General features: G+C 72.1%; 33 protein-coding genes (1 of these 33 cut by a window edge). 5 read left to right on the top strand and 28 right to left on the bottom strand.

Annotated elements, in window-relative coordinates:
• Positions 1-315 precede the first annotated feature (315 nt).
• Complete coding sequence (locus tag ORI94_RS18185; protein ID WP_266076697.1) at positions 316-1,476, top strand: M48 family metallopeptidase; 1,161 nt, start codon at positions 316-318, stop codon at positions 1,474-1,476.
• A gap of 33 nt (positions 1,477-1,509) precedes the next feature.
• Here ORI94_RS18185 and ORI94_RS18180 read toward each other — a convergent pair whose 3' ends face one another.
• From ORI94_RS18180 to proB, 5 genes are all read right to left on the bottom strand, one after another.
• Positions 1,510-2,580, bottom strand: a complete 1,071-nt coding sequence (locus ORI94_RS18180) for a hypothetical protein (RefSeq protein WP_266076695.1) — start codon at positions 2,578-2,580, stop codon at positions 1,510-1,512.
• Between the two features lie 132 nt (positions 2,581-2,712).
• On the bottom strand, positions 2,713-3,321 hold the full coding sequence (locus ORI94_RS18175) for a hypothetical protein (RefSeq protein ID WP_266076693.1): 609 nt from the start codon (positions 3,319-3,321) through the stop codon (positions 2,713-2,715).
• Between the two features lie 64 nt (positions 3,322-3,385).
• A complete protein-coding gene (locus ORI94_RS18170; protein WP_266076690.1) occupies positions 3,386-4,672 on the bottom strand; it encodes a glutamate-5-semialdehyde dehydrogenase in 1,287 nt (428 codons plus the stop codon).
• A 121-nt stretch (positions 4,673-4,793) separates the two neighbouring features.
• Positions 4,794-5,261, bottom strand: coding sequence for a hypothetical protein (locus ORI94_RS18165; RefSeq protein ID WP_266076688.1), 468 nt, complete (start codon positions 5,259-5,261; stop codon positions 4,794-4,796).
• A gap of 136 nt (positions 5,262-5,397) precedes the next feature.
• Positions 5,398-6,525, bottom strand: a complete 1,128-nt coding sequence (gene proB, locus ORI94_RS18160) for a glutamate 5-kinase (protein WP_266076685.1) — start codon at positions 6,523-6,525, stop codon at positions 5,398-5,400.
• Positions 6,526-6,715: 190 nt separating this feature from the next.
• On the opposite strand from proB, the gene ORI94_RS18155 reads away from it, so the two are divergent.
• A complete protein-coding gene (locus ORI94_RS18155) occupies positions 6,716-8,170 on the top strand; it encodes a polysaccharide pyruvyl transferase family protein (protein WP_266076682.1) in 1,455 nt (484 codons plus the stop codon).
• A gap of 285 nt (positions 8,171-8,455) precedes the next feature.
• Positions 8,456-10,570, top strand: a complete 2,115-nt coding sequence (locus ORI94_RS18150) for a hypothetical protein (protein WP_266076979.1) — start codon at positions 8,456-8,458, stop codon at positions 10,568-10,570.
• Here ORI94_RS18150 and ORI94_RS18145 read toward each other — a convergent pair.
• From ORI94_RS18145 to ORI94_RS18105, 9 genes are all read right to left on the bottom strand, one after another.
• Complete coding sequence (locus ORI94_RS18145; RefSeq protein WP_266076680.1) at positions 10,536-11,765, bottom strand: glycosyltransferase family 2 protein; 1,230 nt, start codon at positions 11,763-11,765, stop codon at positions 10,536-10,538. The genes ORI94_RS18150 and ORI94_RS18145 overlap by 35 nt on opposite strands.
• A 235-nt stretch (positions 11,766-12,000) precedes the next feature.
• Complete coding sequence (locus ORI94_RS18140) at positions 12,001-14,112, bottom strand: hypothetical protein (protein WP_266076677.1); 2,112 nt, start codon at positions 14,110-14,112, stop codon at positions 12,001-12,003.
• A 153-nt stretch (positions 14,113-14,265) separates the two neighbouring features.
• Entirely contained in the window at positions 14,266-15,762 is a 1,497-nt protein-coding gene (locus tag ORI94_RS18135) for a bifunctional cytidylyltransferase/SDR family oxidoreductase (protein ID WP_266076676.1), read from the bottom strand.
• A 299-nt stretch (positions 15,763-16,061) separates the two neighbouring features.
• On the bottom strand, positions 16,062-17,078 hold the full coding sequence (locus ORI94_RS18130; RefSeq protein ID WP_266076673.1) for a hypothetical protein: 1,017 nt from the start codon (positions 17,076-17,078) through the stop codon (positions 16,062-16,064).
• Between the two features lie 448 nt (positions 17,079-17,526).
• Entirely contained in the window at positions 17,527-18,975 is a 1,449-nt protein-coding gene (gene obgE, locus ORI94_RS18125; protein ID WP_266076671.1) for a GTPase ObgE, read from the bottom strand.
• Between the two features lie 117 nt (positions 18,976-19,092).
• Positions 19,093-19,347: a 50S ribosomal protein L27 gene (gene rpmA, locus ORI94_RS18120; protein ID WP_042172004.1), complete on the bottom strand. Its 255-nt coding sequence runs from the start codon at positions 19,345-19,347 to the stop codon at positions 19,093-19,095.
• Positions 19,348-19,361: 14 nt separating this feature from the next.
• Positions 19,362-19,682, bottom strand: a complete 321-nt coding sequence (rplU, locus tag ORI94_RS18115) for a 50S ribosomal protein L21 (protein WP_042172001.1) — start codon at positions 19,680-19,682, stop codon at positions 19,362-19,364.
• A 246-nt stretch (positions 19,683-19,928) separates the two neighbouring features.
• Entirely contained in the window at positions 19,929-20,315 is a 387-nt protein-coding gene (locus tag ORI94_RS18110) for an ankyrin repeat domain-containing protein (protein ID WP_266076666.1), read from the bottom strand.
• A 148-nt stretch (positions 20,316-20,463) separates the two neighbouring features.
• Positions 20,464-21,927, bottom strand: coding sequence for a catalase (locus ORI94_RS18105; RefSeq protein ID WP_266076664.1), 1,464 nt, complete (start codon positions 21,925-21,927; stop codon positions 20,464-20,466).
• 191 nt (positions 21,928-22,118) lie between these two features.
• Between ORI94_RS18105 and ORI94_RS18100 the strand changes: the two genes are divergently transcribed.
• On the top strand, positions 22,119-22,532 hold the full coding sequence (locus ORI94_RS18100) for a Fur family transcriptional regulator (RefSeq protein WP_266076662.1): 414 nt from the start codon (positions 22,119-22,121) through the stop codon (positions 22,530-22,532).
• A gap of 207 nt (positions 22,533-22,739) precedes the next feature.
• Here ORI94_RS18100 and ORI94_RS18095 read toward each other — a convergent pair whose 3' ends face one another.
• The 3 genes from ORI94_RS18095 to ORI94_RS18085 form a co-directional block, all read right to left on the bottom strand.
• Positions 22,740-27,158, bottom strand: coding sequence for an Rne/Rng family ribonuclease (locus ORI94_RS18095; protein WP_266076660.1), 4,419 nt, complete (start codon positions 27,156-27,158; stop codon positions 22,740-22,742).
• A 261-nt stretch (positions 27,159-27,419) separates the two neighbouring features.
• Positions 27,420-28,196, bottom strand: coding sequence for a TIGR03936 family radical SAM-associated protein (locus ORI94_RS18090; protein WP_266076658.1), 777 nt, complete (start codon positions 28,194-28,196; stop codon positions 27,420-27,422).
• Between the two features lie 48 nt (positions 28,197-28,244).
• Positions 28,245-29,366: a hypothetical protein gene (locus ORI94_RS18085; RefSeq protein WP_266076656.1), complete on the bottom strand. Its 1,122-nt coding sequence runs from the start codon at positions 29,364-29,366 to the stop codon at positions 28,245-28,247.
• A gap of 191 nt (positions 29,367-29,557) precedes the next feature.
• Between ORI94_RS18085 and ORI94_RS18080 the strand changes: the two genes are divergently transcribed.
• On the top strand, positions 29,558-30,553 hold the full coding sequence (locus ORI94_RS18080) for an ion transporter (protein WP_266076652.1): 996 nt from the start codon (positions 29,558-29,560) through the stop codon (positions 30,551-30,553).
• A gap of 88 nt (positions 30,554-30,641) precedes the next feature.
• On the opposite strand, the gene ORI94_RS18075 is transcribed toward ORI94_RS18080, so the two are convergent.
• The 11 genes from ORI94_RS18075 to ORI94_RS18025 all read right to left on the bottom strand — a co-directional run.
• The gene (locus tag ORI94_RS18075; protein ID WP_266076650.1) at positions 30,642-32,606 is read right to left on the bottom strand and encodes a TIGR03960 family B12-binding radical SAM protein; all 1,965 of its coding nucleotides are present in this window, start codon (positions 32,604-32,606) and stop codon (positions 30,642-30,644) included.
• Between the two features lie 87 nt (positions 32,607-32,693).
• Entirely contained in the window at positions 32,694-34,256 is a 1,563-nt protein-coding gene (locus tag ORI94_RS18070; protein WP_266076647.1) for a CYTH and CHAD domain-containing protein, read from the bottom strand.
• Positions 34,257-34,382: 126 nt separating this feature from the next.
• Positions 34,383-35,585, bottom strand: a complete 1,203-nt coding sequence (rodA, locus tag ORI94_RS18065; RefSeq protein ID WP_266076645.1) for a rod shape-determining protein RodA — start codon at positions 35,583-35,585, stop codon at positions 34,383-34,385.
• Positions 35,582-37,885, bottom strand: a complete 2,304-nt coding sequence (gene mrdA, locus ORI94_RS18060) for a penicillin-binding protein 2 (RefSeq protein WP_266076642.1) — start codon at positions 37,883-37,885, stop codon at positions 35,582-35,584. Before mrdA ends, rodA begins: the two co-directional genes overlap by 4 nt.
• Positions 37,886-37,974: 89 nt before the next feature.
• Positions 37,975-38,640 (bottom strand): rod shape-determining protein MreD, encoded by a 666-nt coding sequence (mreD, locus tag ORI94_RS18055; protein ID WP_266076639.1) that lies wholly within the window; start codon positions 38,638-38,640, stop codon positions 37,975-37,977.
• 12 nt (positions 38,641-38,652) lie between these two features.
• Positions 38,653-39,594: a rod shape-determining protein MreC gene (gene mreC, locus ORI94_RS18050; RefSeq protein ID WP_266076636.1), complete on the bottom strand. Its 942-nt coding sequence runs from the start codon at positions 39,592-39,594 to the stop codon at positions 38,653-38,655.
• A 181-nt stretch (positions 39,595-39,775) separates the two neighbouring features.
• Positions 39,776-40,795 carry a rod shape-determining protein gene (locus tag ORI94_RS18045; RefSeq protein ID WP_042171968.1) on the bottom strand — a complete coding sequence of 340 codons (1,020 nt, stop codon included), beginning with the start codon at positions 40,793-40,795 and terminating at the stop codon, positions 39,776-39,778.
• Positions 40,796-41,305: 510 nt separating this feature from the next.
• A complete protein-coding gene (gene ndk / locus ORI94_RS18040) occupies positions 41,306-41,719 on the bottom strand; it encodes a nucleoside-diphosphate kinase (protein ID WP_266076632.1) in 414 nt (137 codons plus the stop codon).
• A 70-nt stretch (positions 41,720-41,789) separates the two neighbouring features.
• Entirely contained in the window at positions 41,790-42,140 is a 351-nt protein-coding gene (locus ORI94_RS18035; protein ID WP_266076630.1) for a DUF4233 domain-containing protein, read from the bottom strand.
• A gap of 6 nt (positions 42,141-42,146) precedes the next feature.
• Positions 42,147-43,706, bottom strand: a complete 1,560-nt coding sequence (gene folC / locus ORI94_RS18030) for a bifunctional tetrahydrofolate synthase/dihydrofolate synthase (RefSeq protein WP_266076628.1) — start codon at positions 43,704-43,706, stop codon at positions 42,147-42,149.
• A 102-nt stretch (positions 43,707-43,808) separates the two neighbouring features.
• Positions 43,809-44,244 carry the 3' end of a valine--tRNA ligase gene (locus tag ORI94_RS18025; protein ID WP_266076626.1) on the bottom strand. It continues 2,213 nt past the right edge of the window, so 436 of the gene's 2,649 nt are visible here — the last part of the coding sequence; its start codon lies beyond the right edge, outside the window — the gene reads right to left on this strand; it ends in the stop codon at positions 43,809-43,811.

Here is a 44,244-nt window from a genome sequence, read left to right as displayed (position 1 = left end):
CCCGCGGCGGGGGCCCCCGCCCCGCCCCCCCGGGCCCGCGGGGGCCCCGGGGCCCGGCCGGCTCAGGCAACCATCCGGCGGTCCTGGTCGTCCTTCCCGGGGAGCCGGGCGGCTCGGTGACCGTGCTCCACGCGCGGCCTCCCGGCCGTGCCGCTCTTGCGCTCCACCGGTCTGCCGGTCCACGCCTTCTCCGCCTAGGCTGGGCTTCGCCCGGGGCGGGTGAAGGAACGAACAGAGGACCGCCGAGGGACCGTACTGGCAACCGCGCAGGTCGCAAGGGACCGCGAAGGTCACACAGACGCACATGGGGGACACATGTCCGACGGCCATCAGCACAACGGGCACGAGAAGGTGCCGAGCAGGCAGCGCAGGCGCTTCCCCGGAATCTCCTCGCGTGCGTACGAACACCCCGCCGACCGCTCCGCCCTGGTGGCGCTGCGCAAGCTGACCGGTTTCGACACGGTCTTCAAGGCCCTGAGCGGTCTGCTGCCCGAGCGCAGCCTGCGGCTGCTCTTCCTGTCCGACTCGGTGCGCGTCTCGGAACGCCAGTTCGCGCACCTCAACGTCATGCTGCGGGACGCCTGCTACATCCTGGACCTGGAGAAGGTCCCGCCGATGTACGTGAACCAGGACCCGACGCCGAACGCGATGTGCATCGGCCTGGACGAGCCGATCATCGTGGTCACCACGGGTCTGGTCGAGCTGCTCGACGAGGAGGAGATGCGGGCCGTCGTCGGGCACGAGGTCGGGCACGCGCTGTCCGGGCACTCGGTGTACCGGACCATCCTGCTGTTCCTGACGTCCCTCGCGGTGCGGGTGGCGTGGATCCCGCTGGGCAGCGTCGCGGTCATGGCGATCGTGACGGCGCTGCGCGAGTGGTTCCGCAAGTCGGAGCTGTCCGCGGACCGGGCGGGGCTGCTGGTCGGTCAGGACCTCCAGGCCTCGATGCGCGGTCTGATGAAGATCGCCGGTGGCAACCACCTGCACGAGATGAACGTCGACGCGTTCCTGGAGCAGGCCGAGGAGTACGACGCCGGGGGCGACCTGCGCGACTCCGTGCTGAAGATCCTCAACGTGCTGCCCCGCTCCCACCCGTTCACCACCGTGCGGGCCGCAGAGCTGAAGAAGTGGGCGGAGAGCCGCGACCACCAGCGGGTCATGGACGGCCACTACCCGCGCCGCGACGAGGACAAGGACACCTCGGTACGGGACTCCTGGCGCGACTCCGCGACCAGTTATGCCGGTGACGTGAAGAACTCCAGGGACCCGCTGATGAAGCTGGTCAGCGACATCGCGGGCGGCGCCGGGGACCTGGGCGGCCGGGTCCGTCGCGGCTTCGGCGGCTTCACGTCCCCGGGCCCGAAGCCCGCGCAGGGCCCGGACGGGTCCCGGGGAACCGAGGGCGGCCCGCAGGAGCCGGGTACCTCGTCGGGCCCGGACACCGGGGACGACCGGCCGCCGCGCGACGGTTCCTGAGGCACGGGCACCACGGACCTCCGCGTCCGGACGTCACACCGTGGGCCGGGCCCCCGACGCCAGCGAGCCGCACAGGGCCCGGGGGCCGCCCGTGGCGTACGGGTCGGTGCCGGCGGGGCCGCCCTCCTTGGCCGTGCCGCCCGCCAGCAGGGGGCGCAGATGGCCCGCGGAGTCCTCGGCGCAGGACAGCGGGCCGGCCTGGACGTGGGAGGCGACGAGCTGTGCCTGGTGCAGGCGCAGGTCCTCGCGGTCGAAGCGGAAGTGCAGCTCGCGCCGGACGGTGAAGAGCGACACCCGGGCCCCCGGGTCCGCGCCGGCCGGCCGCAGCGCGTACACCGAGGTGTGGTCCGCGGTGACCTCGAGGATGCCGGAGTCGGCCTCGGACGCCCGCAGGGTGCCCTGGACCCGGATCCTGCGGTCGGCCAGCTCCGCGCGGGAGGGGTCGAAGCGGACGAGCCATCCGGTGGGCGAGTGCCGTCCGTCGGGGGCCGGCCGCCTGAAGCTCCGGTCGAACTGGTCCTGCTGGTCGGCGTCGAGCAGGACGCGTACGGCGCGGGTCTCCCCTCCGGTCAGCACCTCGGGGTCGAGCGCGGACCGGACGATGTAGTCCTTCGCGGTGAGCAGCGCCGTCACGACCTGTCCGTCCGAGAAGTGCGCGGTGTTCCGGGACGCCGGGAGCGTCACTCCCTCGGCGCCGATGCGGAACTGCGCCGCCGGACTACTGTCGTACAGACGTTCGGGATCGGTGGTGCCGGGCACCTTGCCCTCGGGAGCGAGCGGGATCACGGTCATGCGCAGCGGCTCGGCGGCCGCCCAGACCGCGGGCGTCCGGTAGGGATGCCGTACGCCCATGTAGACGGCGGTGCCGAAGGCCACGGCGATCAGCACCACGAGGACCAGCACCTGCCGGGACAGGCCCCGGCGCCGGGGCGGCCGGCGGCGTACGGCGGGGGTGTGGTCGGTGATGCGCTCCTGGGCGGAGAACTCCTGGAGGCGGGCAGCACGGACGAAGGTCTCGTCGAAGACGACGGACCGGTACTCGTCCTCGCCGCCTCCGGGGGTCCCCTCGGGTGGCCCTCCGGGCGGGTCCGCAGGCCCTGTCATATCTTCAGAGTAGGTCGCGGTGGGCTCGCGCAAACGCCCTGGCGTGCGTCAGGTCGTGACGGGGTCCCGCCCCGGCCGGTGCCCTGGGCGGGACCTGCCGTCGGGCCTGCCGTCACACCTGCCGGTGACCGGTCAGGGGGTGCTCGGGATCACCGGGACGTCCGGCTGGGAGTAGTCGGCGGAGGCGGACGGAGCCGCGCCCCCGCCGCCCTGTTCCAGGCCGGTCGAGGCGGGCGGTGACACCGGGTCCCGCCGGTTGTCGGCGGAGGACCCCCGGTAGACGGCCGAGAAGGCGAGCGCGACCGTGCCGATGCCCATGACGAGGGCGAGCACCCAGGCGACCGGGCGGTGCCAGCGGACCGGTCTGCCGTAGGGCCGCCCGGTGAAGCCGCGGCCCTCCCCGGGGGTGCCGGTCCCGTCGTCCGGGTCGCCGGAGTCGTCGCTCCGGCGGCGGTCGTACCGCCCCCGGCCCCCGTCGTCGTACCGCTCGGTCTTCGGGCGGGCACGGTGGGCCTCGGCCTCCGAGGCCTCTGCTCTGGCCCGGGCGGCGGCAAGGAGGCGTTCGACGGCGGTCGGCTCGTGGACCACGGCCGCGCCGATGAAGGCCTCGTCGAACACCACGGAGTCGAACTCTTCGTCCGACACTCCGCGGTCGTGGTCGTCGTCGGGCTCCCCGCCGTCAGGGAACGGCGTGCCCCCCACGTCCTCCGGCACCTCTCCAGAGTAGACCCGGGGGGTCAATTTGGTCAGACGGTACGGATATTCGTCCCGCTGCCCCGGAGCCCGGGGCGGCGGGCCGACGGGGTCAGCGGCGGACGTGTCCGTCGCCGGTGACGATGTACTTGGTGCTGGTCAGCTCCGGCAGCCCCATCGGCCCCCGGGCGTGCAGCTTCTGGGTGGAGATGCCGATCTCCGCGCCGAAGCCGAACTGGCCGCCGTCGGTGAACCGGGTCGAGGCGTTGACGGCGACGGTGGTGGAGTCCACCAGCTGGGTGAACCGGCGGGCCGCCGGCTGCGAGGTGGTGACGATGGCCTCGGTGTGGCCGGAGCTCCACAGCCGGATGTGCTCCACGGCCCGGTCGAGCGAGTCGACGACGGCCGCGGCGATGTCGAGGGAGAGGTACTCGGTCTCCCAGTCCTCCGTGGTGGCCTCCACGACCGTCGCCGCGGAGTCCTTGGCGTACGCCATCACCCGTTCGTCGGCGTGCACGGTGACCCCGGCCCCGGCCAGGGCGTCCAGGGCGCGCGGCAGGAACGCGGGAGCGATGTCCTGGTGGACCAGGAGGGTCTCGGCGGCGTTGCAGACGCCGACCCGCTGGGCCTTGGAGTTGATCAGGATCTCCACGGCGGTGTCGAGGTCGGCGTGGGCGTCGACGTAGACGTGGCAGTTGCCGGTGCCGGTCTCGATGACCGGGACGACCGACTCCTGGACGACCGTGTTGATCAGGGAGGCGCCACCGCGCGGGATGAGGACGTCGACCAGGCCGCGGGCGCGCATCAGGTCGCGCACGCTGTCCCTGCCCTCGCCGGGCACCATCTGCACGGCGTCGGCGGGCAGCCCGGCGCCGCCCACGGCGTCGCGCACCACCCTGACCAGCGCGGTGTTCGACCGGTACGCGGAGGACGAGCCGCGCAGCAGGACCGCGTTGCCGGACTTCAGGCACAGGGCGGCGGCGTCGACCGTGACGTTGGGGCGGCCCTCGTAGATGATCCCGACGACGCCGAGCGGCACCCGGACCTGCCGGAGGTCGATGCCGTTGGGCAGGGTGGAGCCGCGGACGACCTCGCCGACCGGGTCGGGCAGCGCGGCCACGTCCCGCACGTCGGAGGCGATCGCGCGCACCCGCTCCGGGGTGAGGGTGAGCCGGTCGATCATGCCCTCGCCGATGCCGGCCTCGCGCGCCTTGGCGACGTCCTGGGCGTTGGCCTCGACGATCTCGCCCGCCCGGACCTCCAGCGCGTCCGCGACGGCGAGCAGCGCGTCGTCCTTCGCCGCGCGCGGCAGCGGCGCGAGGGTGGCGGCGGCCCCCCTGGCCCGGTAGGCGGCCTGGTCGACCGGGGACATCGAGTCGTACGGCGAAAGCGTGGTCATGAGGGAAGGGTAGTGCGGCCGGGGGGCCGGACCACCGTCGTCCCGAACCCCGAGACACGGGGCCCGTCGCCGCCGGCGCAGGGGCCCGTCGCCTCGCGGAGGGCCGGACCGGCCCCTCGTGTCAGAACGGGTGCACCCCCACCGGCGTCGCCGGCGCCGGTCCGTAGCCCGCGGCGATGCGCTGGTGGTAGGTGGCCCGGTCGATGACCTCCAGGCCGACGATCTCCCAGGGCGGCAGTCCCGCGGTCTGCCGGTGCTCGCCCCACAGCCGCAGCGCCACGGCGGCGGCGTCGTGCAGGTCGCGGGCCTCCTCCCAGTAGCGGATCTCCGCGTGGTCCTCGGCATAGCGGCTGGTCAGCAGGAAGGGGTGGTCGTGGGCGAGCTGTTCCAGGGCGCGGCGGACCTCGGCGATCGGGGCCCGGCCGCCGGAGACGCTGAGGGTGACGTGCCACAGGCGCGGGAGGTCGTGGGGCTCGCCGACCAGGCACCGGTCGCCCGCCGCGACGCTGGTCAGGGCGCGTTCCTCACCGGCCGCGCGGGAGCCGACACCACCGCGGGACGTCGTCGTCCCAGGGCGCACTCGTCTCACGACGGCCTCCTTCACGCACAGGCCGGCCCCGGTGGCCGGGCGGATGTGTCCCTGGGACAAAGTTGAGCAGGCCGCCGGGCGTCGTGGGGCGGTTTCACGGAACGTCCACCACGGGGAGACGGATGATCCGGCACGTTTACGGGTGCAGGACCACCAGATCGTCCCTGTGTACGACCTCGCGTTCGTACGCGGGACCGAGATCGCGGGCGAGGTCGCGGGTGGAGCGGCCGATCAGCCGGGGGATCTCCTTGGCGTCGAAGTTGACCAGGCCGCGGGCCACCGGCCGCCCCGCGCGGTCCCGCAGCTCGACCGGGTCGCCCGCGCCGAAATCGCCCTCGACACCCGCGATCCCGGCCGGCAGCAGCGACTTGCGGTGCTCCACGACCGCGCGCACCGCGCCGTCGTCGAGGGTGAGCGAGCCCTGCGGGGTGGACGCGTGCTGGAGCCAGAGCAGCCGGCCGGCGGAGCGCCGGCCGGTGGGGTGGAAGTAGGTACCGGTGTCCGCACCGGCGAGGGCGTCACCCGCGTGGACGGTGCTGGTCAGCACGACCGGGACGCCCGCGGCGGCGGCGATCCGGGCGGCCTCGACCTTGGTGGCCATGCCGCCGGTGCCGACGCCCGCCTTCCCGGCGCTGCCGATCTCGACGTGGGCGAGGTCCTCGGGGCCCCGCACCTGCGCGATCCGCACGGTGCCGGGCCGGGCGGGGTCGCCGTCGTACACGCCGTCCACGTCGGACAGCAGGACCAGCAGGTCGGCCTGGACCAGGTGGGCGACGAGGGCGGCGAGGCGGTCGTTGTCGCCGAAGCGGATCTCGTCGGTGGCGACGGTGTCGTTCTCGTTGACGACCGGGAAGGCGCCCATCGCGAGCAGCTTGTCGAGGGTGCGGGAGGCGTTGCGGTGGTGGGCGCGGCGGCTCATGTCGTCGGAGGTGAGCAGCACCTGGCCGGCGCGGACGCCGTAGCGGGCGAAGGAGGCGGTGTAGCGGGCCATCAGCAGGCCCTGGCCGACGCTGGCGGCGGCCTGCTGGCGGGCGAGGTCGCGCGGCCTCCGGGTGAGACCCAGCGGGGCGAGCCCGGCGGCGATGGCGCCGGAGGAGACGAGGACGAGTTCGCGCTCTCCCCCACTGCGGACTTTCGCGAGGACGTCGACGAGCGCGTCGACCCGGTCGGCGTCCAGTCCGCCCGCCGCGGTCGTCAGCGACGAGGACCCGACCTTGACGACGATCCTGCGGGCCTCGCCCACGGCCTGCCTTGCCCCTGCCACTGTGCCGCCCGTCCCCTCACGCCGTTCGGTCGCCTCGCCCGGCAATCTACGCGAAGCGGGGCGGGGCACGCCCGGCGGTCCAGCCTCCGGACACCCCGTCGTGACCGCTCCCTCACGGACCGCGCATGTGAAAAAGATTGCATTGGTTGCCTATAGAAATAAAAGCTTCCGGAAACATATTGTGAACTCCGTGTCACCCAACGCTTCTCGCATACAGCGCATCCTCCTCAGGTCGGGGAAGAGCCCCTACGACGTCTTCTCGGTCGAGGAAGCCCTCCACCGCGACGTCATCGCCAGCAACGCGGGCAACCTGATCTTCAGCGACGCCACGCACAAGATCCTCGAGACACCGCACACCACGGTGGTCTCCAACGGCATCCGGGCCGACGGGACTCCCGCGGGACGCATCAACGAGGAGTACGACGCCTTCGTCGTACCGCTCGCCAATGCCTTCCGGCCGTCCTTCGAACCGAGTCTGCGGCGGCTGACGCGGCTGATCAGCCAGTTGAAGATCCCGGTGGTCGTCGTCGGCATCGGCGCGCAGGCGGGTCTCGACTACGACCCGGCGCGGCTGAAGCCGATGGAGCCGTCGGTGCGCGAGTTCGTCTCCGCCGTGCTGGACCGCAGCGCCTCGATCGGTGTGCGCGGCGAGTTCACCGAGAAGTACCTGAACGACCTGGGCTTCAAGGACGTCGAGGTCATCGGCTGTCCCTCGCTGTTCATGTACGGCAAGGAACTCGGCGTACGGAAGCGTGCGCAGGAGCTGACCGCGGACTCCCGCATAGCGGTCAACGGTTCGCACAACGCGGTCCGCAACCAGGGCCTGGACCGGGTCATCACCCGCACCCACGCCCGCTACCCGAACCTGCGGTTCATAGGCCAGAACCTCAGCGACGCGATGCAGCTGCACTGGCGGGACCTGTCCGACCCGAACGGGAAGGTCACCGGGATGCCGACGCACCCCGAGCACCCGATGTACCGGGAGGGCAAGGCCCGCGTCTACATCGACCCGGTGACCTGGATCGACGACCTGCGGGACTTCGACTTCTCCTTCGGTTCCCGCATCCACGGCAACATCGCGGCGCTGCTGGCCGGTACGCCCGCCAACGTGCTGTGCTCGGACTCGCGCACGCTGGAGCTGTGCCGCTACTTCGAGATCCCGCACCACACCCTCGACAAGCTGCCCGAGGACATCGATCCGGCGCGGCTGTACGAGGAGACCGACCTCGGCGCGCTCACCGGCAACCACCAGGAGCGGTTCGAGCGGTTCACGTCGTTCCTCGACCGCAACGGGCTGGACAACACGTTCACGCACGGCGACGGTGGCGCGGCCCACGAGAAGAAGCTGCGCTCGCTGGACTTCCCCGACGGTGTCCGCCCGTGGACCGAGACCGACCCGGCCTCGCTCGTCGCGCGCTTCGGCTGGCTGCACACCCGGGTCAGTGAACTGGGCGCGGACAACGCCAGGCTGAAGAAGGAACTGGCCGCCGTCAAGGCGAAGAGCAAGTCCGCGGCCAAGACGGGGACCAAGACCGGCGCCGCGAAGACCACCGTGGTCGCCCCCGCCTCCGGCTCGGTGTACCGCAGGGCCCGCCGGGTCGTGGGCCGCCCGCTGCGACGCGCCCTCCAGGGCGGGCGCAGGTAGGGCCGGCCCTTCGGGGACCCCGGGTCCTCCCGGGGCCCCACAGCAGGCGGTCACTCCACACGTTGCGGACACGCGCGTGTCGTCCGGACGTCGGTACGCGTTAACCCGGACGTCCGTGTCTGCGACGTCCCCTGGAGTGACCGCGTGCCCCTGCCCCTGTGCCGATCCGGCCGGCCGTCCCGGTCCGGCCGGCTGTCCCGGTCCCGCCGCCGGCTCACGGCGGGCGTCCGCCGGCGCCGTGCCTCCTCCCGCCCGTCCGGCCGTCCGCTCGTCGCCAAGGTCCTGATGGCGGCCGTCCTGGCCGGTGCCTTCGCGGCGCAGGCGGCCGGGGCCCTGCTCCCCGACGTCCCGCTGCTGCTCGCCGCGACCGCCGTGTCCCTGGCGGTCGAGGGCGTGCTGTACCGGTGGCAGCCCGGCATGCTGTCGCTGCTGGCCAAGTCGCACGCGGACGTCACCGTCCGTCATGTACTGCGTGATCTGCTCCTGGTGGTGGGTCTGCTGCGGCTCGGGGAACACGGCCGGGAGCAGCAGTTCGCGTGGCCGGTCGCCGGTCTGCTCGCCTGCTACGCGCTGCACTGCGCGATCCAGGCGGTGTCCGTACTGGTCCGCCGCACCCGCACGCTGCCGGTGCTGACCCGGAACATCGACGCCTCGGCGCTGCGCCTGTCCCCCGCCCCGGCCGCACCGCTGCGCCGTCCCGGCCACCGGCTGCTGCTCCTCGGCCTGCCCACGACCGCCGGCCTGGCCACGGCGGCGGTGACCGGGGAGCCCCTGCCCGCGGCGGCCGGGACCGCGGTGTCGGTGGTACTCGCGGCGGCGGGGCTGGGCGTGCTGCTGGTGCGGTTGCTGCCCTCCCGGCGTCCGGCGGGCGAGCAGGAGGTGCTCGACTGGTTCGACGCCTGGCTGGCCGACTACCGGCCCACGGTGGGCCTGTACTTCTCCGGCGGGGCGTCCTCCGCCTATCAGGCCAACATGTGGCTGGAGACGATGAGCAGGCTCGAGGGGCGGCCTGTCGTCATCCTGCGCGAGCGGTTCATGGTGGCGCGGATCGCGGCGACCGACCTCCCCGTCGTGTGCCTGCCGAAGGTGTCCACCCTCATGCGGCTCGAGCACTCCACGCTGCGGGTCCTCATCCATCCGTCGAACTCCGGCAAGACCTCGCAGGTGCTGCGCATCCCCACGATCAAACACGCCTTCGTCAACCACGGCGAGAGCGACAAGCTGTCCTCCTGCAACCCGTACGCGAAGGCGTACGACGAGGTGTGGGTGGCCGGTCCGCAGGCGCGTGAGCGGTACGCGCGGGCGGCGGTGGGGGTGGAGGACAAGGACGTGGTGGAGATCGGCCGTCCCCAGCTGGACGCCGTACGCCCCCGGTCGGGCCCGCCGGCCGCCGATGCCCGCACCACTGTGCTGTACGCGCCGACCTGGGAGGGCTGGGACGGCCATCCGGGCAACACCTCGGTGGTCACGGCCGGGGAGAACCTGGTACGGGCGCTGCTCGCGGATCCGGCCGTGCGGCTGCTGTACAAGCCGCACCCGCTGACCGGCTCGGTGCAGCCGGCGGCGGGTGCCGCGGACCGGCGCATCCGGGAGCTGGTCCGGGCGGCGAACCGGGAACGGCCCTCGGCGTCCGCGCAACCCGCGCGGTCCGCCCCGGAGCTGGAGCGGCTCACGGCGGAGCTGGACCGGCTCACGGCGGCCGGGGTCCGGGAGGGAGCCGACCAGGTGGAGAGGATGCTGGCCCAGTCCGCTCCGCCGCCCGGACGGGCCGAGGCGGTGGCGAGGGCCACGGCGGCCTGGGAGGAGGCGTACTGGGCGTCGCTGCCGGTGGACGAGCACCAGATCGTCACGGGCGTGCGTCCCGCCCTGTACTCCTGCTTCAACGCCGCGGACCTGCTGATCAGCGATGTGTCCAGCGTCATCGGCGACTTCCTCGCCAGTGGCAAGCCGTACGCGGTGGCGAACACCAGCGGGCTGTCCGAGGAGGCCTTCCGCGCCGAGTTCCCGACGGTGGCGGCGGCGACCGTGCTGTCCCCCGACGCGAGCGGGGTGCCGGCGCTGCTGGAGACGGTCCGGCACCCGGAGAAGGACGGACTGGCGGACGCCCGAGCGGAGTTGAAACTGCGGTTGATGGGCCCCGACGAACCGGCGTCCCAGGAGCGCTGCAACGCGGCCCTGCGCGGCCTGTACGCGGCGGCCCTGCACCACGGGGCGCGCGGGGAACAGGCCGGGGCGCAGCGGCATCCGCGCCCCCGGCGGCTCACGGAGGACCTGCTGCCCGGTGTGCCGGGTCAGCCCGGTCTGCCGGGCCAGCGCCGGGATTCCGGTGCCGGCGCGGGCGCCGACGCCGAGGCGGCGGGACCCGTCACGCCGCCGTCGCGGTCGGGGCCTCCGGTGTGACCTTCTCCCCGGAGGCCAGCAGGCGGCGGGCCCGGCGGGCGGCGCGGCGCAGGACGGTGTTCGTGCCGCCCTCGCGGTAACCGGGGAAGGCGCGGGCCTCGCGGGGCGCGGCGAGGTAGACGGAGTCGGGGATGCCTGCCGCCCGGTCGCGGAAGTGCGGGTAGGCGAGGTAGACGCGTCGGCCCCGCCGCTCCAGCAGGGCCGGCGCCTGCTTCTTCGACGCCGTGAACTTCACCGCGTCGGTGAGGAGTCCGAGGTGCTGCTGAGCCACCAGGTGCATCCGCAGCCGTTCCTCGACCTTCAGGTGCCGGGCGACGCCCTCGGTCCAGTGGGCGTCCGTCAGCGGCTTCGCCAGCTCCAGTTTGTGCCGCCGCACCTGTGCGCTGTCCTTGAGGAACCGGGGGCCGAACTGCGGGAGCAGGGTGACGGTGAAGGGCCGCACCATCAGCCGGTCACGCTGCGGGCCCTCGGGGACGAGGTCGGCGATCAGGTGTGTCAGGAGGCGGGCGGAGTCGAACCGCAGGGTGTAACTCCCGCTCTTGGTCACGTGCTTGCCGTCGTCGCGGCCCACCAGGTAGTAGCAGGTGTGGTCGGCGACCACGGAGACGCCGTCCGCCCTGAGGTAGGCCTCCATGGTGAACAGCGCGTCCTCGCCGGTGCGGAGCGACTCGTCGAACCGTAAGCCGTGCCGGTCCAGCAGGGCGCGGCGGAACAGCTTCTGCGCGCTGAGGGTGAACATGATGTTGGAGGAGTGCACGTCGGTGCGCTCCACCGTGCGGCCCCACATCGACTTCGGGGCGCCGCGGTTGACGCCCTCGATCCGCCCCAGGACGACATCGGTGCCGGCCCGGTCCGCCATGGCGACCATCCGCTCGAGGGCCTCGGGGCCCAGCCGGTCGTCGGCGTCCAGGAAGAACACGTAGCGTCCGGCCGCCTTGTCCAGACCGACGTTGCGCGGGCCGCTGGGGCCGCCCGAGTTCGCCTGCCGGATCACCGTGACCCGCATGGGCGCACGGTCCGCGAACTCCTCCAGGTACTCCCCCGTGCCGTCCGTCGAGCCGTCGTCGACGGCGACGACCTCGACGCGCTCCGGGTCGACGGTCTGCGCCTCCACCGAGGCGAGGCACTCGACCAGGTACGGCATCGCCTCGTACGCCCCGATGACCACGGTGACATCAGGCTGCGCCACGGTCACGTTTCCTCCTCGTTACGGGATATTTCCCTTTGTATCGCCTCATTCTCTGCCTGTTAGATGTGTGTTCGAGGTAGAGGGTTGCCTCGCCCCACCCCACAAGTGGCCCACGCCACAACGGTGTTGAGAGAAACCGTCGGCGGGCGCGGACACGAAAGGGCTCGGCCCCCGAGGAGTTGGTCCTCGGGGGCCGAGCCCTGTCAGGTGTCCAGAGAGGGTTCCGGGTGTCCGGATCCGGTCAGTTCGCCCCGGCGCCGTCCGGCTCGCCGGTGACGGACGCCGGCTGTGCGGGCAGCGCGTCCGCCGGCTCCACGTCCGGGCCGCCGACCGTGACACGGGACTCCTGGCCGAGGTTGCGCGTCTCGGCCTTCCGGGCGAGCTGTGCGACCGCCGCGTTGAACTGGTCGATGGACGTCGGCTCGTCCGGTCCCAGCAGGTAGCGCTTGAGTTCGCCCCGCTCCCCGGCCAGGGGGTCGGCCTCCGGGCTGCGGACCGCCTCGAGCAGCTCGGCCAGCCCGGCCGCGTCGTTGGAGAGGATCACCGCGGCGCGCACCGCCGTGTTCTGCCGCTTGAACTCCTCCGCGCCCAGCCCGGCCGAGTCGGTGACCGCGTACGGCTTGCCGCTGGCGATGAAGTCGGAGACGACGCTGGAGATGTCGGAGACCATCGCGTCGGACACGTTGAAGCAGTCGTACAGGCGCGGCTCGGCGCCCGTGATGACGCGGTGCTCCCAGTCGGGGAAGGAGTTCCAGTAGGCGGTGTTCCACTCGGCGCGCAGCCGGGCGGTCTCCTCGTGCAGGGCCACGTCGATGACGCCGTCGCGGCTGACCTCGGCCTCGTCGCCCTTGTGGGCGGAGCCGGTCAGTTCGGCCAGCCGGGCCTCGACACGGGCCAGTTCGCCCCGCGCCCGGTCCTGTGCCGCCGTGTCGACGGTGAAACGGGGGTCGGCGGCGCGCTCGGCGGCGGCCCCCTCGATCAGCGCGGTGATCCGCTCGTGGGCGGCCTTGGCCTGCGCGCTGCGGGTGCCGGTGAAGGGGTGCGGCTTGTAGAGCACACGGACCGCGGGGTCGGCCGTGATCAGCCGCTTCACGATGTTCTCACCGGCCAGCAGCAGCGAGGTGTTGCCCGGGTTGTCGTCCCAGCCCTCCCAGGTGGGGGCGTACAGAACCGTCGGGCGGTGCCCCTTCGCGGAGCCCGTGGCCTGCCGGGTCTCGATGGGGGCCAGCTGCGGGCGGCCGACCTCGACGATGTCGTCGTCACGGACACCGACGTCGGCGATGGCGTAGCGGTCGCGGCCCGCGCGGCCGGCCGTCCACACCTCGTCGTAGACCTTGCTGAACGGGTTGACACTGGCGAGCTTGTCGCTGTCCCCGTGGCCGATGAAGACGTGCTTCATGGTGGGTACGCGCAGCAGGTGGATGTTCTTGCCGACGTTCGCCGCGTACAGCGCGACCCGCACCGTGGACAGGTCCAGGTTCATCAGGTGCACCCCTCCGGGCACGCAGACGACCGGGACCGTGGTGGGTGCCAGGTTGTTCAGTATGACCCGCTCGCGCAGGACGACCAGCGGCCGCGTGTCCAGCTGCTCCATGGTCTCCAGCCACATGTTGACCTGGTACGTGGAGTCCTTGGAGCCGGAGAAGTACAGCACGGTCTGCGGCCGGTACTCACGCAGCCAGTCGTCGACCGCCGCCAGGACCTGGTCGGCCTTCGGCGGTACCCGCCGGCCGCGTACGTAGGGCACCAGGACCAGCACGTACCCGAGGCCCAGGGCGACCGTGACGCCGATGCCGGCGAACCCGACGGCGGCCGTGTCGAGGGCCGCGGCGAGCAGAATGCCGCCGACCGCCGCCAGGTCGAGGTGGAGCATCTTCTCGGCGGCGCGGTTCATCAGCACGCGCGGCGGCGCGTCCGGGATCCGGACGCGGGACGCCAGGTCCACGTTGCGGGTGGCCACCGGCATGCGCCGGCGGTTGCGGATCAGCGTGGTCAGCGCGCCGTGCGGGGCCTGGAGGCCGTAGAACGCGATGAAGCAGGCGATCGCCCCGTAGTAGATCAGGTCGTCCGCGAGGGACAACCGGGCCAGCAGCAGGACCAGCAGCAGCTGCCGGATCAGGAAGCGGATCGACAGGCCCGCCCGCACCTTGCTGAGGCGGTTGACCAGGTAGCTGCCCCTGCGGTGCAGATAGTGGTCCGCCAGGTACGTCACGGCGGCCGCTGCCGCGAAGGCGGGGACGCTCGGGACGAGCGCGGCCAGCATGAGGCAGGGGAAGCCCAGCATCATGAGGGCCGCCGCGGCCAGCTCGGCCGCGCTGCCCACCCGGGCGACGCGAATAGCGGTGGATATCAACGGAGAAACCTGCTCTTGGAGGGTGAGTGCCGGTTTGTGCCTGGGGGTAATTCGTGAGCGACGGATTCAGGCCCCCGCGAGCACCCGCGCAGGAGCTGCGTGAACGGGAGGCCGCAGAGGCCTGAATTACCGGAGTCTATTTGCCGTCGATTATTACACGCCGTCCTGACGGTCCAGCACCGACGCCAGCGCCTGCTCGAAACCGCTGGCACGGGCGGCACCCGCCGTCGGGTCCTGCTGGCGCACGTCGATGACATGGCCGGTGAGCTCGGAGAGCAGCACGTCCAGGGAGGTGCGGGCCACCGCCTCGGAGGACAGCAGGCTGCCCGCAGGCTCCTGACCGAAAGCCTTGGTCCGCATCGGCGTGGCGGTGCGCTCCGGGTTGACGCAGTTGACGCGGACGCCCTCGCCGGCCCACTCGTCGGCCAGGGCCTGGGTGAGGTTGACCATCGCGGCCTTGGTCGAGGAGTAGAGGCTGTACTCGGCGCGCCCCCGGGTGTAGCTGCTGGAGGTGTAGAGCAGCAGCTGGCCCCTGCTCTCGGCGAGGTACTTGTACGCCGACCGTGCGATCTGCACGGGTGCCAGGTAGTTGACCTTCAGCGCCTCCTCGATGGTGGCGTTGTCGGTCTCGGCCAGCTTCCCGATGCGCAGCACACCGGCCGTGTTGACGACGTAGTCGATGCGGCCGGTCTCGGCGTACGCCTTGGACAGCGCGTCGTCGACCTCCTCCGGGTTCTCCACGTGGGTGCCGGTGGTGGAGCGGCCGAGCGCGTACACGGTGGCGCCGTAGGACTCGGCGAGCCCGCAGATGTCCTTGCCGATGCCGTACGAACCGCCGAAGACGACGACCGTCTTGCCGGTGAGCAGCTCGCGGTAGGCGTCCTCCCCCATCTGCTCGGGGGTGGCGGTGGAGGCGAGCTGGAACAGCTTGTCGGCGATGAAGACGTCGACCGGCTGGGTGACCTTCATGTTGTACTCGTCGCCCGCCACGACGTGGATCGGCACGTCGGGCAGGTACTTGAGCACGACCGAGCAGTCGTCCGTGGCCTGGAAGTTGGGGTCGTCGGCGGCGACCTCGTAGGCACGGCGGATCGTGGACAGCTTGAACGCCTGCGGGGTCTGCCCGCGGCGCAGCCGGGAGCGGTCGGGGATTTCGGTGATGAACTCGCCATCCTCGCCGTGCGTCCGCGTGACGATGATGGTGTCGGCGGACGGGATGGCCACGTCGACGGCCTGGTAGCGCTCCAGGGCGCTCACGCAGTCGTCGATGACGCGCTGCGACAGCAGGGGGCGGACGGCGTCGTGGAAGAGGACGTTGCGGTCCTCGCCCTCGGCCAGGCCCTCGCCGAGGGCCGAGATGGCCCGCTCGGTGGTCTCGTTCCGCGTCGAGCCGCCCTCGATGACGCGGGTGACCTTCCCGAAGCCGGCCCTGGCGACGATCTTCTCGACGTCGGGCACATAACCCGGCGCCATCAGCACGATGATGTCGTCGATCGAGTCGGTGTTCTCGAAGGTGGTCAGGGTGTGCTCGATGACTGCCTTGCCGGCGATCTTCAGCAGCTGCTTGGGGATCGAAAGACCCACCCGCTGGCCGGTGCCACCGGCCAGGATCACTGCGGTGGTACGGGGCTTGGCTACGTGCTGGGACACAAGTGACCTACCTTGGGGCGACAGGGAACTTCGAAATGGTCCCACTTGTGGTTACCGCAGTGCAAGGTGAGCGACCTCTGCCGCATATGTGCGCGCAACCTGTCATTCACCCGGGGCCCCTGGTGCCGGTGGCGGTTTCCGGAACACCCCGTGAGTTGTTGTGAGTAACTCCACAGGAGTCGTCCGCTCACCGGGCGTGGCGGACGGGGCGCCTCCGGCGCGTTCCGCGCAGACGCAGTCGTTCGAGGCAGCGGTGACCGAGGACCTTCACGAGTTCCTTCGACGATGTCCGGTGGACGCTACGCCCCTTGTCGGCGCCGTTCGCCGCGGTGACCGCGGCGAGCGATCCGGACAGGGTCCGCGCGACCGCTTCGGGAGCGAGCCGCGGCTCGCCCGCCGGCCCCGCGGACTTCCGGTACGCGGGACAGCGTTTCCAGGTCGCCGAGGACCCGTACGCCCATGCCGCCGATCCGCGCGGCCGCCCCGGCGCCGCTCCCGGCCGCGGCCTCCAGGGCCCATTGCGGGGTGCGGATCTTCACGTCCTGCGGGGTGGGGCTGCACGCGTTCTTCATACGTGCGACGGCACCGTGCCGCACAAGCCTCGAATACAGCTCTTCCGGAAGGTCATTACCGCGGAATTCCTTGTCAAGATTCCGCAGCATTTCGGTCTCGGCAAGGGTCGGGGAACGGTTCGCGGTCTCCGGAACCGGCCGCAGCACTCCCGCGGGGAGTCCGAGCAGCGCCTCGAAGGCGCGCACCAGCGCGTCCCGGTCGCGGTCGTCGACCACCACGACGGTCACCCGGTCCGGCCCGGTCGCCCCGGCCCACCGCTCGACCAGCCGGTCCTGCCGGTGCCGGCGCCAGGAGCTGGGGCTGCCGTACGGGGGCCGGCGGAACACGTGCTCCAGCCACTGCTCGTACTCCGTGCGCAGCCCGTTCCGCACGCACTGCTGCCGCTGCGGGGGCACGACCCGCGTCAGGGACCGCAGGGTGACCAGGACGTGCAGCCGGTCTCCGCCGGGCCGCTCGACGATCCGGGCCGGGGCCGTCCCGCCCTCGGCGTCCGCGAGGAACTCGCTGCTGATCACGGAGGTGCGCTCCCCGGTGGCCCGCACCCGGTCCAGCAGCCGCTGCCAGTGACGCCCAGTAGGGGCGGTGTCCCCCGTCGTCGCGGGCCGGGCGCAGGCGGCGAGGACAGCCTCGGCCGGGTGCCGGCTGTGCGCCGGGAAGTCGGCGCCGTGCCGCGCCCTCCCCTCCTTCGCGGCGAACAGCGCGCCCCGGACGGCGGTGGTGGTGCCGGTCGTGTGCGGGCCCATGTGCAGCAGGCGGGTGCCGGCGGGCAGCGGGGGACGGCGGTGCCGGTGGCCGGGGGTTCTTCTCGCATACGTTCCGTGTCCATGCCGAGGGACGGCAGGGCGGTTCGCCGAGGATGCCGTGAGAGGAGCCCGGGCCCCGCGTGAGTGCCGGGCTCCTCCCGTCGGGCCGCGGTGCCGGACGGGGTGCACGCCGGGCCGGGACGGCACCGACCCGCGGCCCGGCCGGGGTCCTCGGCGTGGCCTGCGGCTCCGCCACGGTGTCCACCACCCGCACCCGCGCGTCGATGCCGTCCCGGCGGATGCCGGACAGGTGGTGGCCGCGGAGGAGACCCGCCCCGGCACGGGAACGTCCCGTGGCCCGGGCGGGTCCTCGCGGTGAGCGGCGGGCGGCGGTCAGGAATCCCGCCGCCGGAGCGGCCCCTCGCCGCCCCCACCGGCCCCGCGGGCGCTACGACTTGTCGCGGAACGGGTCGAAGTCGTCGTACGCCTGCTCGGCCTCGTCCCGTTCGGCCTGCCGGTCGCGGCGGCGCTGGGCGGCCGGGCGGGGCTCCTCGAAACGGTGGTCCTCGCCGCGCCGGCCGAGCATCTCCGCACCGGCGGTCACCGTCGGCTCCCAGTCGAAGACGACCGCGTTGTCCTCGGGGCCGATGGCGACACCGTCGCCGGACCGGGCGCCGGCCTTCATCAGCGCCGCCTCCACACCGACCCGGTTGAGCCGGTCGGCGAGGTAGCCGACGGCCTCGTCGTTGTTGAAGTCGGTCTGGCGGACCCAGCGTTCGGGCTTCTCGCCGCGCACCCGGAACAGGCCCTCGTCCTCGCGGGTGACGGTGAACCCGGCGTCGTCCACGGCCTTCGGCCGGATGACGATGCGTGTGGACTCCTCCTTCGGGCGGGCGGCCCGCGACTCGGCCACCAGCTGGGCCAGCGCGAACGACAGCTCCCGCAGCCCGAGGTGGGCGACGGCGGACACCGCGAAGACGCGGTAGCCGCGTGCCTCCAGATCGGGGCGCACCATCTCGGCGAGGTCCCTGCCGTCCGGCACGTCGGTCTTGTTGAGGACGACGACCCGGGGACGGTTGTCGAGACCGCCGTACTGCCGCAGTTCCTCCTCGATGATGTCGAGGTCGGAGACGGGGTCGCGGTCGGACTCCAGCGTCGCCGTGTCCAGCACGTGCACGAGCACGCTGCACCGCTCCACGTGCCGCAGGAACTCGAGCCCGAGGCCCTTGCCCTGACTGGCGCCCGGGATGAGCCCCGGCACGTCGGCGATGGTGTAGACGGTCGAACCGGCCGTGACGACACCCAGGTTGGGCACGAGGGTGGTGAACGGATAGTCGGCGATCTTGGGCTTGGCGGCGGAGAGCACGGAGATCAGCGAGGACTTGCCCGCGCTCGGATAACCGACCAGCGCCACGTCGGCGACGGTCTTCAGCTCCAGGCCGATGTCCCGCAGGTCCCCCGGCTCACCGAGGAGCGCGAACCCGGGCGCCTTGCGCCGCGCGGAGGCGAGGGCGGCGTTCCCGAGCCCGCCCCGGCCGCCCTGGGCGGCGATGTAGGAGGTCCCGTGCCCCACCAGGTCGGCGAGCACGTTGCCCGCCTTGTCCAGGACGACGGTCCCGTCCGGCACCGGCAGGACCAGGTCCTGGCCGTCCTTGCCGCTGCGGTTGCCGCCCTCGCCGGGCTTGCCGTTGGTGGCCTTGCGGTGCGGGGAGTGGTGGTAGTCGAGCAGCGTGGTCACGGACTGGTCGACGGTGAGGATCACGTCGCCGCCCCGTCCGCCGTTCCCGCCGTCGGGTCCGCCCAGCGGCTTGAACTTCTCACGGTGGACGGAGGCACAGCCGTGACCTCCGCTACCCGCGGCGACATGCAGCTCGACGCGGTCCACGAAGGTGGTCATGTGGGGTGCCTCCAGAGACAGTGCGGTGTACGTACGTACGTGTTTCCTGGTTAACACGCGAAAGGCGGACCCGCCTTCCCGCCAGGGAAGTGAGGTCCGCCTCGCGAAAGCTTCCGGTCAGGCGACCGGAACGATGTTCACGACCTTGCGGCCACGGTGGGTGCCGAACTGCACCGAACCGGCAGCCAGCGCGAACAGCGTGTCGTCGCCACCACGGCCGACGCCGGCGCCCGGGTGGAAGTGGGTGCCACGCTGGCGGACGAGGATCTCACCCGCGTTGACGACCTGACCGCCGAAGCGCTTCACGCCGAGCCGCTGGGCATTGGAGTCGCGACCGTTCCGGGTGGACGATGCGCCCTTCTTGTGTGCCATCTCTCCTCAGTCCCTTACTTCGCAGCCGTGGGGATCTCAGTGACCTTGATCGCCGTGTACTGCTGGCGGTGGCCCTGACGACGGCGGTAGCCGGTCTTGTTCTTGTAGCGCAGAATGTCGATCTTCTGGCCCTTGTGGTGGTCCACGACCTCGGCCTGGACCTTGACGCCGCCCAGCACCCACGGGTCGCTGGTCACGGAGTCGCCGTCGACGAGGAGCAGGGTCGAGAGCTCGACCGTGTCGCCGACCTTGGCGGTGGAAATCTTGTCAACCTCAACGATGTCGCCGACAGCAACCTTGTGCTGGCGACCACCGCTGCGCACGATGGCGTACACGCGGATCTCTCTCTCACTCGAAGAACGGCACCCCCGCAGGCCAGCCGCCCGACCGTACAGACACGCGGGCAACCTCTCCCGAGCCAGTCCATGCACCCGGGAGGAAGAGGTTTACGGGAATGTGGCGGTCCCGATGGACACGCCGACGGTCAAGGTTACGGGGGCGCGGCCTGACCGGTCAAACCGGGCCCGGACCGAGCGGTCACGGTGACGGTGGCCGGCCGCGTGTGTGCGGGCCCCGGTGGATCAGCGCGCGAGCAGGTGGGCGCGGCCGAACATGGACGCCGCGGCCCGCGCGGTCGGTGTGCCGGAGTCCGGGTCCGCGCCGGCCTCCCGCAGTACCTCGACCACCTCGTCCGCGCCCTTGAACAGGGCGCCGGCGAGGGGAGCCTGGTCACGGGCGTTGCGCAGATCCGGGTCGGCACCGAGCCGGATCAGGGCCCGCACGGTGTCGGCGTGGCCGTGGTAGGCGGCGAGCATGAGCAGGGTGTTGCCGGCCGCGTCGGCCGTGTCCACCGGCAGCCCGTGTTCCACGAACCCCACCAGTTCCTCGGTGTCGCCCTCCCGGGCCAGTTCCATGGCGATGGCCATGACGCGTTCCGTCTGCTCAGGAGTCAGACCGTCACTGCTCATGCGCACCTCTCCTGATCGAGCGGTCCCGCCGGCCGCGCCCGTGGGGCCGGCCGTCGGGCGGTGGCTGTGCCCGCCCCGGCGCGGGCCGCGGAGCGGCGGCCCGCGCCGGGCACGGTGCGGGGCGCGGAGCGCGCCCCGCGGTCGGGGCTCAGAGGCTGCCGGCGGCCAGGGCCTCGATCGCCTTGCGGACGCCTTCGCCGTAGGCCGGGTCGGCCTTGGTGCAGTTGGCGATGTGCCGTGCGACGGTCTGCTCCGACGCGCCGTTGATGGCGCGCGCCGTGTTGGCGAAGAGAACCTGCTGCTGCTCGGAGCTCATCAGGCGGAACAGGTTGCCGGGCTGCTCGAAGTAGTTGTCGTCGTCCTCCCGGAAGTTGAACCGGTCGGCGACGGCGCCCACGGCCTGGCTCGGCTCGCGGTAGGCCGGCTGCTCCGGCCAGCGTCCGTACGAGTTGGGCTCGATGCCCGGGGTGGATCCCTGGTTGCCGTCGACCCGCATGGCACCGTCGCGGTGGTAGGTGTTCACCGGGTTCTTCGCGGCGTTGACGGGGATCTGGTGGTGGTTCACGCCGAGGCGGTAGCGCTGGGCGTCACCGTAGGAGAAGAGCCGGCCCTGCAGCATCCGGTCGGGCGAGTAGCTGATGCCCGGAACCACGTTCGCCGGGGTGAAGGCGGCCTGCTCGACGTCCGCGAAGTAGTTCTCGGGGTTGCGGTTGAGCTCCCACTCGCCGACCTCGATCAGCGGGTAGTCCTTCTTCGACCAGACCTTGGTGAGGTCGAAGGGGTGGAAGCGGTAGTTCTCCGCGTCGGCCTCCGGCATGACCTGGACGAACAGCTTCCACTTCGGGAAGTCGCCGTTCTCGATGGCGTCGTAGAGGTCGCGCTGGTGGGACTCGCGGTCCTTGCCGACGAGGGCCTCGGCCTCGGCGTCGGTGAGGTTCTTGATGCCCTGCTGGGTGCGGTGGTGGAACTTGACCCAGAACCGCTCGCCCTCGGCGTTGACCAGGCTGTAGGTGTGCGAGCCGAAGCCGTGCATGTGCCGGTACGAGGCGGGGATGCCGCGGTCGGACATCACGATCGTGATCTGGTGCAGGGCCTCGGGGAGGTTGGTCCAGAAGTCCCAGTTGTTCTCGGCGTCGCGGAGGTTGGTGCGCGGGTCGCGCTTCACCGCGCGGTTGAGGTCCGGGAACTTCAGCGGGTCGCGGAAGAAGAAGACCGGGGTGTTGTTCCCGACCAGGTCCCAGTTGCCCTCGTCCGTGTAGAACTTCAGGGCGAAGCCGCGGATGTCGCGCTCGGCGTCGGCCGCGCCGCGCTCACCCGCGACGGTGGAGAACCGGACGAACAGGTCGGTCTTCTTGCCGATCTCGGAGAAGATCTTGGCGCTCGTGTACCGCGTGATGTCGTGGGTCACCGTGAAGGTGCCGAACGCGCCCGAGCCCTTGGCGTGCATCCGGCGCTCCGGGATGACCTCACGGTCGAAGTGCGCGAGCTTCTCCAGGAACCAGACGTCCTGCAGGAGCATCGGACCGCGCGGACCGGCCGTCAGGGAGTTCTGGTTGTCGGCAACCGGCGCGCCGGCAGCCGTGGTCAACGGCTTCTGGTTGTTCTCGGTCAAAGCTCGCTCCTCGGTGAGTGGTTCTTCGCTGGGGATCAAGGCCTGCGGTCCTGGCCGTCCGAGTGCCCGCGCAAGCCGCTCCGCGGCCCGCACCGGCACATACCCTACGTTGGACAAGGTCTAAGTCAAGGCGACTTTCAGAACCATACCTGTTCTTGAGATGGGTTCCACCGCTGGTTAGGGTGAGGTGTATGAGTGATCTCTTGAGGAGACTTCGGGAACGCGGCTGGCGCCTGACCGCGCAGCGACGCGTGGTCGCCGAGGTACTCGGCGGAGACCACGTCCACCTGACCGCCGACGAGGTGCACGCGCGCGCGACGGAGCGGCTGCCCGAGATCTCCCGGGCCACGGTCTACAACACCCTGGGCGAACTCGTGGCCCTGGGCGAACTCACCGAGGTCTCGACCGACCACCGCGCCACGCGCTACGACCCGAACGCGCACCGTCCCCACCACCACCTGCTCTGCGACCGCTGCGGAACGATCCGCGACGTGCACCCGACGGGCGACGCCCTCTCGGCCCTTCCCGAGTCGGAACGCTTCGGGTACACGGTCTCCGACGTCGAGCTGACGTACCGCGGCACCTGTCCGAACTGCGCGGCGTGACGCCGGCGCCGGGCCGGCGTCCGAGGTCCGGCGCGAGGGACGCGGGGCACACGCGTAGAGGCGGGGGACCACCCGCCCGCCCGGGGGCCGCGCCCCACCGCCCGAGGCCCGGCGCGGGGCCCGGGGGCCCCCCGCGTTGCGCCGCGCCCCCCGCCGGGGGGGGGGGCCCGCGCCTCTACGCGTGCCGCCCTGCCGGGCGGGTCCCGATCAGTCCTCCGTCGACGCCGTGACCGAGGGCGACGGCTGCTGGGCCGCTGCCGCGGTCTTCTTCGCCGTCGTCTTCTTCGCCGTCGTCTTCTTGGCCGTCGTCTTCTTGGCGGCGGTCTTCGTCGCCGTCTTCTTGGCCGTCGTCTTCTTGGCAGCGGTCTTCGTCGCCGTCTTCTTGGCCGTCGTCTTCTTCGTGGCGGCCTTCTTCGCCGTGGCCTTCTTGGCCGCCGCGCGGGCGGTCTTGCTGGCCGGAGCCGTCCCGTCGGCGGCTTCCCCGGCGGCTTCCGCGTCGGTGGTGACCGCTGCCGCCCCGTCCACCGGGGCCGCCTCGTCCACCGGGGCCGCCTGGTCAGCCGTGGCCGACGGGACGACCACGACGGCCGCCTCCTCGGACGCGGTGGACACGGTCGGCTTGCGCACCGCGCGGCGGCGCGGGCGCGGCGGCGCGGCGGTTTCGGCCGCCGCCTCGGGCGCCTGGGCCGACGGCTGCCCGGCCGCCGGCCCGGAAGCCTGCTCCGGCGCCTGCCCGGGCTCCGACGGGGTGGCCGTGGGCGCGGTCTCCGCGACCGTCACCACCGCGGCCTCTGCACCCGCCGGGGAACCGGCCGGCGCGGACACCTTGCGGGTGGCCCGACGACGCGTACGGCCCCTGGGCGCGGCCTCCTCGGCGACCGGTGCCTCGACGGGTGCCTCGGCCGGCGCCTCGACGACCGGGTCCTCGGCGGCGGCCGGTTCGGCGTGCGCCCCGGAGGCCGGCTCCGGCTGCACCGGACGCGCGGCCTCCTGCGCGGCCGTCGTGTCCTGAGCCGTCGGCACGTCCGCCACCGGCTCCTCGACGGCGGCCGGCTCGCGACGGCGCTCCTCACGCCTCGGCGCGCCCGCCGGGGCCGAGGCCCTCCGGCTCGCCCGGCGGCGGCCGCGTCCGCGGGTGGCCGCGGCCTCCGCCTCGGCGGCGCTGCTGTACAGCTCCTCGTCGGGGACGTACTCGGGCGCCGGGAGCGCGACCGGCTCGGCCGCCTCGGCGGCGACCTCGGCCTCCGACTCCTCCTCCGCCTCCTGCTCCGCCGTCGTGACGACGTCGGCCTCGTGCTCGTGGGTGTGCTCCCCGGCCCCGGCCCGCGCCCGCTTCCTGCGCTTGCCGCCGCCTCCGGTGGAGGTGGGCTGGTCCAGGTGGACGAGGACACCGCGCCCGTTGCAGTGGACGCAGGTCTCCGAGAACGACTCCAGCAGACCCTGGCCGACCCGCTTGCGGGTCATCTGCACCAGGCCCAGCGAGGTCACCTCGGCGACCTGGTGCTTCGTACGGTCCCGGCCCAGGCACTCGAGGAGGCGCCGCAGAACAAGATCCCTATTGGACTCCAGCACCATGTCGATGAAGTCGATGACGATGATGCCGCCGAGGTCGCGCAGCCGCAGCTGGCGCACGATCTCCTCGGCCGCCTCCAGGTTGTTCCTGGTGACCGTCTCCTCGAGGTTGCCGCCCTGACCGGTGAACTTGCCGGTGTTGACGTCGACGACGACCATCGCCTCGGTCCGGTCGATCACCAGCGAACCGCCGCTGGGCAGCCAGACCTTGCGGTCGAGCGCCTTGGCGAGCTGCTCGTCGATCCGGTACGTGGCGAAGACGTCGACCTCGCTGGTCCACTTCTGCAGCCGGTCGGCCAGGTCGGGCGCGACGTGCGCGACGTACCCGTGGACGGTCTCCCAGGCCTCGTCGCCACTGACGACGACCTTGGTGAAGTCCTCGTTGAAGATGTCCCGCACGACCCGGACGGTCATGTCCGGCTCGCCGTACAGCAGCGTCGGCGCGTTCGAGCTGCCGCCGTTCCTGGACTTCTTCTTGATGTCCTCCCACTGCCCCTGCAGCCGCTCGACGTCACGGCGCAGCTCGTCCTCGCTCGCGCCCTCGGCGGCGGTGCGCACGATGACGCCCGCGTCCTCGGGGACGACCTTCTTGAGGATGGTCTTCAGCCGGGCCCGCTCGGTGTCGGGCAGCTTGCGGCTGATGCCGGTCATCGAGCCCTCGGGGACGTACACGAGGTAACGGCCCGGGAGGGAGACCTGGCTGGTCAGACGGGCGCCCTTGTGCCCGATCGGGTCCTTCGTCACCTGGGCGAGGACCGACTGGCCCGACTTCAGCGCGGCCTCGATCCGGCGCGGGCCGTTGGCCATGCCCAGCGCCTCGAAGTTGACCTCGCCGGCGTAGAGCACGGCGTTGCGGCCCTTGCCGATGTCGATGAAGGCGGCCTCCATCGACGGCAGCACGTTCTGCACCTTGCCGAGGTACACGTTGCCGACGTACGAGGTGGCCTGTTCCTTGTTGACGTAGTGCTCGACGAGCACGCCGTCCTCCAGGACGCCGATCTGCGTGCGGTCGCCGTACTGCCGGACCACCATGACGCGCTCGACGGCCTCGCGGCGGGCCAGGAACTCGGCCTCGGTGATGATCGGGACCCGTCGGCGGCCCTGCTCACGGCCTTCCCGGCGGCGCTGCTTCTTCGCCTCCAGGCGGGTGGAGCCCTTGATGGACTGCACCTCGTCCGACGGCTCGAAGGCCTTGCGCGGCTCGCGGACCTTGACGACGGTGCGCTCGGGGTCGTCGGTGGAGGCCTCGGCCTCGCTGCCGCCGTCCCCGGCCCGGCGGCGCCTGCGACGACGGCGCCGGCTGCTGCTGGAGCCGCCCGCGGCGCCCGAGTCGTCACGGTCCTCGGCCTGCTCGTCGGTGTCCTCCGCGTCGTCGGCGGACTCGTCGGCGGTGTCCTCGGTGTCCTCGGTGTCCCGCTCGGCGTCGGCCCCGGGCTCGTCGGTATCGGCGGACTCGCCGCGCCTGCGGCGACGGCCGCCCCGGCGGCGGCGACGACGGGAACCGGCGCCCTCGTTGTCGTCCTGGTCGTCGTCCGCGTGGTCCTCGGCCTGCTCGTCGGCGTCCGCTTCCTCGTCGGTGCGGGCGTCGGGGGCGGGCTCGGTACGGGTGCTGCCGGCTCCAGCGGAAGCGGCCTGTGCCGCCGGTGCCGCGTCGGTCTCGTCCGCGGCGCCCCGGCGACGGCGGCGGCGCCGGGGGGCGGGCTGCTCCTCCGAAAGCTCCTCGGTCGCCTCGGGCTCGTCGGGCTCGTCGGGCTCCACCGGGCCGGCGGCCTCGGCGGCCGCTTCGGCGGCGGCCCGCTCCGGGGTCTGGAACTGGGGCTCGGTGAACACCGGAGCCTGGAAGACGGCGACCGCGGGACGCGCGGGGCGCTTCGACGGCTCGGTCTCGGCGGCCCCGGCGGGCCCTGCGGCGGGCCGGGCGGGCTCGGCGAATCCGGCGGCGGCCTTGCGGACCGCACGGCGCCGACGGCGCGGAGCGGCGTCGTCCGCGGCGGGCGCCTCGGGGGTCCCGGACGTCGTGGAGGTCTCCGGGGACGTGGGGGTCTCGGGAGACGTGGGGGTCTCTCCGGTGGTGTCGGTCACGGGGGTCTTCGCCTCCTCGGCGGGGGAGGCGGCGGCCTCGGCGGACGGAGCGGCCGCACCGGCCTGCGCCGCCTCGGCGGTCGCGGGGGCGGAGACACGACGCGAGGCGCGACGCCGGGTACGGCGGGGAGCCGCGTCGTCGGTGTCCGGGGCGGCGGTGTCCGTGAGGGGGGCCTCCGGGGCCTCCCCGGCGTCCGCGGCGGCCGGAGCGTCCGCGTCCACGGCGCTCTCCCCGCTCACAGGGGCCTGTGCCGCTTCGGCGGCCCCGGCGGCGGTGGCCGTCGGCGAGGTCACCCGGCGCGTGGCACGACGACGCGCCCGCGGCGGGGCCGCATCCGCGGCCGACACGGCCGGCTCGGCGTCCGCGGCGGCCGGAGCGTCCGCGCCCACGGCGCTCTCCCCACTCACAGGGGCCTGTGCCGCTTCGGCGGCCCCGGCGGCGGTGGCCGTCGGCGAGGTCACCCGGCGCGTGGCACGACGACGCGCCCGCGGCGGGGCCGCATCCGCGGCCGACACGGCCGGCTCGGCGTCCGCGACTACGTCCGCGGCGGACTCGACGGCCGGAGCGTCCGGGGTCCCGGCCGCCGGTACGACGGTCTCGGCGGCCCGCGCCGCCTCCGGCGCGCCCGCGGACGAGGCCGGGCGGCGCGCGACCCGTCGGCGCCTGCGCGGAGCGGCGTCGTCCGCGTCGGCCGGGGTCTCGGCCCGGGCCGCCACCGGCTCGGGTGCCGCGGCCGGCTCGTTCCCGGTGCCTTCCGCGGCCTCGAGCTCGTCGTCCTCCTCGAGCGGATCGAGGGACCGGGCGGCCTCGGCGGCCGGTATGGCCGGGGCGGTCGCCGGGTCCGTCGTGCCGGAGGCCGCCGCGGGCGGGCCGGCCGGCCGGGACGCGGCCCGGCGCCGACGGCGCGGCGGCAGGGTGTCGCTGGGGCTGTTCTCTTCGGAGCCCTTTGTGGGCTCGGTCGGTTCGAGCATGCGGGGGTTTCTCCCGTCAGGCTCCCGGGCGCCGCACCTGGTCCGGCGATGCCGGTGACGTCCGCGGTTCGCGCGAAGCGCGGTTACCGCCGTCCGGGGCGCGGGCGCCGCACGGGAGCTCTCTGTGTCCTGTCTCGCCGGTTCCGTACACCGAATGCGCACGGCCTGGCGAAAGTCTTGTGGTGGGTGCGCTGCCCGACCCGGGTGGCTCCCGAGGTACGAGGGCGGCGCTACGACGTCCGTCCCTACGCGGGACCTTCCTTACGCCGGCACCGTCGCGGTGGCAGTGGCACCGGCCGGTTGCGGCTCGGTCGCTGCTGCCTCGCGGTCGGGCGCGAGCGGGTCGGTCACCGTGCCGGTCTCTTCATCGAGCAGCCCCTGCGCCAGCCTGGTCACCGCTGCGGGGACCGGCGGCGCCAGATCGGCCACGGCGCGGAGACCGGACAGGACGTCGTCGGGTCGAACGGCAGGCGTCACGTGCCGAACAACCAGCCGCAGTATCGCACAGGGCCGGCCGGTCGGCCTATCGGCCGCCGAAGAGGGCGTTTTCACACTCTCCAGATCCACGACCGCACTGCGGGCGTCGAACGTACGGACGCCGTTCTTCGTCCGGCGCTGCACCTCGACGGTCCCGGCCGCGTTGAAGGCGTCCACCGCTCGGCGGGCCTCCTCGGGGTCGACCTCGTCCAGCCGCAGCTCCCACACCGAGGCCGTGAGCCGGTCGGCGAGACCCGGGGTGCGGGCCTCGGCCGCCTCCACGATGTCGAGGCCCGTGGGCAGCGACTCGTCGAGGAGCGTTCTGAGCACGTCCGGGTCACGCTCCTGGGTGAGCGCGATCTCGAGGTACTCCGCCTCACTGCCCGTGCCGGTGGGTGCGGCATTGGCGTACGACACCTTCGGGTGCGGCGTGAACCCCGCCGAGTACGCCATCGGCACCTCGGCACGGCGCAGCGCGCGCTCGAAGGCACGCTGGAAGTCACGGTGGCTGGTGAACCGGAGGCGGCCGCGCTTGGTGTAACGCAGTCGGATGCGCTGCACCGCGGGTGCGGGCGGCGGGCCTTCGGGCTGTCGCTTGCCCAGTGTCGTTCAGTCCTTCGTGAGTGCGGTCGTACTGCTACCAAGAGTACGCGTGTCGGCGCCGATAGGTTCCCGCCGGTCCTCGACCGGTGCCGGCCGCCGCTCCCCGACGAGCGTCCGGCGGAGGTCGGCGCGCGCCTGCCGCAGCGTCGCGCGGGCGGAGGCGAGGGACTGCCGTACGGCCCGCCCCGCGGCACGGCCCGCCGCGGCGGCGGGCCGCAGCACCACGTCCCGCACCACGTGCCCCACCGGTGTCAGCACATGCGCGTACAGCAGGCGCGCCGGTTCCACGACGGTCCACCGGACGAGGGCCCTCACGAACCGCCCCACCGCGAGCGAGACGTACCCGGTGACCCGCCAGGCGTGTCCGAGGGCGCTCCCGATCTCCCGCACGACGACGGCGAGCACCCTCCCCACCGGCGCCAGAACCCAGCGCCACACGGCGAGCAGCGGCAGCACGAGCAGGATCCGGGTGATCCAGTAGAGCCCCGTGCCGACGCCGGTGACGAGCACGTCCACCAGCCGCGCCAGCCCCTTCGCACACCGGACGGCGGCCCGCCCGACGGGCGTGAGCACCCACCTGTACACCCAGGCGCAGGGCACGACGACCAGGTACCGCGTGAGCCGGGCGAGGGCCGCGAACACCCCGAGCCCGATCGCGGCACAGACGGCCACGATCCCGCGCAGCACCCACGTCACGCCGCGCCCGAAGGGCGTCAGCACGCGCGCGTACAGCCACACCAGCGCGTGCCCGAGCGGCACGAGCACGTACCGGTACAGCCACCCGGCGGGCACGACGACCGCCAGGTTCCCGAGCCACGCGAGCGCTCTGCCGAGCGGCACGAGGACGTACCGCCACAGCCCGGCCAACGGCCACACGAACACCGCGCGCCCGGCCCACAGCAGCGCCCGCCCGAGCGGACGGAACACGGTGCGCTCCAGCCACCGCGCGGCGACGGCACACGCGTCCCACACCAGCCGCACCGGCAGGACCACGAGGAACACGACGATCCGCACCGGCAGGCGGATCGCCACGGCCAGGCACCCCTCGCCCGCGGCGTCCGGCTGCCGCCGCGAGGGCCGCGGTACGGGCGGTGTCGGTCTCTCGGCGTCCGGCTTCTCCAGGTCCATGCAGGTACAGACGCCCCGGCGGGCCGTTCGGATGCACCGGTGCCGGGCCGACGCGTCGCCCTCCCCGCATCGAGCACCATCGAATCTACAATGCTGTAGAAAACAGCTCTGGAGTGTCACCGCCGCGCGAACCCGCCGGCCCGTTCGCACCTCGGGCATGGCGCGCGGCACGAAGGAGCAGATACAGCACGATGAACGACCACCCTGCCCCCAGGGGCGCCACGCCCCGGCCGCCCCGGTCCCGACCCCTGCGTCGCGTCCTGGCGGAGAGGGCCCACGCCCTCTCCGAAGCCCGCTGGTTCGCCCTGTCCGTCTTCGCCCTGATCATCGTCAACGCGGTCCTCCTCGGAGCCGAGACCTACAGCGGGCTCGCCGAGGACTGGCACCGCTGGTTACGCCTCGCCGAACACCTCTGCCTCGCCGCCTTCACCGCCGAGATAGCCGTACGCGCCTGCGCCCACGCCGACCGCCCCCGTGACTTCTTCCGCGACCCCTGGAACGTCTTCGACCTCGCCGTCGTCGCCTGCGCGTTCCTCCCCGTCGTCCGCGAGAACACCACCGTCCTGCGGCTCCTGCGCCTCGCCCGTGTCCTGCGCACCGCCCGTTTCCTGCCCCAACTGCGCATCGTCATCGTGGCGGTGGCCCGCAGCCTGCCCGGCACCGTCAGCTTCCTGCTGGTGGGCGCGCTCCTGCTGTACGTCTACGCCATGGTCGGCTGGGTCTTCTTCGGCGAGGCGAACCCCGGCCAGTACGGCTCCCTCGGCCGCGCCGTCCTCACCCTCTTCCTGCTGATGACCCTGGACGGCCTCGGGGACGCGGTCCACGCGGGCCTGGAGATCTCCCGCTGGAGCATCGTCTACTACGCCTCCTACGTGCTGATCGCCTCGTTCGTCCTGGTCAACGTCCTGATCGGAGTCGTCATCAGCTCCCTGGACGAGGCCCGCGAACTGGAACGCGAACAGTCCCCCGCCCCCGACGCCCTCCCGCCCCCCGCCCGGGTTCCGGCCCCCGTCCCGGCCCCGGGCCCCGACGTGGACCTGCGCATCCGCATCGCCATCGCCAGGAAGGCGTTGGACGACCTCGAGGCCGTCCTCCCGCCCCTGCCCACCACCCATCCGCCCGGGCCGGCAGCAACAGCAGCACGGACACCGGTACCGGCCACGACGTCCGACACCGCACGGCCGTGACACCGCGTCACCACCGCGGGCCGCGAACGCCGGTGGGCCCACCCCTGTGTTCGGGAGTGGGCCCACCGGACGTCTCGTGGCCAACGGCTCAGGAGGTCGCCCCACTGGGAGCCGACGCCGCGTTCTTGACCGTCAGCGGCAGCAACTTCTTACCGGTTGGTCCGATCTGAATACTGGTGTCGAGCTGGGGGCACACGCCGCAGTCGAAGCACGGGGTCCAGCGGCAGTCCTCGACCTCCGTCTCGTCGAGGGCGTCCTGCCAGTCCTCCCAGAGCCAGTCCTTGTCGAGGCCGGAGTCGAGGTGGTCCCAGGGGAGGACCTCCTCGTAGGTGCGTTCGCGGGTGGTGTACCAGTCGGCGTCCACCCCGAACCGCGCCAGGGACTTGTCGGCGCAGCGCATCCAGCGGTCGTAGGAGAAGTGCTCGCGCCAGCCGTCGAAGCGGCCGCCGTCCTCGTAGACCGCGCGGATGACCGCGCCGACGCGGCGGTCGCCGCGGGAGAGCAGGCCCTCGATGATGCCGGGCTTGCCGTCGTGGTAGCGGAAGCCGATGGAGCGGCCGTACTTCTTGTCGCCGCGGATCCTGTCGCGCAGCTTGGTCAGGCGGGCGTCCGTCTCCTCGGCCGACAGCTGCGGGGCCCACTGGAAGGGGGTGTGCGGCTTGGGGACGAAGCCGCCGATGGAGACGGTGCAGCGGATGTCGCCCGAGCCGGAGACCTCGCGGCCCTTCTGGATGACGTTCATCGCCATGTCGGCGATCTGGAGGACGTCGTCGTCGGTCTCGGTGGGCAGGCCGCACATGAAGTAGAGCTTCACCTGGCGCCAGCCGTTGCCGTAGGCCGTGGCGACGGTCCTGATCAGGTCGTCCTCGGAGACCATCTTGTTGATGACCTTGCGCATGCGCTCCGAGCCGCCCTCGGGGGCGAAGGTGAGGCCGGAGCGGCGGCCGTTGCGGGTCAGCTCGTTGGCCAGGTCGACGTTGAAGGCGTCGACACGGGTGGAGGGCAGCGAGAGGCCGATCTTGTCCTCTTCGTAGCGGTCGGCGAGGCCCTTGGCGATGTCGCCGATCTCCGAGTGGTCGGCGGAGGAGAGGGACAGGAGGCCGACCTCCTCGAAGCCGGTGGCCTTGAGGCCCTTCTCGACCATGTCGCCGATGCCGGTGATGGAGCGCTCGCGCACCGGGCGGGTGATCATGCCGGCCTGGCAGAAGCGGCAGCCGCGGGTGCAGCCGCGGAAGATCTCCACCGACATGCGTTCGTGGACCGTCTCGGCGAGCGGGACGAGGGGCTGCTTGGGGTAGGGCCACTCGTCGAGGTCCATGACCGTGTGCTTGGAGACGCGCCACGGCACGCCCGACCTGTTCGGTACGACGCGGGCGATCCGGCCGTCGGGGAGGTACTCGACGTCGTAGAAACCGGGGACGTACACGCCGCCGGTCCTGGCCAGGCGGAAGAGGAGTTCCTCGCGGCCGCCGGGGCGGCCCTCCTCCTTCCAGGCACGGATGATCCGGGTGACCTCGAGGACCGCCTGTTCGCCGTCGCCGATGACGGCGCAGTCGATGAAGTCGGCGATCGGCTCGGGGTTGAACGCGGCGTGACCGCCGGCCATGACGATCGGGTCGTCCGGGCCTCGGTCCCCGGCCTCGAGCGGGATGCCGGCGAGGTCCAGGGCGGCGAGCATGTTGGTGTAGCCGAGCTCGGTGGAGAAGCTCAGGCCGAACACGTCGAAGGCCCTGACCGGGCGGTGGCTGTCGACCGTGAACTGGGGGACGTGGTGCTCGCGCATCAGTTCCTCCAGGTCCGGCCAGACGCTGTAGGTGCGCTCGGCGAGGACGCCGTCCTGCTCGTTGAGGACCTCGTAGAGGATCATGACTCCCTGGTTGGGGAGTCCGACTTCGTACGCGTCGGGGTACATGAGCGCCCAGCGGACGTCACAGCTGTCCCAAGGCTTGACCGTGGAGTTGAGCTCTCCGCCGACGTACTGGATCGGCTTCTGCACATGCGGGAGCAGAGCTTCGAGCTGCGGGAAGACAGACTCGGCGGCTTCGGCAGGCATCTCGGAACCTTTGTGTGCGGGCAGGGGGGACCATCCAGCCTAACCCGGCCGGAGAGGTCCCCCGCACGGCCCGCGGCGGGCCCGGCGTCAGAAGGCGCTGCTCTTCCTGATCCGTTTCCAGGTTTCCGGGAGGGCCGCCTCGACGGTCTCCGCGCGGCGTTCCTCGTGTCCGTGGAGCAGGCCGTAGGTGAAGGCGCTCTCCCCCGCCGCGTGGGCGACGGCGGACAGTTCGCGCAGGGTCTGGCGGGCCATGACGCTGTCCTGGTGGTCGCCGAGCAGGCTCTGCAGCGTCTTCATGTCCTTGGCCAGGTCCTTGGCGGGACCCTTGAGGGCCGGGGCGGCGGCCTCGGCGGCGTAGCGGGTGCGCTTGCTCTTCTTGCGGGCTTCGTGCACGGCGACGTCGCGGTCGTGGCCGGGCGGCAGGTCCAGTGCCCGGGCGACGAGGCCGGACACCTTGGCGAGGTCCTTGCCCACGGCCTTGGCGAGCACCTTCCCGGGGTCGCGGGCGGCCTTCTTGCGCAGGGGCGGGTCGGCCAGCAGGGTGTCGAGGGTGTCGAGCAGGGAGAGGTAGCGGCGGGAGTCGAGGACGGCGGTGACCTCGTTGTGGGCTGTGCGGTGGCCGGCCTCGGACCAGGAGGCCAGCCGCTTACGGACGGGGCCGTGGACGAGGGTGTCGGGCAGTTCGGCCAGGGCCGAGGTCAGGCGCTCGGCGAGTACTTCCTGGTCGCGGTCCAGGCCGAGTTCGGCGGCCAGCCACTTCAGGTCGGCGCCGATCGGGTCGGTGGTCTCCCGGTCCAGGACGGAGCCGAAGGAGCGGAAGGTGCTGCGCAGGCGGCGGGTGGCGACCCGCATGCGGTGCACGGAGTCGGGTACGTCCTGGCGTACGGCGGGGTCGAGTTCGACGAGCGCGTCCCGCTGGGCGCGGACGTAGGCGAGGACGTGGTCGCCGGCGTCGACGGGTGTGCCGACCGGGCGGCTGCGGTGTTTGCGCTTCGGTGCCGCGGCCGGGGCGGGTGCGGGAGCGGGGGCGGCTTCCTCGGGAAGGCCGGCCGGGGGTGCGGTCTCGGCGAGGGCGCGGGCCAGTTTGGAGGCGGCCTTCGACGGGCGTACGCCCGCCTTGCGGAGCCGCTTGCCGACCTTGTCGAGGAAGGCGGGGTCGCCGTCGTCGGCGAGTTCGACCTCGATCTCGGTCCACCGGGCGGTGCCGCCGTGGCCGGTGAGGCGTTCGGCGCGCACCGTGTCGACGCTGATCTCGGCGAGGAGCCGGCCGTCGGCGTCGAGGAGGTGGCGCAGGTCCCGGTCGGAGCGCAGCCGGACCACGGGCTTCAGTTCGGCGTCACGGACGCGGGAGCGGACGAGGCGGGCGAGGCTCTCCGGGAGGGTGTCGGAGAGCGGGGCGTGGATCTCGTCGCGCACTCCTGGGGCGACGGGGAACTTCAGGTGCCAGCCGGCGTCGGGGCCGCCGGTGCGCCTGCGCAGGGTGAGGGAGGCGGCGGCGAGGCGCTCGTCGGCGGTGTCGTAGTAGGTGGCGTCGAGAGGGGTCACACCCCGGTCGACGACGGACCCGACGCCGGGGACGCCGGTCAGGTCGGGGAGTCCGCTGCCGTCGGACTCGTACTTGCGCTCGATTTCACGTTTCGTGTCCGCCATGACTCGCAATCTCTTCGTGGCCGGTGGTCCCGTCCGACCCGGTTTCCCCGGTCGGTGCCGGGGAAACCGGGTCGGTGGGAAAGGACCGGCGGCCTCGCCGGACCGGGTCACGCGGACAGGTCCGGGTCAGGCGGACAGCGGGCGTTGCAGTCTGATCGACTGCAGGAGGCCCACGGCCAGCCACACCGCGAACATCGACGAGCCGCCGTAGGACACGAACGGCAGGGGCAGACCGGTGACCGGCATGATGCCGAGGGTCATGCCGATGTTCTCGAAGGACTGGAAGGCGAACCAGGCGACGATGCCGGCGGCGACGATGGTGCCGTACAGGTCGGTGGTGTCGCGGGCGATGCGGCAGGCGCGCCACAGGATGACGCCGAGCAGGACGATGATGAGTCCGCCGCCGACGAAGCCGAGTTCCTCCCCGGCGACGGTGAAGACGAAGTCGGTCTGCTGCTCGGGCACGAACTGGCCGGTGGTCTGCGAGCCCTCGAAGAGCCCGGAGCCGGTGAGACCGCCGGAGCCGATGGCGATGCGGGCCTGGTTGGTGTTGTAGCCGACGCCGGCGGGATCGAGCTCGGGGTTGGCGAAGGCGGCGAAGCGGTTGATCTGGTACTCGTCGAGCACTCCGAGCTGCCAGACGGTGATCGCGCCGACCGCGCCGGCGCCGATCAGGCCGAGGACCCACCGGTTGGAGGCGCCGGAGGCGAGCAGGACGCCGAGCACGATGACGACCATGACCATGACCGACCCGAGGTCGGGCATCAGCATCACGATGAGCATGGGGACGGCGGCCAGGCCGAGTGCCTGCAGGACCGTGCGGTGGTCGGGGTAGGGCTTGTCGCCCGCGTCGACCCGGGCGGCGAGGAGCATCGCCATGCCCAGGATGATCGTGAGCTTCACGAACTCGGACGGCTGGACCGAGAAGCCGCCGCCGAGCTTGATCCAGGAGTGGGCGCCGTTGATGGTGGAGCCCAGCGGGGTGAGCACGAGCAGGATCAGCAGCACCGAGGCGCCGTAGAGGACCGGCACGGCCGTGCGCAGGGCGCGGTGGCCGAGCCAGAGCATGGCGATCACCAGGGCCAGGCCGATGCCGGTGTTCAGCCAGTGCCGGACCAGGAAGTAGTACGGGTCGCCCTGGTTGATGTCGGTGCGGTTGCGGGTCGCCGAGTAGACCAGCAGGGAGCCGAGCAGCGACAGGGCGAGCGCCGACAGCAGTATCGGCCAGTCGAGGCGCCGGGCCGGGGAGTCGCGGGCGAGGAGCCGCGTCCAGCCGGCCCGCTCGGGTCCGTATCCGGAGACGTGGAAGCTGTTGACTCCGCCGGTCATGGTGCCGACCTCCGGTCTGCCGTGCGGCGTGCCCGGACGCCGCCGCGCCGTGCGCCGCGCCGTCGTGCTTCGCCCCCTCGTGCGTCGCGGCGGCGGGTGTCGCGGTTGGCCGGCGGGGGCGTGGTCGTGGTCGCGCCCTGCTCCTGGGGCAGGGCGGGTGCCTGTTCACCCTCCGCGGCGGCCCGCTGCTCCTTGGCCGGGTCCTCGGAGATCTTCGGGGAGACGATGGTGCCGTCCGTCCTGACCTTGGGCAGCGTCTTCTGCGGGGTCGGCAGCAGTGCCTTCTTCTCGTCGATGACGCCGTCCGGGGAGACCCCGTACAGCGCGTTGTAGACGTTGCGCACGGCGGGGCCCGAGGCGCCGGAGCCGGTACCACCCTGGGAGATCGTCATGACGATCGAGTAGTCCTTGGTGTAGGTGGCGAACCAGGAGGTGGTCTGCTTGCCGTAGACCTCCGCGGTGCCCGTCTTGGCGTGCATCGGGATCTCGTCCTGCGGCCAGCCGCCGAACCGCCAGGCGGCCGTACCGCGGGTGGCGACCCCCTCGAGGGCACCGTCTATTTCGGCGAGGGTCTTCTTGGTGATCGGCAGCTTGCTCTGTGCCTCGGGCTCGATCTCCGTGACCTTCTTGCCGTCGGGGCTGATGACGGCCTTGCCGACGGTGGGCTGGTAGAGCGTGCCGCCGTTGGAGAGGGCCGCGTAGACGGACGCCATCTGGATGGGGGTGACGAGGGTGTCGCCCTGGCCGATGGAGTAGTTGACGGAGTCACCGGCGCGCAGGCGGTTGCCTTCGAGGCAGTTCTCGTAGGCGATCTGCTCGACGTAGCTGCCGCCCTTCTTGCCGGACTTGCACCAGGCGTCCTTGTTCGCCTTCCAGTAGTCGAGCTTCCACTGGCGGTCGGGGACACGGCCGGTGACCTCGTTGGGCAGGTCGATGCCGGTCAGTTCGCCGAGCCCGAACTGGTGGGAGGTCTTGTAGAACCAGTCCTGGGCGTTCTTCTTGGGCTTGTTGCCGCCGTCGCGCTTCCACTCCTCGTGGGCGAGGCGGTAGAAGACGGTGTCGCAGGAGACCTCGAGGGCACGGCCGAGGCTGATGGCGCCGTGGTTCTGGGACTCGAAGTTCTTGAAGACCTGGCCGCCGATGGAGTACGAGCTGGAGCACTCGTAGGGCCCGTCGAAGGAGTACCCGGCGTTGACCGCGGCGGCGGTCGGGATGACCTTGAAGATGGAGCCGGGTGCCGACACGCCCTGGATGGCGCGGTTGAGCAGCGGGTAGTTGGAGTCCTTGCCGGTCAGGTTCGCGTAGTCCTTGCCGGAGATGCCGCCGACCCAGGCGTTGGGGTCGTAGCTCGGGTTGGAGGCCATGGCGACGACCCGGCCGGTCTTGGCCTCCATGACGACGATGGCACCGGAGTCGGCCTCGTAGAGGCGGTTGGTGTTGCGGTCCATCTCCTTGCGGGCGGCTTTCATCGCCTCGTTCAGCTCGTACTCGGCGACCCGCTGGACGCGGGCGTCGATGCTGGTGACGAGGTTGGCACCGGGTTCGGCGGGGTCGGCCTGGGCCTCGCCGAGGACGCGGCCGAGGTTGTCGACCTCGTAGCGGGTGACGCCGGCCTTGCCGCGCAGCTCCTTGTCGTACTGGCGCTCGAGGCCGGAGCGGCCGACCTGGTCGGAGCGCAGGTACGGCGAGTCGGTGTCCTGCGCCTTCTGGAGCTCCTCGTCGGTGACGGGCGAGAGGTAGCCGAGGACCTGGGCCGTGTTGGCCTGTCCGGGGGCCGCGTACCGGCGTACGGCCTGGGGTTCGGCGCTGATGCCGGGGAAGTCCTCGGCGCGCTCGCGGATCTGCAGGGCCTGCTTGGCGGTGGCCTCGTCGGTGATGGGGATGGGCTGGTACGGCGAGCCGTTCCAGCAGGGCTGGGGGGTCTCGGCGTCGCACAGCCGGACCTTCTCCATGACGTCCTTGGCGGGCATGCCGAGGACACCGGCGAGCTTGGTGAGGACCGCCTCGCCGTCGTCGCGCATCTTCATCAGCTCGGTGCGGGAGGCGGAGACGACCAGCCGGGTCTCGTTGTCGGCGAGGGCCACTCCGCGGGCGTCCAGGATGGAGCCGCGGACCGCGGGCCGGACGACCTGCTGGACGTGGTTGCCGGAGGCTTCCTTGGCGTACTCGGCGCCTTCGCGGATCTGGAGGTACCACAGGCGCCCGCCGAGGGTGCCGAGGAGGGAGAGGACGAGGACCTGGATGACGACGAGCCGGATCTGCACCCGGGTGCTGCGCCCGGTCTCGGGGATGTTACTCATGGGCGCAGCCCATTCCGTTGAGGGTGGTGGCGGCAGACGGGTGGGCGAGGGTCACGCGGCGTCCTCCCGCTCGGCGAGGTGGTGCGGGGTCACAGGCGCTTGACCCCCTTGATGCGGCCGGCCCGCGCCACCCGTGCCCGCGCCGCCTTCGCACGAAGGCCCCGCTGGGCGCCGACGCGCAGCCCGGTGCCGCCGGAGCTCCAGCCGGAGGCGACGTCACCGGACTTGGCGGAGCTGGTCTCGGCGAGCGGGTCGTTCTCGGCCCGGCGGGCCAGGGCCATGACGCCGGGGACGACGAACGGGGCGAGCAGCAGGTCGTACAGGGCGGCGCTGAAGAGCAGTCCGCCGAGGCCGACATGGCGGGCTGCGGTGTCACCGACGAGGGCGCCCACGCCGGCGTAGAGCAGGGTGGAACCGACCGCGGCGGCGACCACCACGGTCATGGGGCCGGTCGCCGATCTCACCTGGCCGGACTCGGGCTTGACCAGTCCGGCCAGGTAGCCGATGACGCACAGCACGAGGGCGTAGCGGCCGACGGCGTGGTCGGCGGGCGGTGCGAGGTCGGCGAGGAGTCCGGCGCCGAAGCCGATGAGGGAGCCGCCGACGTGGCCGTAGACCAGGGCGAGGCCGAGGACGGTGAGCAGGAGCAGGTCGGGGACGGCGCCCGGGAGGTGGAGGCGGGCGAGGACGCTCACCTGGATCACCAGGGCGACGACGATCAGTGAGCTGGAGAGCAGGATCCGGTTGACGCGCATGGGTGACAGCTCCTACTGCTCTTGCTGGTACTGGCCGTCGGCAGGGGCGGACGGGGTGACGGTCACCGTGACGGTCGGGGTGGGCGCCGGCTTCGGCTTCTTGGGCAGCACCGTGTCGCGCGGGTCCTTCTCGGGGGCCTGGACGACGACGCCGACGACGTCGAGCTTGGTGAAGCTGACGAACGGCGTGACGTAGAGGGTGCGGGTGAGGTCACCGCCGGAGGGGTCGACGCGGGAGACGGTGCCGACGGGGACGCCGGGCACGAACGGCTTGTCGGCCTGGGATCCGAAGGTGACCAGCCGGTCGCCCTTCTTGACCTCGGCCTTGCCGTTGAGGAGTTCGACGCGCAGGGGCCGGTCGCCCTGGCCGGAGGCGAAGCCGAGTTCGTCGCCGGCCTCCATGCGGGTGCCGACGGTGAAGTCGGGGTCGCTGGCGAGCAGCACGGTGGCGGTGTGCGGGCCGACGGTGGTGACCCGGCCGACGAGTCCGTCGCCGTTGAGGACGGTCATGTCGCGCTCGATGCCGTCGCCCGCGCCGACGTCGATGGTGATCGTCCAGGAGAAGCCCTGGGCCGCTCCTATGGCGATGACCTGGGCTCCTTTGATGCCGTACTGGCCCTGGCCGGCGACCTTCAGCATCGTGTCGAGCTGCTTGGCCCTGCTGCGGTTGCGGTCGTCGCTGCCGAGTTCGGCCTTGAGCGCGGCGTTCTCCCGCTCGAGTTCGGCGAGCCGGTCGTGCCGGTCGCCGGAGTCACGGACCGCGGCGACCGCGTTGCCGATCGGGTCGACCGCGCCGGAGACCCCGTTCTCGATCGGGCCGAAGACCGTGGCCGCGGCCTGCCGGGCACCGTCGACCGGTGAGTCCTCTCCGCCGCGGATGTCCACCGTGATCAGTGCGAAAGCGGTGGTGATCAGCAGCACCAGGAGCAGCCGGCTCTCTCGTGTGTCCCTCACGTGCGGCGGCCGTGCCTTCCTCGTCGAAACGGGTAGCGAGAACGGAAGTCGTCAGAAGTCTTCGCGAACCTTCGGAAGCCTTCGGGAACGGTCGGAAAGTGTGGGTGGAGCTGGTGTCTTCATATCAACGATCCGCCGTACGAGAGGAGATCGTCCCGTGCGGCGGAATCGAGGAGCCGTGTCATCTGCGCGGCTGGGCGTCCAGCACCTGCTGGAGCGCCTCGAACTCCTCGACGCACTTTCCGGAACCGAGCGCCACGCTGTCCAGCGGGTCCTCGGCGATGTGGATGGGCATGCCCGTCTCCCGGCGCAGCCGCTCGTCCAGACCGCGCAGCAGGGCGCCGCCACCGGTCAGCACGATGCCCCGGTCCATGATGTCGCCGGACAGTTCCGGCGGGCACTTGTCGAGGGTGGTCTTGACGGCGTCCACGATCGCGTTGACGGGCTCCTCGATCGCCTTGCGGACTTCGCCGGCGGAGATGACCACGGTCTTGGGCAGCCCGGAGACCAGGTCCCGGCCGCGGATCTCGGTGTGTTCGTCGGAGTCCAGGTCGTACGCCGAACCGATCGTGATCTTGATCTGCTCGGCCGAGCGCTCACCCAGCAGGAGGGAGTACTCCTTCTTGATGTGCTGGATGATCGCGTTGTCCAGTTCGTCGCCCGCCACCCGGATGGACTGGGCGGTGACGATGCCGCCGAGGGAGATGACCGCGACCTCCGTGGTGCCGCCGCCGATGTCCACCACCATGTTGCCCGTGGCCTCGTGGACCGGCAGGCCGGAGCCGATGGCCGCGGCCATGGGCTCCTCGATGATGTGCACCTGGCGGGCGCCGGCCTGGGACGACGCCTCGATGACGGCACGGCGCTCCACACCCGTGATGCCCGAGGGGACACAGACGACGACCCGCGGACGGGCCAGATACCGCCGCTTGTGGATCTTCAGGATGAAGTAGCGGAGCATCCGCTCGGTGATCTCGAAGTCGGCGATGACGCCGTCCTTCAGGGGGCGGACGGCCACGATGTTGCCGGGGGTGCGCCCGATCATCTTCTTCGCTTCGGCCCCGACCGCGAGGATGCCACCGGTGTTGGTGTTGATCGCGACGACGGACGGCTCGTTGAGTACGATCCCGCGGCCTCTGACGTACACCAGCGTGTTGGCGGTCCCGAGGTCGACAGCCATGTCACGGCCGATGAACGACATTGAGTTCCCCATCAGGATTCGTCTGGCCTTCCCACTGGCTTTTGAGGGCTTTTCAGGTAGGCGAGGTGGGTGCGGTGACGCGAAGGGTTCCATCGTAGACGCGCCTTCGCGAACACGGCGCGAGGGTCTTCGCCATTGTCATCGGATGGCGGGTCCCGTTGCTTGTGGAGACGGGCCGTCGGGGGCAGTCGTTCCCCCGAATGCCGTCCGCATGTCGAAAAGGCCCGGGGGCAAAGCCCCCAGACCGTCGTCAGGCGGCCAAAACCGCAGCCCACGGCCGCTACGTGATTGTTATGCACGGTCTTGGCGGGTGGTCTTCGGGTGCGGCCCCGGCACACCTTGCCCGCTGCGTGCCGTCCACCACCGTGGTGCGCGGTGTGCACGTTCGTCGTGCGCGTTCGTCGTGCACGACGGTTGCTCCACGTACGGCCATACGGGCGATCGACCGGCACGGCCCGCACCCGTGGAGGCGTCACGCGCGGCCGGTGCGGGCGGTGTTGTCCGTGGACGTCAGGCGCGGCCCGGGAAGAAGATCTTCACCTCGCGCTCCGCGGACTCCTCGGAGTCGGAGGCGTGGATCAGGTTCTCCCGGACGATGACGCCGAAGTCCCCGCGGATCGAACCCGGGGACGCGGCGACCGGGTCGGTCGGACCGGCCAGTTGGCGCACGCCCTCGATGACCCGCTCACCCTCGACGATCATCGCCACGACCGGGCCGGAGGCCATGAACTCCATCAGCGGCTCGTAGAACGGGCGGCCGACGTGCTCCGCGTAGTGCTGCTCCAGCGTGGCGCGGTCCAGGGTCCGCTGCTCCAGCGCGGTGAGCCGCCAGCCGGCCTTGCGCTCGATGCGGCTGATGATCTCGCCGGTCAGGCCGCGCCGGACGGCGTCGGGCTTGAGGAGGACGAGGGTGCGCTGGGTCACGGCGGAGCTCCTTATGCATCAAGGGTGGTGCGGGGTTGCGTGAAGGTTACCGGGCAGGACTCCGTGCCTGTCACACAGCGTCAGTCCGCTCGGCCCGGGTGGCGAACCGGGCCCTCGCCTCGTCCACCTTCCGCCCGAAATGCACCGAGGCCCACCACAGCGCCGCGAACATCACGCCCAGGAGGAACATCATCGGGACGAAGACGCCGGAGGCGATCAGCAGGATCTGCAGGGCCCAGCCGAGGGCGACGCCGCCGGGCCGGGTGATCACCCCGCACAGTGCCACGGACAGGAACATGGCGATGCCGCAGACCGTCCACACGGTGCCGGTCGCCAGGTCCGGGTCCTTCATCGCGACCAGGCCGGCGAAACCGATGACGAAGAACTCGCCGATCAGGGTCGACGCGCAGAGTGTACGCACGGCTCCTCAGCCCTTCCCCAGAAGCAGTCGGGCCTCGCCGACGGTGATGACGGAACCGGTGACGAGCACACCGGCGCCGGTGAACTCGCCCTCCTCCTCGGCGAGCGTGATCGCCGCCTCCAGCGCGTCGGGCAGCCGGGGTTCGACCTGGACGCGGTCCTCGCCGAACACCTCGACGGCGATCCCGGCCAGTTCGTCGACGTCCATCGCGCGGTGGCTGGAGTTCTGTGTGACGACGACCTCGGCGAAGACCGGTTCGAAGGCCTCCAGCAGCCCGCGCACGTTCTTGTCGCCGCTCGCGCCGACCACGCCGATGAGCCGGCTGAACTGGAACGCCTCCCCGATCGCCCCGGCCGCGGCCCGCGCGCCCGCCGGGTTGTGGGCGGCGTCCAGCACGACGGCGGGCGACCGGCGTACGACTTCCAGCCGGCCCGGTGAGGCGACGGCGGCGAAGGCCTTGCGGACGGTGTCGATGTCCAGCGGCTCGGCGCGCTGGGCGCCGACGCCGAAGAACGCCTCCACGGCGGCGAGCGCCACGGCGGCGTTGTGCGCCTGGTGGGCGCCGTGCAGCGGCAGATACACCTCGGGGTACTCGCCGCCCAGGCCGCGCAGGGTCAGCTGCTGGCCGCCGACGGCGACCTGCCGGGCGACGACCCCGAACTCCAGTCCTTCCCGGGCCACGGTCGCGTCGGCCTCGACGGCCTTCTTCAGCAGCACCTGGGCCGCGTCGACCGGCTGCTGGGCCATGATCACCGTCGCGTCCGGCTTGATGATGCCGGCCTTCTCGGTGGCGATCTCGGCGGGCGTGGTGCCGAGCCGGTCGGTGTGGTCGAGGTCGATCGGCATCACCACGGCGACCCCGGCGTCGATCACGTTGGTGGCGTCCCAGCTGCCGCCCATGCCGACCTCGACGACGGCCGCGTCCACCGGCGCGTCGGCGAAGGCGGCGTACGCCATGCCGGTGAGCACCTCGAAGAAGGACAGCCGGTGCTCCTGCTGTGCGTCGACCATCCCGACGTACGGCGCGACGTCCCGGTACGTCTCCACGAACCGCTCGGCGGAGACCGGTGCGCCGTCGAGGCTGATCCGCTCGGTGACCGACTGGACGTGCGGCGAGGTGTAGCGCCCGGTCCGCAGTTCGAAGGCGCCGAGCAGGGCCTCGATCATGCGGGCGGTGGACGTCTTGCCGTTGGTGCCGGTGATGTGGATCGACGGGTACGCGCGCTGCGGCTCGCCCAGGACGTCCATCAGCGCGGCGACCCGGGTCAGGGAGGGCTCCAGCTTGGTCTCGCCCCAGCGGGTCGCCAGTTCCCCCTCGACCTCCCGCAGCGCCTTGTCGACCTCGGGGTCCGCCGGCCGCACGGGCACGCCGGGCTCGGGCGCGCCGCCCTGCGTGCGCAGGGTGCGGCTGCCGGCCTCGATCACCGCGAGGTCGGGGTCCCGGTCCGTCTCGGCCTCGATGATCTCCTCGAAGGGGTCGGGAGAGTCGAGGGGGCGCAGGGGGTCCGGCCGGTCGTCGTGGTCACCGTGGTCGTCGTGGTTGCCGTTCGGGGGGAGGTCGCTCACGGGGCCAGTCTACGTATCCGCCCGCATCCCTCCCACGGCAGCCGAGGGCCCCCGGAACCGCTCGGGCTCCGGGGGCCCTCGAGGACGTGGGACGGCCGGGGGCTACGCCTTCGGGAGCCGCTCCAGCTGGGCCCCGATGCGGGCGAGGTCCTCGTCCGCCTTGGCCAGTCGCGCACGGATCTTGTCGACCACGTGGTCGGGGGCCTTCGCCAGGAACGCCTCGTTGCCCAGCTTGGCCTCAGCCTGCTGACGCTCCTTCTGCGCGGCCGCGAGGTCCTTGGTGAGGCGCTTGCGCTCGGCCTCGAAGTCGATCACCCCGGACAGGTCCAGGGCGACCTCGACGCCCGCCACCGGCAGGGCCGCCGTCGCGGTGAACGCGTCGCCCTCCGGCTGGAGGCGCAGCAGCTGCCGGATCGCCGCCTCGTGCGGGGCGAGCGCCGAGCCGTCGAGGGACAGCCGGGCCGGGACCCGCTGGCCGGGCTGCAGGCCCTGGTCGGCGCGGAAGCGGCGGACCTCGGTGATGACGGACTGGAGGGTC

It is taken from the genome of Streptomyces sp. NEAU-W12 (genome assembly GCF_026242095.1).
Classification (GTDB): domain Bacteria; phylum Actinomycetota; class Actinomycetes; order Streptomycetales; family Streptomycetaceae; genus Streptomyces.
This window is presented reverse-complemented; position numbering and strand designations above follow the sequence as displayed.

What these genes read in the sequence shown, in the direction of transcription:
- ORI94_RS18185 (WP_266076697.1), top strand. Translation starts at nt 316, where the DNA reads ATGTCCGACGGCCATCAGCACAACGGGCACGAGAAGGTGCCGAGCAGG.
- ORI94_RS18180 (WP_266076695.1), bottom strand. Translation starts at nt 2,580, where the DNA reads ATGACAGGGCCTGCGGACCCGCCCGGAGGGCCACCCGAGGGGACCCCC.
- ORI94_RS18170 (WP_266076690.1), bottom strand. Translation starts at nt 4,672, where the DNA reads ATGACCACGCTTTCGCCGTACGACTCGATGTCCCCGGTCGACCAGGCC.
- ORI94_RS18150 (WP_266076979.1), top strand. Translation starts at nt 8,456, where the DNA reads ATGGCGGCCGTCCTGGCCGGTGCCTTCGCGGCGCAGGCGGCCGGGGCC.
- ORI94_RS18130 (WP_266076673.1), bottom strand. Translation starts at nt 17,078, where the DNA reads ATGGGCCCGCACACGACCGGCACCACCACCGCCGTCCGGGGCGCGCTG.
- obgE (WP_266076671.1), bottom strand. Translation starts at nt 18,975, where the DNA reads ATGACCACCTTCGTGGACCGCGTCGAGCTGCATGTCGCCGCGGGTAGC.
- rpmA (WP_042172004.1), bottom strand. Translation starts at nt 19,347, where the DNA reads ATGGCACACAAGAAGGGCGCATCGTCCACCCGGAACGGTCGCGACTCC.
- ORI94_RS18110 (WP_266076666.1), bottom strand. Translation starts at nt 20,315, where the DNA reads ATGAGCAGTGACGGTCTGACTCCTGAGCAGACGGAACGCGTCATGGCC.
- ORI94_RS18100 (WP_266076662.1), top strand. Translation starts at nt 22,119, where the DNA reads ATGAGTGATCTCTTGAGGAGACTTCGGGAACGCGGCTGGCGCCTGACC.
- ORI94_RS18095 (WP_266076660.1), bottom strand. Translation starts at nt 27,158, where the DNA reads ATGCTCGAACCGACCGAGCCCACAAAGGGCTCCGAAGAGAACAGCCCC.
- ORI94_RS18085 (WP_266076656.1), bottom strand. Translation starts at nt 29,366, where the DNA reads ATGGACCTGGAGAAGCCGGACGCCGAGAGACCGACACCGCCCGTACCG.
- ORI94_RS18080 (WP_266076652.1), top strand. Translation starts at nt 29,558, where the DNA reads ATGAACGACCACCCTGCCCCCAGGGGCGCCACGCCCCGGCCGCCCCGG.
- ORI94_RS18075 (WP_266076650.1), bottom strand. Translation starts at nt 32,606, where the DNA reads ATGCCTGCCGAAGCCGCCGAGTCTGTCTTCCCGCAGCTCGAAGCTCTG.
- ORI94_RS18070 (WP_266076647.1), bottom strand. Translation starts at nt 34,256, where the DNA reads ATGGCGGACACGAAACGTGAAATCGAGCGCAAGTACGAGTCCGACGGC.
- rodA (WP_266076645.1), bottom strand. Translation starts at nt 35,585, where the DNA reads ATGACCGGCGGAGTCAACAGCTTCCACGTCTCCGGATACGGACCCGAG.
- mrdA (WP_266076642.1), bottom strand. Translation starts at nt 37,885, where the DNA reads ATGAGTAACATCCCCGAGACCGGGCGCAGCACCCGGGTGCAGATCCGG.
- mreD (WP_266076639.1), bottom strand. Translation starts at nt 38,640, where the DNA reads ATGCGCGTCAACCGGATCCTGCTCTCCAGCTCACTGATCGTCGTCGCC.
- ORI94_RS18045 (WP_042171968.1), bottom strand. Translation starts at nt 40,795, where the DNA reads ATGTCGTTCATCGGCCGTGACATGGCTGTCGACCTCGGGACCGCCAAC.